Annotated in this window: 50 protein-coding genes (2 of these 50 cut by a window edge); 17 read left to right on the forward strand and 33 right to left on the reverse strand. The window is 66.8% G+C overall.

Annotated elements, in window-relative coordinates; translation table 11 throughout:
- The 10 genes from ureE to E6C76_RS07050 all read right to left on the reverse strand — a co-directional run.
- Positions 1-460: the 5' portion of an urease accessory protein UreE gene (ureE, locus tag E6C76_RS07005; protein ID WP_136347514.1), read on the reverse strand. The gene continues 26 nt to the left of window position 1, outside the view; 460 of the gene's 486 nt are visible here — the first part of the coding sequence; the start codon lies at positions 458-460; the stop codon falls past the left edge of the window.
- A 48-nt stretch (positions 461-508) separates the two neighbouring features.
- Positions 509-2,299 (reverse strand): urease subunit alpha, encoded by a 1,791-nt coding sequence (gene ureC, locus E6C76_RS07010; RefSeq protein WP_136347515.1) that lies wholly within the window; start codon positions 2,297-2,299, stop codon positions 509-511.
- On the reverse strand, positions 2,299-2,604 hold the full coding sequence (locus E6C76_RS07015) for an urease subunit beta (RefSeq protein ID WP_136347608.1): 306 nt from the start codon (positions 2,602-2,604) through the stop codon (positions 2,299-2,301). The genes ureC and E6C76_RS07015 overlap by 1 nt, the downstream gene beginning before the upstream one ends.
- Before the next feature lie 195 nt (positions 2,605-2,799).
- Complete coding sequence (locus E6C76_RS07020; protein ID WP_136347516.1) at positions 2,800-3,111, reverse strand: hypothetical protein; 312 nt, start codon at positions 3,109-3,111, stop codon at positions 2,800-2,802.
- Between the two features lie 42 nt (positions 3,112-3,153).
- Positions 3,154-3,456, reverse strand: coding sequence for an urease subunit gamma (locus tag E6C76_RS07025; protein WP_136347517.1), 303 nt, complete (start codon positions 3,454-3,456; stop codon positions 3,154-3,156).
- A gap of 19 nt (positions 3,457-3,475) precedes the next feature.
- Positions 3,476-4,360 (reverse strand): urease accessory protein UreD, encoded by an 885-nt coding sequence (locus E6C76_RS07030; RefSeq protein WP_136347518.1) that lies wholly within the window; start codon positions 4,358-4,360, stop codon positions 3,476-3,478.
- 225 nt (positions 4,361-4,585) lie between these two features.
- Positions 4,586-5,770: a GGDEF domain-containing protein gene (locus E6C76_RS07035; protein WP_136347519.1), complete on the reverse strand. Its 1,185-nt coding sequence runs from the start codon at positions 5,768-5,770 to the stop codon at positions 4,586-4,588.
- A 264-nt stretch (positions 5,771-6,034) separates the two neighbouring features.
- Positions 6,035-7,120 (reverse strand): ABC transporter substrate-binding protein, encoded by a 1,086-nt coding sequence (locus E6C76_RS07040; RefSeq protein WP_168734267.1) that lies wholly within the window; start codon positions 7,118-7,120, stop codon positions 6,035-6,037.
- A gap of 112 nt (positions 7,121-7,232) precedes the next feature.
- Positions 7,233-8,672: a class I SAM-dependent methyltransferase gene (locus tag E6C76_RS07045; RefSeq protein WP_211090137.1), complete on the reverse strand. Its 1,440-nt coding sequence runs from the start codon at positions 8,670-8,672 to the stop codon at positions 7,233-7,235.
- An 88-nt stretch (positions 8,673-8,760) separates the two neighbouring features.
- Positions 8,761-10,968 (reverse strand): FepA family TonB-dependent siderophore receptor, encoded by a 2,208-nt coding sequence (locus E6C76_RS07050; RefSeq protein WP_136347521.1) that lies wholly within the window; start codon positions 10,966-10,968, stop codon positions 8,761-8,763.
- 284 nt (positions 10,969-11,252) lie between these two features.
- On the opposite strand from E6C76_RS07050, the gene E6C76_RS07055 reads away from it, so the two are divergent.
- Positions 11,253-11,990 (forward strand): response regulator, encoded by a 738-nt coding sequence (locus tag E6C76_RS07055; RefSeq protein ID WP_136347522.1) that lies wholly within the window; start codon positions 11,253-11,255, stop codon positions 11,988-11,990.
- On the forward strand, positions 11,987-13,312 hold the full coding sequence (locus tag E6C76_RS07060; protein WP_211090138.1) for an ATP-binding protein: 1,326 nt from the start codon (positions 11,987-11,989) through the stop codon (positions 13,310-13,312). The genes E6C76_RS07055 and E6C76_RS07060 overlap by 4 nt, the downstream gene beginning before the upstream one ends.
- A gap of 36 nt (positions 13,313-13,348) precedes the next feature.
- On the opposite strand, the gene E6C76_RS07065 is transcribed toward E6C76_RS07060, so the two are convergent.
- Positions 13,349-14,107: a siderophore-interacting protein gene (locus E6C76_RS07065; RefSeq protein WP_211090139.1), complete on the reverse strand. Its 759-nt coding sequence runs from the start codon at positions 14,105-14,107 to the stop codon at positions 13,349-13,351.
- A gap of 92 nt (positions 14,108-14,199) precedes the next feature.
- Positions 14,200-14,808: a PadR family transcriptional regulator gene (locus E6C76_RS07070; RefSeq protein ID WP_211090140.1), complete on the reverse strand. Its 609-nt coding sequence runs from the start codon at positions 14,806-14,808 to the stop codon at positions 14,200-14,202.
- Positions 14,809-15,007: 199 nt separating this feature from the next.
- Here E6C76_RS07070 and E6C76_RS07075 point away from each other — a divergent pair, with 199 nt between their 5' ends.
- Both E6C76_RS07075 and E6C76_RS22360 read left to right on the forward strand, forming a co-directional pair.
- Positions 15,008-15,451 (forward strand): YaiI/YqxD family protein, encoded by a 444-nt coding sequence (locus E6C76_RS07075; RefSeq protein WP_136347525.1) that lies wholly within the window; start codon positions 15,008-15,010, stop codon positions 15,449-15,451.
- A 64-nt stretch (positions 15,452-15,515) separates the two neighbouring features.
- Positions 15,516-15,914: a PIN domain-containing protein gene (locus tag E6C76_RS22360; RefSeq protein WP_230976173.1), complete on the forward strand. Its 399-nt coding sequence runs from the start codon at positions 15,516-15,518 to the stop codon at positions 15,912-15,914.
- Here the strand turns inward: E6C76_RS22360 and E6C76_RS07085 are convergent.
- From E6C76_RS07085 to E6C76_RS07120, 8 genes are all read right to left on the reverse strand, one after another.
- On the reverse strand, positions 15,867-17,636 hold the full coding sequence (locus E6C76_RS07085; RefSeq protein WP_136347526.1) for an AIPR family protein: 1,770 nt from the start codon (positions 17,634-17,636) through the stop codon (positions 15,867-15,869). The two genes, E6C76_RS22360 and E6C76_RS07085, sit on opposite strands and share 48 nt — an antisense overlap.
- A gap of 350 nt (positions 17,637-17,986) precedes the next feature.
- Positions 17,987-18,307: a hypothetical protein gene (locus E6C76_RS07090; RefSeq protein ID WP_230976174.1), complete on the reverse strand. Its 321-nt coding sequence runs from the start codon at positions 18,305-18,307 to the stop codon at positions 17,987-17,989.
- Positions 18,308-18,311: 4 nt separating this feature from the next.
- Entirely contained in the window at positions 18,312-19,937 is a 1,626-nt protein-coding gene (locus E6C76_RS07095) for a GMC family oxidoreductase (RefSeq protein ID WP_136347611.1), read from the reverse strand.
- A 44-nt stretch (positions 19,938-19,981) separates the two neighbouring features.
- On the reverse strand, positions 19,982-20,827 hold the full coding sequence (locus E6C76_RS07100) for an amidohydrolase family protein (RefSeq protein WP_168734268.1): 846 nt from the start codon (positions 20,825-20,827) through the stop codon (positions 19,982-19,984).
- Between the two features lie 49 nt (positions 20,828-20,876).
- Positions 20,877-21,635 carry an SDR family oxidoreductase gene (locus E6C76_RS07105; protein ID WP_136347528.1) on the reverse strand — a complete coding sequence of 253 codons (759 nt, stop codon included), beginning with the start codon at positions 21,633-21,635 and terminating at the stop codon, positions 20,877-20,879.
- The gene (locus E6C76_RS07110) at positions 21,632-22,588 is read right to left on the reverse strand and encodes an aliphatic sulfonate ABC transporter substrate-binding protein (RefSeq protein WP_136347529.1); all 957 of its coding nucleotides are present in this window, start codon (positions 22,586-22,588) and stop codon (positions 21,632-21,634) included. The genes E6C76_RS07105 and E6C76_RS07110 overlap by 4 nt, the downstream gene beginning before the upstream one ends.
- Before the next feature lie 92 nt (positions 22,589-22,680).
- On the reverse strand, positions 22,681-23,487 hold the full coding sequence (locus E6C76_RS07115) for an ABC transporter ATP-binding protein (RefSeq protein ID WP_136347530.1): 807 nt from the start codon (positions 23,485-23,487) through the stop codon (positions 22,681-22,683).
- The gene (locus E6C76_RS07120) at positions 23,484-24,323 is read right to left on the reverse strand and encodes an ABC transporter permease (RefSeq protein ID WP_136347531.1); all 840 of its coding nucleotides are present in this window, start codon (positions 24,321-24,323) and stop codon (positions 23,484-23,486) included. Before E6C76_RS07120 ends, E6C76_RS07115 begins: the two co-directional genes overlap by 4 nt.
- Before the next feature lie 484 nt (positions 24,324-24,807).
- Here E6C76_RS07120 and E6C76_RS07125 point away from each other — a divergent pair, with 484 nt between their 5' ends.
- Positions 24,808-26,076: a radical SAM protein gene (locus E6C76_RS07125; protein ID WP_136347532.1), complete on the forward strand. Its 1,269-nt coding sequence runs from the start codon at positions 24,808-24,810 to the stop codon at positions 26,074-26,076.
- A gap of 17 nt (positions 26,077-26,093) precedes the next feature.
- A complete protein-coding gene (locus tag E6C76_RS07130; RefSeq protein ID WP_136347533.1) occupies positions 26,094-26,570 on the forward strand; it encodes a hypothetical protein in 477 nt (158 codons plus the stop codon).
- A gap of 21 nt (positions 26,571-26,591) precedes the next feature.
- On the opposite strand, the gene urtE is transcribed toward E6C76_RS07130, so the two are convergent.
- On the reverse strand, positions 26,592-27,284 hold the full coding sequence (gene urtE, locus E6C76_RS07135) for an urea ABC transporter ATP-binding subunit UrtE (protein ID WP_136347534.1): 693 nt from the start codon (positions 27,282-27,284) through the stop codon (positions 26,592-26,594).
- 128 nt (positions 27,285-27,412) lie between these two features.
- Entirely contained in the window at positions 27,413-28,306 is an 894-nt protein-coding gene (locus E6C76_RS07140; RefSeq protein WP_136347535.1) for a Dyp-type peroxidase, read from the reverse strand.
- A gap of 276 nt (positions 28,307-28,582) precedes the next feature.
- Between E6C76_RS07140 and E6C76_RS07145 the strand changes: the two genes are divergently transcribed.
- Positions 28,583-30,706 (forward strand): TonB-dependent siderophore receptor, encoded by a 2,124-nt coding sequence (locus E6C76_RS07145; protein WP_230976175.1) that lies wholly within the window; start codon positions 28,583-28,585, stop codon positions 30,704-30,706.
- Positions 30,707-30,748: 42 nt separating this feature from the next.
- Positions 30,749-32,032 carry an MFS transporter gene (locus E6C76_RS07150; RefSeq protein ID WP_136347536.1) on the forward strand — a complete coding sequence of 428 codons (1,284 nt, stop codon included), beginning with the start codon at positions 30,749-30,751 and terminating at the stop codon, positions 32,030-32,032.
- Positions 32,033-32,038: 6 nt separating this feature from the next.
- Here E6C76_RS07150 and E6C76_RS07155 read toward each other — a convergent pair whose 3' ends face one another.
- The 7 genes from E6C76_RS07155 to E6C76_RS07185 form a co-directional block, all read right to left on the reverse strand.
- Positions 32,039-34,132 (reverse strand): S9 family peptidase, encoded by a 2,094-nt coding sequence (locus E6C76_RS07155; RefSeq protein ID WP_136347613.1) that lies wholly within the window; start codon positions 34,130-34,132, stop codon positions 32,039-32,041.
- Between the two features lie 70 nt (positions 34,133-34,202).
- Complete coding sequence (gene urtD / locus E6C76_RS07160; RefSeq protein WP_136347537.1) at positions 34,203-35,069, reverse strand: urea ABC transporter ATP-binding protein UrtD; 867 nt, start codon at positions 35,067-35,069, stop codon at positions 34,203-34,205.
- Positions 35,066-36,262 (reverse strand): urea ABC transporter permease subunit UrtC, encoded by a 1,197-nt coding sequence (gene urtC / locus E6C76_RS07165; RefSeq protein WP_136347538.1) that lies wholly within the window; start codon positions 36,260-36,262, stop codon positions 35,066-35,068. Before urtC ends, urtD begins: the two co-directional genes overlap by 4 nt.
- A 22-nt stretch (positions 36,263-36,284) precedes the next feature.
- On the reverse strand, positions 36,285-37,910 hold the full coding sequence (gene urtB / locus E6C76_RS07170) for an urea ABC transporter permease subunit UrtB (RefSeq protein ID WP_136347539.1): 1,626 nt from the start codon (positions 37,908-37,910) through the stop codon (positions 36,285-36,287).
- A gap of 172 nt (positions 37,911-38,082) precedes the next feature.
- Positions 38,083-39,336: an urea ABC transporter substrate-binding protein gene (urtA, locus tag E6C76_RS07175; protein WP_136347540.1), complete on the reverse strand. Its 1,254-nt coding sequence runs from the start codon at positions 39,334-39,336 to the stop codon at positions 38,083-38,085.
- Positions 39,337-39,504: 168 nt separating this feature from the next.
- Entirely contained in the window at positions 39,505-40,284 is a 780-nt protein-coding gene (locus tag E6C76_RS07180; protein ID WP_136347541.1) for a PhzF family phenazine biosynthesis protein, read from the reverse strand.
- Positions 40,285-40,358: 74 nt separating this feature from the next.
- The gene (locus E6C76_RS07185) at positions 40,359-40,937 is read right to left on the reverse strand and encodes an NAD(P)H-dependent oxidoreductase (protein ID WP_136347542.1); all 579 of its coding nucleotides are present in this window, start codon (positions 40,935-40,937) and stop codon (positions 40,359-40,361) included.
- Between the two features lie 829 nt (positions 40,938-41,766).
- On the opposite strand from E6C76_RS07185, the gene sfsA reads away from it, so the two are divergent.
- Together sfsA and E6C76_RS07195 are read left to right on the forward strand one after the other, a co-directional pair.
- The gene (sfsA, locus tag E6C76_RS07190; RefSeq protein WP_136347543.1) at positions 41,767-42,471 is read left to right on the forward strand and encodes a DNA/RNA nuclease SfsA; all 705 of its coding nucleotides are present in this window, start codon (positions 41,767-41,769) and stop codon (positions 42,469-42,471) included.
- A gap of 260 nt (positions 42,472-42,731) precedes the next feature.
- A complete protein-coding gene (locus tag E6C76_RS07195; protein WP_136347544.1) occupies positions 42,732-45,407 on the forward strand; it encodes a chemotaxis protein CheW in 2,676 nt (891 codons plus the stop codon).
- A gap of 145 nt (positions 45,408-45,552) precedes the next feature.
- On the opposite strand, the gene puuE is transcribed toward E6C76_RS07195, so the two are convergent.
- The 3 genes from puuE to E6C76_RS07210 all read right to left on the reverse strand — a co-directional run bounded on the left by puuE (position 45,553) and on the right by E6C76_RS07210 (position 48,417).
- The gene (gene puuE, locus E6C76_RS07200; RefSeq protein WP_136347545.1) at positions 45,553-46,491 is read right to left on the reverse strand and encodes an allantoinase PuuE; all 939 of its coding nucleotides are present in this window, start codon (positions 46,489-46,491) and stop codon (positions 45,553-45,555) included.
- A gap of 37 nt (positions 46,492-46,528) precedes the next feature.
- Positions 46,529-47,278 (reverse strand): aspartate/glutamate racemase family protein, encoded by a 750-nt coding sequence (locus tag E6C76_RS07205; protein WP_136347546.1) that lies wholly within the window; start codon positions 47,276-47,278, stop codon positions 46,529-46,531.
- Between the two features lie 209 nt (positions 47,279-47,487).
- On the reverse strand, positions 47,488-48,417 hold the full coding sequence (locus E6C76_RS07210; RefSeq protein ID WP_136347547.1) for a LysR family transcriptional regulator: 930 nt from the start codon (positions 48,415-48,417) through the stop codon (positions 47,488-47,490).
- A gap of 327 nt (positions 48,418-48,744) precedes the next feature.
- On the opposite strand from E6C76_RS07210, the gene E6C76_RS07215 reads away from it, so the two are divergent.
- The 6 genes from E6C76_RS07215 (at position 48,745) to E6C76_RS07240 (ending at position 55,681) form a co-directional block, all read left to right on the forward strand.
- Entirely contained in the window at positions 48,745-50,406 is a 1,662-nt protein-coding gene (locus tag E6C76_RS07215) for an ABC transporter substrate-binding protein (protein ID WP_136347548.1), read from the forward strand.
- Between the two features lie 101 nt (positions 50,407-50,507).
- Positions 50,508-51,458, forward strand: coding sequence for an ABC transporter permease (locus E6C76_RS07220; RefSeq protein WP_136347549.1), 951 nt, complete (start codon positions 50,508-50,510; stop codon positions 51,456-51,458).
- The gene (locus E6C76_RS07225; protein WP_136347550.1) at positions 51,455-52,342 is read left to right on the forward strand and encodes an ABC transporter permease; all 888 of its coding nucleotides are present in this window, start codon (positions 51,455-51,457) and stop codon (positions 52,340-52,342) included. Before E6C76_RS07220 ends, E6C76_RS07225 begins: the two co-directional genes overlap by 4 nt.
- A gap of 16 nt (positions 52,343-52,358) precedes the next feature.
- Positions 52,359-53,435: an ABC transporter ATP-binding protein gene (locus E6C76_RS07230; RefSeq protein WP_230976176.1), complete on the forward strand. Its 1,077-nt coding sequence runs from the start codon at positions 52,359-52,361 to the stop codon at positions 53,433-53,435.
- A gap of 13 nt (positions 53,436-53,448) precedes the next feature.
- Entirely contained in the window at positions 53,449-54,465 is a 1,017-nt protein-coding gene (locus tag E6C76_RS07235) for an ABC transporter ATP-binding protein (RefSeq protein WP_136347551.1), read from the forward strand.
- A gap of 34 nt (positions 54,466-54,499) precedes the next feature.
- Positions 54,500-55,681, forward strand: coding sequence for an amidase (locus E6C76_RS07240; RefSeq protein ID WP_211090143.1), 1,182 nt, complete (start codon positions 54,500-54,502; stop codon positions 55,679-55,681).
- Between the two features lie 16 nt (positions 55,682-55,697).
- On the opposite strand, the gene E6C76_RS07245 is transcribed toward E6C76_RS07240, so the two are convergent.
- Positions 55,698-57,134 carry an aldehyde dehydrogenase family protein gene (locus E6C76_RS07245; RefSeq protein WP_136347552.1) on the reverse strand — a complete coding sequence of 479 codons (1,437 nt, stop codon included), beginning with the start codon at positions 57,132-57,134 and terminating at the stop codon, positions 55,698-55,700.
- Between the two features lie 104 nt (positions 57,135-57,238).
- On the opposite strand from E6C76_RS07245, the gene E6C76_RS07250 reads away from it, so the two are divergent.
- Positions 57,239-57,553, forward strand: the 5' end (the start) of a protein-coding gene (locus E6C76_RS07250; protein WP_136347553.1) for a PAS domain-containing hybrid sensor histidine kinase/response regulator. The gene runs 1,935 nt beyond the window's last position; the window shows 315 of its 2,250 coding nt (coding positions 1-315); its start codon is at positions 57,239-57,241; its stop codon lies beyond the right edge, outside the window.

Raw genomic sequence — 57,553 nt, forward strand, 5'->3', positions numbered from 1 at the left:
TGCGCGCGGCGCTGGAAGCTTCGCCCGGATGCTGATGGCCGTGCGCATAGGCGCCGGACTCCGGTTCGAAGGGCGCGGTGATGGCCGCCACCGTGGCGCCCAGCCCGAGCAGCATGTTCTCCAGCACGTGATCGGCCTGGATGCGCAGCCAGCCCTCGCCCAGCTCCACGGCGACGTGGCGGTTGCCCAGGTGATAAGCAGCGCGCGCCAGTTCCAGCGCGTCGGCGCAGCGCACTTCCAGCAGTTCCTCCGGCGCGGCGAGCACTTCCACCACGCGCCCGTCGGCGGCCTCCAGTTTCATGCCGCCGCGCAGGATGGTGCCGCGCGGCAGGAACAGGCCCACCTCCTCGCCGGAACGCAGCGTGGCGCGCAGGCGGCTCTTGGTACGGTACTCGAACGACAGTTCCAGGTACTCGCCGGCCGTCGTGTGGCCGGAGTACAGGGTTTCGATGAGCAGCATGATGACCTCCGTACGGACAACAATCGGCAAGGGGCGCCCGCCCCCTGCTCAAAACAGAAAGTAACGCTGCGCCAGCGGCAGCTCGGTGGCCGGCTCGCACACCAGCAGTTCGCCGTCGGCGCGCACCTCGTAGGTTTCCGGGTCCACCTCGATCAGCGGGGTGGCGCCGTTATGCACCATGTCGGCTTTCTGCACGCCCCGGCAGCCCTGCACCGCCACCAGCGGCTTGGCAAGCTTGAGCGCGGCCACTGCCGGATTGTCCAGCGCGGCCTGCGACACGAAAGTGACGGAACGCGCCAGCGCCTTGCCGTAGGCCGCGAACATCGGCCGGTAATGCACCGGCTGCGGGGTGGGGATGGAGGCGTTGGGGTCGCCCATGGCGGCGGCGGCGATCATGCCGCCCTTGAGCACCATGCTGGGCTTGGCGCCGAAGAAGGCTGGCTTCCACAGCACCAGATCGGCCAGCTTGCCCACTTCCACCGAACCGACTTCATGGGCGATGCCGTGGGTGATGGCCGGGTTGATGGTGTATTTGGCGATGTAACGCTTGACGCGGAAGTTGTCATTCGACGGCTTCGCCTGCACCGCAGGCGACACGAATCCCCCCTCTCCCCCTGCGGGAGAGGGGTCGGGGGAGAGGGGGCCGTGTGAGAGACCTCCGCCCGCCGGCGCCAACCACCCCCGCTGCACCTTCATCTTGTGCGCTGTCTGCCAGGTACGCGTAACCACTTCCCCCACCCGCCCCATGGCCTGCGAATCCGAGGACATCATCGAGAAGCCGCCCAGGTCGTGCAGGATATCCTCGGCGGCGATGGTCTCGCGGCGGATGCGCGATTCGGCGAAGGCCACGTCCTCGGCGATGGCCGGGTCGAGGTGGTGGCACACCATGAGCATGTCGAGGTGCTCGTCGATGGTGTTCACCGTGTAGGGCCGCGTGGGGTTGGTGGACGACGGCAGCACGTTGGCGCGGCCGATGGCCTTGATGATGTCCGGCGCGTGGCCGCCGCCCGCGCCTTCGGTGTGGAAGGTGTGGATGGTGCGATCCTTGAACGCGGCGATGGTGGTTTCCACGAAACCGGATTCGTTGAGCGTGTCGGTGTGGATGGCCACCTGCACGTCGTAGCGCTCCGCCACCGACAGGCAGTTGTCGATGGCCGCCGGGGTGGTGCCCCAGTCCTCGTGCAGCTTCAGGCCGATCACCCCGGCCTCGATCTGCTCGGCCAGCGGTTCCGGCAGGCTGGCGTTGCCCTTGCCGAAAAAGCCCAGGTTCATCGGAAAGGCGTCGGCGGCTTCCAGCATGCGGTGGATGTGCCACGGCCCCGGCGTGCAGGTGGTGGCCAGCGTGCCGGTGGCCGGGCCCGTGCCGCCGCCCAGCATGGTGGTCACCCCGCTCATCAGCGCGTCGTCGATCTGCTGCGGGCAGATCCAGTGGATGTGGCTGTCGATGCCGCCAGCGGTGAGGATCATGCCTTCCCCGGCGATCACCTCGGTGCCGGCGCCGATGGGAATGTCCACGCCCGGCTGGATGTCCGGGTTGCCGGCCTTGCCGATGGCGGCGATGCGGCCGTCCTGGATGCCCACGTCGGCCTTGACGATGCCCCAGTGGTCCACGATGAGTGCGTTGGTGACGACGGTGTCGGCCACCTCGGCGGCGCTCTTCTGGCCCTGCCCCATGCCGTCGCGGATCACCTTGCCGCCGCCGAACTTCACTTCGTCGCCATACACGGTGTAATCGTGCTCCACCTCGATCCACAGCTCGGTGTCGGCCAGGCGCACGCGGTCGCCGGTGGTGGGGCCGAACATTTCCGCATAGGCGCGGCGCGGGATTTTCGTGCTCATCAGAGTTTCCCCATCACGGCGGCGTTGAAGCCATACACCACACGCTCGCCGGCCAGCGCCACCAGCGTCACGGTACGCGCCTGCCCGGGTTCGAAGCGCACCGCGGTGCCGGCGGCGATGTCCAGCCGGAAGCCGCGCGCCGCCGCGCGGTCGAAATCCAGTGCGGCGTTGGTCTCGGCGAAGTGGTAGTGCGAGCCGACCTGGATCGGCCGGTCGCCGGTGTTGGTGACGGACAGCGTCAGCGTGGGACGGCCGGCGTTGAGTTCGATCTCGCCGTCGGCGGTGTGGATTTCACCTGGAATCATGGTCATCTTTTGTTCAATCCATTGGTTTGCTTGCGCGGCTGCGCCCCCTCTCCCCGGCCCTCTCCCGCGAGGGGAGAGGGAGAAAACCGGCGCCCACGGAATGTTCCGGGGCCGAACCTTCCCTCTCCCCTCGCGGGAGAGGGGCTGGGGGAGAGGGGGTACGGCCGATGCGATTGCCCCATGCCTGCGGCCATCTCAGCCGCGCGCGCCGAAGCGGTAGTCGCGCACGAGCGGCGTCGGCTTCGACGCCTCCTCACCGGACGGCCCGGCCGCCACGTCCGGCCGGGGCTGCGGCGCATACTGCACGTTCAGTTGCTGGCGCAGGCGCACCACCATCAGCAGCAGTTCCTCGTCGTCCGCCCAGTCCTCCACCTCGCGCAGCACCTTGGTGGCGTACTGCGTATCGCCGGTCAGCGCGGCCAGATCCACCGCCATGCCCAGGCTGCGCCGCACCTGCAGCTTGAAACGGGCCAGCAATCGCGCGGTTTCCAGTTCGATCTCGCTCATGGCTTGCCTTTCTCCGTCCGCAATCCGTGGGGGTGTCCGTGTTCAGACGATGGGGTGATGCACGGTGACCAGCTTGGTGCCATCCGGGAAGGTGGCTTCCACCTGGATCTCCGGAATCATCTCCGGCACGCCGTCCATGACCTGTTCGCGGCTCAGCAGCGTGGTGCCGTGGCTCATCAGTTCGGCCACCGTGCGGCCGTCGCGCGCACCTTCGAGGATGGCGCAGCTGATCAGCGCCACGGCTTCCGGGTAGTTCAGCTTCACGCCGCGCGCCAGTCGCCGCTCGGCCACCAGACCGGCGGTGAATAACAGCAGTTTGTCCTTCTCGCGGGGGGTCAACTCCATGTGCGCTCCTGTAAGGGTTCTAGGTGTTCCAGATTCGCGGGGGGATGGCGGCACGCCCGCCGAGCGCGGGACGCAATTCGCGCCACAAGGCGCGCAACCAGTGCTGGCCGGCCTCCGCCCGAGCCCCCAGCCAGCGTGCCACCAGCAGGCCGGGCAGCAGGGTCACGCCGCCCTCGCCGGCCGGCGGCGATACGGCGCGGCAGGCCGCCAGCAATGCGCCATCGACGCGCGGGCTGGCCGCCAGCAGGGTGCCCACCACCGGCTGGCCGGCCAGCCCGGCGGGGGAATCGAGCAAGGCGCCACCGCCTTCGATGCGGCCGGCTTCCAGCCACAGCGGGTGGCCATCGCGGGTGATGCGGGTGGCCAGGGTCAGCGCGCCGCGCGTGAAGCGCTCGCCCGAGGCGATGCGCCCCAGGCAGAGCATTTCCAGACCGATGAAGCAGGCATCGCCGGCCAGTTCGACGCACAGCGACTGCTCGCCCAGCGCGCCGTCGTAGACGATGCTTTCCTGCGGCAGCCATTCGCACACCGCGCCGCTCGCCACCCGCAGGTGCTGGATGAAGCGTCCCGGCGCGATGCCGCCGCCGGCCGAGCGGTACCACTTGCCGGCGCCCGGCGTGGTGAGCAGCGCGTGGGTGCCCTCGCCCAGCGTGGCGTGGAAATGCAGTTGATCGCCGCCGACGATGCCGGCAGGCGGATGCACCAGGATGGTGTGGCAGACCTCGCCGCCTTCCGGGTACAGCGGGCGCTGCACCACCAATGGTCCGCAGTGGCGGCGCCCGGCGAGCACGGTGCGCGCGCCGTGGCGGCGGTACTCCAGCGCCAGTTCGGCCCGCCAGCCCGTGCGCGGTGGCACGCTGGCCGGCTGGGCGAGAAGATCCGGGCGCTCGGTGACGGCGTTCATGCGCCATCCATAGCAATCAGCGCGCCAGCCCGGCACGAATGCTTGCCGATCAGGGACTTGGCGCGCCCCGAAGGGGATGCGGGCGAAGCCGGCCCACCCGCACGGGGCATCGGAGCACAGCACGTGCACCATTACGGTGCATCGCCGGTGCGAAACCAGCCACCCGCGCGGCTACACGGGCGAAGCGGGCTTTAGACCAGGGAAAGGCGGCGGGACGAACGCCGCTCAGGCCGGCTGGGCGAGCGGCACTTCCACGGCACCGGGCAGCACCGCGCGGTCGCGCCCACCGCGCTTGGCCTGGTACATGCGCTGATCGGCCAATTCCACCAGCGTCTGCCAGTCGAGCGCCCCATCCGCCAGACTCTCCGCAACGCCGATGGATGCGGTGAGCGGACGGCCGTCGGGGCGGTCGCCGAAGCCCGCGCGGCGCAGGCGCCCAAGGAATGTGGGCATCTGCTCGGCGGGCATCTCCGGCAGGATGGCGAGGAATTCCTCGCCCCCCCAGCGCACCAGCACGTCGCCGCGCCTCAGCGTCTGGCGCAGGCGTTCGACCAGCGTGCACAGGGCCTGGTCGCCCGCGTCGTGGCCGTGGCGGTCATTGATCGACTTGAAGTTGTCCAGGTCGAAGAAAGCCACCGCGAGCGGCTTGCCCGACATCGACGAAAGGCGGTACATCAGCTCCAGCGCCTCGGTGCCCGAGCGGCGCGTGTAGGCACCGGTGAGCGGGTCGGTCATCGCCCGGTAGACCAGGCTTTCCATGTAATGCGACTGGCTCATGCCGGAGAACATCGACACGCCCATCATCATCAGCATGAACCACAGCGCCGCGCCGTGCTGGTCGAGCGCCAGATCAGCCCCGCCGGACACCATGCCGACCATCGCCACGCCGATCACCGGCACCGAGAACAGCAGGATTTCCAGCGCGGTCAGCGGAAAGATCGCCAGCCCGCCGAGCACGATGGTGGGCATGAAGGTATACAGCTGCGCCACCAGGCGCTGGCCGTCCGACAGCAGCGCCTGGTCGATGATCTGCAGCGAGGCCAGATAGAACATCGGCGGCACCAGCAGCATGATCAGCAGCATCAGCATGGCCTGCGCGTACGGCCGCGACGCCGACACCTCGCGCGGCCACGCCAGCGCGGCGAACACGCCCGCCGCGCCCAGGCGCAGCAGCACCAGCCAGAACGCGGTGTAGCCCTCGAAGACCAGCAGATCCACCACCGCCCACAACGGCACCAGCACTGCGAACAGCGCGGAAATCAGCTGCACCCGCGCGATGATCACCGACGCCGCGTGCCGGCGCATATGCACCGAACGGCCGAATGGCGTCAGCAGCCCGAACAGCTGTTCGCGGCTGAGTTGCGTCGGAGCAACGATGTGCTCGCAAATGGTGTTCCAGAGCTTCTTCAAGGCGGGTACCCGGGAAGGTAGTGCGGCCGGACTCGACCGCTGGCGGAGTAAACAGCCCGTTCCGCACAGACTTGACCAGACAACCTTATATCCTACGTTATAAGGCAAACCAGCCGCTCAGTAATTCCCCGTACTCACCAGGATAAATGTGCGAAATTTCACACTTATTTACGCCATCCTCCGGTATTGCGGCCGCCCGCAAGTCTCCACGACGCCGGGCAGCCGGCGCGTAACGGCCCGGCCATCCCTTCAGATGGACGATTCTCAGTCGCGGCCGGCGGGTGCGGGCGCTTTGTCGAAGGCTTCCTGAATCTGCCGGATGCTGCTTTCCAGCAGGCCCAGCCCGCCAGCCATCAGATACCAGCTGGCGCCATCCTGGTCGAGGTACACCACCTTGCCCGCGCGCCACGCCCTGCTGTTGGCGATGACCGGGGTGGCGGCCATCGCCTCCGCTGCCTTGGCCTCGCCGAATGCGGCATTGCGGTCGACGACGAACAGCCAGTCCGGCTCGCGGGCCATGACCTCGGCGAACAGGCGGGCTTCCTCTTCCTGCCTGGCCTTCTGCGCGGCCTCCGCGGCAGCCTTGGCTTCGGGCGTGTCCGCGGCGGGGGCGCCCTGCGGCCGGCCGGTGAACAGCCCCTGGCTCTCGGTGGCGTGGAGCACCGGACGGATCCCGGATACCTCGTAGATCATCCCGAAGCGGGCATCCACCTGCTGCGGCATCACGCGATTGCCCACGGCGAACAGCACCAGGCCGGTGCCCTGCTTGGCGGCTTCCTCATGCAGGGCGCGCACCTTGCCCAGCAGCGCATGGGCTTGCTCACCGGCTTGCCTTTCCTGGCCGAAAGCCGCGCCCATGCCCAGGATGTTCTGCACTACGCTGGCGATGAAGCTGGCGTTGCTCACCGACAGATCGATGACGGGCACCGCCCCCTTCAGTTCGCTGTACAGATTCCGGCTGCGCCCATCGACGACGACCAGATCCGGCTTGAGCGCCTTGATCCGCTCGACCTGAGGATTGGCCTCGCCTTCCCGCGCCCGGCCGCCGCCGATCTTGGCGTATTTGTCCTGGCCATACTTTTCCAGCAGCCGGGCGGGCCAGCGGGCGGTGGACTCTCCGGAGGGCGGCGCCGGCACGGCAGCCACCTCGATACCCAGCGCATCCAGGGTATCCAGCCCGGACAGGCTGGTTGCCGCCACCCTGGCGGGTATGCCCGGGACTTCGGTGATGCCCTGGACATGCGCGATCTGGCGCGGCCCGCCCGCCTGGGCGGACGAGACGACCGGAGCGCCGGACAGAATCAGGACCAGGCTTGCCGCGAGGGCGGGGCGCAGCAGTTTGTCGTTCATGGAGTTCTCCCTTTTTTGAACGGATATGGACAGGTTCGGCCAATGCGGCCGGACGGGTACGGCGCCCATTCCCTTTTCCCGGGAGAGGGCACCGGCCTCCGTCACGCGTGTTTCAGTCGAAATTTCCCAGCACACCGAGCCGCTTCCAGACCGGCAGCAACTCTCGTTCGAATGCGGCCAGCGCCCTGGCATCGACGGGGCGGCCGCCGTCCAGCGCATGGGCCGCCAGCATCGCCGGACGATCCGCCGGAATCGCCGAACCGATTGCCGGCGCGACCACCCAGGCGTACTCCTCGCCGGCCGCCGCACCCCGCCACAGGGCGCGATTGAGCGATAGCGCGGCGTCAATGCCCTGCGCGGGCAGCCAGGGGTGGAGGTACCCCGCCCACAGCAACATCTGGCAGGCCTGATTGAGCAGGCCGCCGCGCCCGGCGTACGCGGGCAGTCTCAGCAGATCGCCGAAGGACACCGGGCTGCCGCCGGCCAGCGCCTCCAGCAAGGGGGAAAACATGGCGGCAGGCCCATCCACCGGGCCGATCCGCGTGCTGAAACGCAGCGCGCCGCCACCTGGCGCGCCAGGCAGGGCGATGAAGCGCTGTGCTTCCAGCGCCGCGCGATGTTCGGCCGGAGCCAGCGGACGGGCGCCGCGCTGGTAAAGGTCGCGGCGCAGGGTCTGGTTGCGCGCGATGTCCTTGGCGGTTTCGCGCAGCGCCACATCCTCGATGGCGGCGACAACGGGCTGCGCCCCGCCCGGAATCGACACCGCGTCGATGTTCTCCAGCGGCGTGGCGCTGCCGAGGAAGGTACAGCCCGTTGCCGCCATCGCCCCCAGCACGTCGGCCACGTGCAGCGGCTCCCAGTGCTCGCCCAGGAATTCATGGGCCAGATAGCCAGACGGTTGCAGCGTGAGCTGTTCGATCTGGTCGCCCAGTTCCGGCACCACCACGAACTGGCCTGCGCCCCCGTCGCGCAGGGCGCGCAGCAGGGCGAGCCCTCCGGGCAGCCCGGCACCGGCCCCGGAGATCCGCGCACTGCGCTGCAGTACGCGCTGCGCCGCCATCATCGGCGCGCTGCCGGGCTGGCTCATGTAGGAAAGGCAGGCGATGCCCCCCGGTTTCAACCAGCGCGCCACGATGCGCATCACCGCCTGCCGGTTGGCCGGCGAGATCCACGACAGCACGCCGTGCAGCACGATGAAATCGAGCGGCGGCAAGGCCGTGTCCGCGGCCTCCGCCAATTCCGCGAAACTCATGTGCAGGAACCGGGCGTTGCCGATTCCGGCTTCCTCCGCCAGCGCCCGGGCGCGGACAATCGCGGCCGGGTCGAAGTCCACGGCAATGAAGCGCCCGTCCGGATTGGCCGCGGCGGTGAGCAGCGTTCCCAGCCCCGGCCCGCAGCCCAGTTCGCACCATGTATAGGCCTCGCCCGGATCGGGCGAGCGGTATCCCAGCGCAGTGGCCGTGGCACGCAGCCAGGCCGGCGTCAGCTCACGGTGAAAGATCGCCGGATACGCCAGTTCGGCATGGTATCCATCGCTCCAGCCGGCACCCATCGTGTTCTCTCCGTTGTGGTTCCGTGATCGGACGGAAAAAAGGCGGGGCGCCGCCGCGGACTGGCCGCCGCGCGCCCCGCCACGGTGCTTAGAACGAAGCGGTCAGTGCCGCATAGAACGCCCGGCCCGGCTCGTTGTAGGTGTTCGCCCCCGCCGAGGAGCCGTTCCCCTCGCGGTAGAGCTTCTTGTCGAACAGGTTGCTGACCCCCACGGTGGCCCGCCAGCTGCGATCCATCCTGTAGTTGGCGCTGATGCCCCACAGGTTGTAGGACGGCCGCGGCTTGAGGGCGTCGCCGGTGAGCGCGGAGCCCGTGCTCAGCGCGCTGGTGCGCGGCTTCTGCTCGCCGTAGAAGGTGCCCGCCAGCACGAGGCCGAGCGCATCGGTGGCCTGCCAGTCCAGCGTGGTATTCACCGTGTACTTGGGCACGATGGAAAGCGGCTGGCCATACTGGTCCTTGTTGCGCTGCATGTAGGTGAAGTTGGTGCTCCAGTTCAGGGTGCGCGCCACCGGAACCAGCAGGTTGCCTTCATACCCGGAGATCACCGCGTCGGTCGCGTTCTCCCAGCGCATCACGCTGCCGGTCACCAGCCCGGAGGTGTTCAGGTTGGTCATGCCCGAGGTGATCTTGTTGTCGTACTTGTTGTGGAAGTAGGTGATCCCGGCGTTCCAGCCATCGCGCATCCAGTTGATGCCGATTTCCTTGTTCACGCTGACTTCCGGGTCCAGATCGGCATTACCCAGCACATAGCAGGGGTTGGTGAAACCCACCGGGCAACCGTTGCCCATGGTGTTGTACAGATAATGCGGGTTGATCTGGTACAGGTTCGGCGCCTTGAAGGCGCGGGCCACGCCGCCCTTCAGGGTGATTTCCGGCGTGAGCATGTAGGAGGCATTCAGCGAGGGGCTCCAGTTGTTGCCGAACTCGCTGTGGCGGTCGAGGCGCACCCCCGGCGTGAGAATGAAATCCGGGCTCAGTTCGATGTTGTTCTCGACGAAGAAGGAGACGATGGTGGCGTCGATGTCGGTGGGGCGCTGATCGGCCGGCACAACGCCCGGCCAGTTGATGCCGGCGGCCACCCCGTTCTGGATGGAGCGCGGATCGTCCAGCTTCTGCCGGTTCCATTCCGCGCCCACCGTCAGCATCTGATTCACGCCCAGAGTCAGCGGAATGTCCAGTTGGCCGTTCAGCGTGTAGTTGTCCAATTCGCTGACGAAGCGCTCGGCGGTGCTGATGTTGCCCTCGCCGCTGCCGGCGGCCCCTTCGCCCAGGCGGTCGTTCTTGGTGTTCTCGTACTGGAAATAGACGCTCGACTTGCCGAAGGACCAATCCCCCTTGTGCGTGATCGCATAGGTGGAACGGGTCATGGTGTTGGTTTCCTTGCCCAGGAAGGAAGCCGGGTTGGTGCCCGTGCCCGCGGCCGGGTCGGTGGCGGACGAGCCGACGTTCGTGTCGCCCGCGTAGATGTTGCCCTGGCGCGACCAGCCCGCCTCGAAGTCCACCGTCTGGCCGGCGATCGGCAGCCAGCGCAGCAAGGCGCGCACATCCTTGTTCTTCACCCCTTCGCGGCCGGCGGCGGTGGTGCCGATGCTCTCTCCCACGTTGATGTCCGGCGCATCGGCGTCGGTCTTGTTGTAGCTGCCATACACGCGCAGGCCGAACTGCTCGCCCAGCGGCGTGCTGAGGCTGGCATTGACGCGGTGCGTGCTCCCCTCGTCGTTATCCTCGGGCTGGTTGAAATAGAAGGAAACGCTGCCCGTGGGCTTCTTCGCGATACCCTTGGTGATGATGTTCACCACCCCGCCGGCCGCGCCGTTGCCATAGCGCGCCGCCGCCGGGCCGCGGATCACCTCGATGCGCTCGACTTCCTCCGCCGGCACCCAGTTCGAGTCGCCGCGCGTGTCGCGCTCGCCGTTGCGGCTCATGCGCACCGAATTGCGGCTGGTCACCGGCTTGCCGTCGATCAGGATCAGCGTGTTCTCCGGCCCCATGCCGCGCAGGTCGATCTGGCGGTTGTTGCCGCGCGCGCCGCTCGCGGCGTTCCCGGTCAGATTCACGCCCGGCATGCGGCGGATGATTTCCGACAGATCATTCGCCGGCGGGCGCTTTTCGATGTCCTCGGAGGTGATCACCGACACGCCGGGCATCTGCTTGAGCATCTCCTCCGCCGTGCCCAGCACATGCACCTCGGACAACGTGGCATCGGTCGCCTGTTGGGCGAACACCCCCGGAACGAGCATCACCGAGCCGACCGCAACGACCAGCGGCTTGAGTTTGAACAGCGCAGAGACAGACATATGGATCCTCATCATTGGACGGAAAAAACAGCGGGGAACACACGGCGCGGCGATCATGGACGGAACGCCACGACCGCCGCACGGCCCGCTTTGGACGGGCCGCTTTCTCGGAACAATAATGAGAACTATAATCAGTACTCATGCTAAGCATTTGTCAGAAAACGGAAAGTTCATGACAAGTTGAGACAACTCGCCATATTCACGACACAACTTGGCGCAACGATCGCCCTCTTCAGAAAACGCTGCCCCTCAGCCACACAGCCACCGCCTCGACTGGAATTCCCGTGCCAAACCAGCCCATCCGCATCCTCGTCGTAGATGACCACCAGGACATCCGCGACCCCCTCGCCGCCTATCTCGGACGCTATGGATTGCAGGCCTGCACCGCCGGCGATGCAGCCAGCGCCCGCGCGCTGCTTGCCCAGCAGCATTTCGACCTCGCCATCGTCGACGTCATGTTGCCCGGAGAAGACGGCCTGTCGCTGTGCCGCTCCATGTACGAGCACATGAAGGTGCCGGTGATCCTGCTGTCGGCGATGACCGAGCCCGTCGACCGCATCGCGGGCCTGGAAGTGGGCGCGGACGACTACGTCACCAAACCGTTCGACCCGCGCGAACTGATCGCACGCATCAAGACCATCCTGCGCCGCCTGCGCACCACGGACGGAGGCGCCGAACCGCCATCCGCCGGTGAACCGCGCTACTACTATTTCGATGTCTGGATGCTGGACCTCAACCGGCGCGAGCTCGCCCATCGCGAGGGCTACACCGTGGAACTGAGCGCCGTGGAATTCCGCCTGCTGCGCGCACTCGCCGAACACCCCAACATGGTGCTGAGCCGCGAGCGCCTGCTCAATCTCACCCACCGCAACGACTCGACACCGTTCGACCGCAACATCGACACGCAGATGAGCCGCCTGCGCAAGAAACTCGGCGAAAAGGGGCGCAACGCCCGTCTGTTGCGCACGGCCTGGGGAGACGGCTACATGCTCTCCGCCGAAGTGCGCCGGATGCCCGCATGAGGCTCCTGCCCCGCAGCCTGAGCGGCCAGTTGATCGGGCTGTTGCTGCTCGGCATCGTCACGGCCCACCTCATCGTGATCTCCCTAGACGGCGGCAGCGCCGGCAACATCCTTCCGGACGCGCGCAACAACGCCATCGAAAGCATCGCTACGGCCTACCGCGCCATCGAAGCCTGTGGCGATTGCGATGTCGAGGCCCTGCTCGCCGCCATGGGAAGCAGCAACTCCAGTTACCGCCTGGTGCCCGACGCCCCCGCAGTACCGGAGATCGACGAATCGGAGGCCAAACTGGCCGCTGACCTCGCTGCATCCGCCGGCCTGCCGCCCACCGCCGAAATCCATGTCAATGTGGAAGCGCCCGCCACCGACACCTATCTGCCGGGGCGCCGCCGCTACGCGACCCTCGACGCCGCCCTGCGCCTTTCCGACGACCGTTGGCTCCAAGCGAGCCTGCGCCCGGTGGTGCGCTCCCAGTGGTGGCTGAGGTTTTCGGTGCCGGTCAGCGTGCTGCCCGTACTGCTGGTGGTCAGCCTGTTCGCACGCCGCATCCTGCGGCCCACCAAGGCCCTGGCGGCCGCGGCCGAACGGGTCAGCCGGGGCGAACGCGTCGAACCGCTGCCGGTCATCGGCCCCAGCGAACTGCGTGAGGCCACCGCCGCGTTCAACACCATGCAGCAGCGCCTGAGCCGCTTCATCGCCGACCGCACCACCATGCTGGCGGCCATCGGCCACGACTTCCGCACGCCGCTGGCCTCGCTGCGCCTGCAGGTGGAACTGCTCGACGACGAGGCGGTGCGCGAGCCCATGCGGCGCAAGCTCGACGAAATGCGCGACATGATCGACGCCACCCTGCACTTCGCGCGCAACGACAGCGTGCGCGAACCCACGGAAGTCATCGACCTCGCCGCAATGGTCGAGGGCATCTGCAAGGAACGCAGTTCCCTGGGCCAGGCGGTCAGCTGGAACCTGCCCACCGCCCTGCCCTATCGCTGCCGCCCCATCGCGCTGGCCCGCGCACTGTGCAACCTGATCGGCAACGCCGTGCATTACGGCCACTCGGCGCGCGTGCGCCTCACCCCCGGCGACCGCACGCAAGGCCTCTCCATCGTCATCGACGACGACGGCCCGGGCATCCCCGAGGAACTGCTGGAACGCGTGTTCGAACCCTTCTTCCGCGTGGAAAGCGCGCGTTGCCAGGAAGCCTGCAGCACCGGGCTGGGGCTGGCCATCGCACGTTCCTGCATCACCGCGCACGGCGGCGAAATCCGCCTGGAGAACCGCGACGGCGGCGGTCTGCGTGCCACCATTCTGCTGCCGGCCTGAAACATTCCGACGGCCCGGCGGCGCCGGGCAGGCCGGTCAGTGCTCCACCAGCCCGCCCCGCCGCGTCCAGTAGGCGGACACCTTCACCTGGTCCTTGGGCATGCCGCGCGCCTCGATCAGCAGATCGCGCAGGCGCTGCACCGTCTCCGTCTCGCAGGCCGCCCATGCGAACCCCTTGCCTGCGGGCAGTTGCAAATCCCCCAGGGCACGAACCAACGCCGCACCCGGCAACTCGTCCGCCGCGCGATGCACCCAATGCACGCGCGCATCGGCCCGGCTCGCCAACGGCAGTTCATCCTCCGCATCGGCAACCTCGATCACCGCCACCACGTGTGCCCCCGCCGGCAGTTCTTCCAGCCGCCGCGCGATGGCCGGCAGCGCCGTCGCGTCGCCGGCCAGCAGATACCAGTCGAACCCTGCGCCGAACAGCTGCGAACCGCGCGGCCCACCCACACCGATCCAGTCTCCCGGACGCGCGGCGCGCGCCCAGTCGGTGGCCACGCCTTCCTCGTGCAGCACGAAGTCGATGTCCAGCTCGCCCGCCTGCGCGTCGTAGCGGCGCGGCGTATAGTCGCGCGCCGCAGGTTTTTCGACGCCGTCGGCAAAGTGCAGGCCCTCCGGCGTCACCTCCGGGCGCGGCGGCCTGCTTTCGCCGGGGGCGGGGAAGAACAGCTTCACGTGGTCGTCGTGCGCCAGCGAAGTGAAGCCTTCCAGCTCCTCCCCCGCCAGCGTCACGCGCAGCATGCGCGGCCCCAGTGGCACGACGCGCTTGATCTGCAGCAGGCGGAATTTCAAAGGATGGCGGACACGCTGGGCGTGGGCCGATGTGGGGGTTGGTGCCGAAGAGGTCATGGGAATCCCTGCAAGGTTCTTTGAAAGAGGCCGGCTCAAGCGGCCGGATTGCGCCGGCCAAGCGCCTGGATGTCGCGCGCGGCACGCCGAAGAATGTCCGCAATCGCATCCCGCACGTCCGGCTCACAGCCGGGCAGAACCTCGTGCAGCGCATGCCTGAGCGCATGGCGCGCCTCGTCCACGCCGGCATGGCGCCCCGCTTCGCCATCGGGCGCCAGGGCGCCCTCCTCGGCCTGCGCGGCTTCGCCGTCAAAGGCCCGGCGCGCCCGCGCCATCTTCGCGCCCAGTTCGGCCAGCGCGGCAAACAGCGCATCCGCCGCCTCCCGGTGCGCGGCCAGCCGCCCGTGCCCCTGGTCGGTGAGGCTGTAGCGCTTCTTGTTGCCTTCGGCCTCGGCGCGCACCTGCTCCAGCTCTTCCAGATAGGTCAGCGCCGGATAGACCACGCCGGGACTCGGCACGTAGAAACCGGCCGAGCGCTCCTCGATCTGGCGGATCAGCTCGTAGCCGTGGGAAGGCGACTCCGCCAGCAGGGCCAGAATCAGCAACTGCAGATCCCTGCCGCCCAGCTTGCGCCCGGCGTGCAGGCCGCGCCGGCCCAGATGGCGCGGGGAATGGAAGTGGTGGTGTTCGTCGTGGGGGCACATGGCAGGCATCCTTTTATATCGTACGATACGTCGTAAGATGCATCGTACGATACGTTTGTGTGTTCAGCAAGTACGATTTACCTGCTTGACGCAGGCATCCCCCACAACCGGCCGGGCGGAACAACGGCTACCATCCCCCAGCCGCCGTACCGACACGGCGCCCAGCAACGCCCCGCCATCACCCGCCAGAACTCACGCCATGCACATCTGGGTCGACGCCGACGCCTGCCCCGCCGTCATCAAGGACATCCTCTTCCGCGCCGCGCAGCGCACCGGCCGCCCGCTCACCCTGGTCGCCAACCAGCACCTGCGCGTGCCCGGTTCGCCGCACATCCGCATGATCCAAGTGCCCGGCGGCTTCGACGAGGCGGACAAGTACATCGCCCAGCACGCCGCAGCCGGCGATCTGGTCATCACCGCCGACATCCCCCTCGCCGCCGAAGTCGTCGCCAAGGGCGCTCACGCGCTGTCGCCCCGGGGCGAGCTGTACGACAAGGAAAACATCCGTCAACTGCTCGACCTGCGCAACTTCATGGACACCCTGCGCAGCAGCGGCGTGGAAACCGGCGGGCCTGCCGCGTTCAGCGCGGCGGACCGGCAGGCGTTCGCGAATCGGCTGGATCGGTTGCTGGGCAAGGCTTGATTCCCCCGGTACTGCCACGCGTTAAGGCCAAGCGGCGCACGCCCGAAACCCTGTGGTGAGCGGCATGTACCCGCTGGACACCAACGTCGTCTCCGAACTGCGCAAGCCCAAACCCCACGGCGCCGTAGTCGCCTGGCTGCAATCGGTGGAGGATGCAGCCCTGTTCCTCTCCGCCGTCACCCTCGACGAGATTCAGGCCGGCATCGGGAACACCCGCGAGCAGGATTCGGCCAAGGCTGGGTGCAGCGGCGGAAAATCGGCCGAAGCGGTCGATCGTCGCCCAGCCTTTGTCGACAGTTACCGATCCGAAGCCGCCACTCCCGTCTTGTTGGATTCAACGGCAGGTATCGGGGCAGACCTGTCGTCCAAGGCGGTTTTTCTGAGGAAGGGCCAACTCGCTATCTTTCGGATGACATTACGCGTTACCGAATTTTTGAAGCAAGTAGTCAGAAAATTCACCTGAACGCAGAGGTGGATTCCTTGGAGTGTAACCTCTTGTTTTTACGAATTCATCGTGTATGGATTTTGTGAATTCAACAGCGATTCTCAAGGTTTCTATAAATCTTGAATTGTCCATGCAGAACACAAGGATGTGCTCAGACAATATATTCGCTTTGTTTGACTTTGGATCTGGTAAGGTCATATGCCCATTTTTTCCAGCAACCAGCAGCATTGCCACGTGGTACCTATGTTTTTGAAGGAAAGAGTTGGAGGCCACCTTGTTAAGATGATCCTGTATCTTGTAAATCAGCATTGCAGAGGCTAGATAAGGGCCAAATTGGTGTTTTTCTCCAAAAAGATGATCGCCTCTAGTACGCAATATCTCCGTCGGATTGTTAGCAATGACCATGTGTGGACGTTGAAGAAACGCACCTGTGTACGCGCGAATCATTCCGTGCAATCCGATAATACGCTTCTTTTCAGGAGCTTGATCAAGCAATGAATACTCTCTCGACCGTCTCTCGTAGAAGAGATTTTCTCCAATTCGTCGTGATTCAATCGAGACATATTCTTGAAGCCTCTTGTGCCATTTTTCGAGAGCCACGAACGCTTCGTTTGGAACTGGGGTTTGTCTGTTGTTCGCGCGTATTATTCTACCCACAACATCGGCATCGTTCGTATGGACGATCTTGATCGGTACTGAAATTTTCTCGAGCGAGCTCGAGCTTCTATTTAGATATAAAACATTACTAGTTTGACATCCATTGACGATTTGATAGTTGCGCAGAAGAAATCTGTTTGCCCCGAGGTTTTTCATGAATGAGGCGACTGCAGTTATGCCATTGTTATATAGAACAAATTTGTCGACTGAGCCTATATCCTTTATCGCTTCGGCTATCTCAGTGTTGACTGAGTTGTCGCTGCCTTGGAAATCTCTTACGTTGTCAAAGAAGACGTTCCGTCGGATGCTGCCGTTCGGGTCAACTATTAATTTCAGAAATTCCGGCGCATCTATATATCCAATATACGCTTGATCAACATCTGATATTGAGTCAAGTGGCAAATTATTCTTAAATCGAATTTCGATTTCAAATTGGTTTTCAACTTGCTTAAAGGTGTCGATTAGCAATTCAGCATTCCAAAATTCGAAACTAAATCTTTTGAAATCTTGAATTGTGCTTCGTAATTCTGCACATCGCTGCTCCGCAAGGGTTACTGGGAAGTCGTCCGGGGCTTGGCTGCCAGCATAGCTGTATGCCATTAAGCACTCCGGAGAGTTCGACGAGTGCAAGCGCGCAATCTTAGTCGAGAATAGGTGGCTCAATAGTTCATAAGGCTGTTGCAACGACTCATCGCGTTCGCCATCTCTTGGCGAAGTGAGAAATATCTTGGTTGCCTCCATGAATTTTAGAACATCTCCACTATCGATGTTCTTTGAAGTCTTTGACTGTATAAAAATAATCTTTGCATCAATGTTATTTGATTTGGCGAGTAAATCGATGTCGCTTTCGGATCTGACAATATTGTTGTTCACGATGACGACAATGGCGTCAATTCCAAAAGTTCCCGAAGTGTCGACATCAACTTCGGCGAGGTTTGCTACTTCCGAGAAGGCCTCCGGGTGAATCTGTGAAACTATTGTGTAGTTCGTGAAGTATTCAAACCGCTTGTGCAATGGAAGTTTATCTATTTGTGATGAAATGCAAAATTCATCCACGTATGACTGGAGTATTCGATGTTCCACAGATAGTCTCCTTAAGGCTTCCGCAATTGATCCGCCTGTTGGCGGGTCTCGGTTGATATTGAGTATGGCTTATGCTGTAAGGTTAGTTTTATGCAAGGATAAAGACCTGGCTGAGAGAGGTTTCTACGTCATGGATGATCGGAGGCCGTCGATAATCGTCCTTGCAATTTTGCAACTCTGTTACTGAGTGGTTGCCTCGGCCGGGTAGCACACGAAGATCATCAGGCAAGTATCAGAGCAAATCTGCCATTCGAAGATGGCTCTGTCGGATTGACGAAGGGCGGCTCCTGGCCGATAGCGGATGTTATCAGCATCCTACCTTACGGTCAGCTCAGGCCGACGAACAGCCCCTACACCACCAACGCCCCCGCCTCCCATCCGGCATCCATGTCCTTCCCCGCCCCGCGCATGACGATCTCGCCGCGCTCCATCACCAGATAGTGATCGGCCAACGAACGCGCGAGATCGTAGTACTGCTCCACCAGCAGGATCGCCATTCCGCCGGTTTCCGCCAAGCTGCGGAGGCGCGCGTTCGATGTCCTTGATGATGGAAGGCGGATGCCTTCGGTGGGTTCGTCGAGGATCAGCAGGCGGGGGCCGGTGGCAGACGCCAGGCCCATCAAAGTCTTCAGCAGCGTAGTGACCTTGCCACGCATCACAGTGCCGATCATGCGCTCAGCAGCGCGCGCCGTGCGCCGCCAGAACCAGCGACGCAGCCTTTTCGCCGATCATCACGGCCGGCGCGTGGGTATTCGACGACGGCATGCTGGGCATGATGGAGGCGTCGGCGATGCGCAGTCCGTCCACGCCGATCACCTTCAGTTGCGGATCGACCACGGCCAGCGCGTCGGTGCCCATTTTGCAGGTGCCGATGGGGTGGTAGGAGGTCAGGCCGGTCGAGCGGACCCAGTCGATGATTCGTGCGTCGGTTTCCAGCGACGCGAGCACCACGCCGGCATCGGTGATGAAACCGGCCAATGTCTCGTCGCCGATCAGACGCCGGATGAAATGGAAGGCGCCGATCGTCGTCTCCACGTCCGCCTCGTGGGTCAGGTAGTTGGCCGTGATGGCCGGCGACGCCGCGAAGTCCTTCGAGCGGATATGGACAGCCCCCGTCGAGGCCGGCCGCAGAACGAAGGAGGACAGGCTGAAGCCCGGATGGCGGTCCAGCGTGTTGCTGAGATTGCCGCTCTGGTGCCCGGCGCTGTAATGCAGCAGCTGGATCTTGGCATCGGCACGCGCGAGTTCCTTGCGGGTGCGCACCCACGCATGGGCCGTGGCGCCGATCATCGCCAGGGGCCCTTCCCTGCGCGCAAGCCACTGCGCCGCCGCCTTCATCTTCCAGATCCAGGAGTGCTGAACGTCGTTCAGACCGCCCCGGAAGGTCGTCCGCAGGCCCACGCGCGTATTGAGATGGTCGCGCAGGTTTTCTCCGACGCCGGGCAGGTGGAGCCGGGTCGGGATGCCGTTGCGTGCCAGCACTTCATGCTGGCCGATGCCGGAGAGTTCCAGCAACTGGGGAGACTGGATCGTGCCGCAGGCGACGATGATTTCACGGGCTGCTGCGACGGTCTGCAATCCGACGGCGGTGGCGTATTCCACGCCGACCGCGCGCCTGCCGTCGAGAAGAATCCGCGTTGCGCTTGCCTGCCGGCGGATGACCAGTCCGTTGCGGGCTGCCGCGTCCTTGAGGTAGGCGCGGTCGTTGGCATGGCGCAATCCGTTGCGCAGGTTGAACTGCAGGTAGGCGGCCCCTTCCGGCACGCCGGCGTTGTAGTCGGCGACGAGCGGCACGCCCTGGTTGCGGCAGGCAGTGAGAAAGGCGTCGGTCAACGCGTCGGAGGGCCGGCGCCGCTCGATGGAAACCGCGCCGTCTGCACCCCGTTGCGCGGGGTCGCCGCCGGGATAGGCCTCGCTGCGGCGGAAGTGGTCGAGCAGGTCGCGGTAGGCCCAGCCCGTGCAGCCCTGGGCCGCCCATTGGTCGTACTCGTCGGGGTCGCCGCGCACCCACAACATGCCGTTGACCAGCGAACAGCCGCCCAGCCCCTGGCCCCGGGGCCAGACGATTTCCCGCCCCCGCAGCGCGGGCTCCGGGGCGCTGCGGTAATTCCGCACCCCCCGTTTGGCGGCCAGCGCGAAGGGCGTGAGCACCGGCAGGCGGAAACGCACGCCCGGCTCGCGCTGCCCCGCCTCCAGGAGCAGTACGCGGAACTCCGGCCGTTCGGCGAGGCGGGCGGCGACCGCCGCGCCGGCGGAGCCTCCGCCGACGACGATGAAGTCGAAAGTTTCTCCCGGCGGCATGCCCACCTCAACGTACCTGCGTTGCCCGGCGCCGTGCCATGCGCTCAGGGGCGGGGAATGCCGAACAGCTCGGCGGCGTTGAGGCCCAGCAGGCGTTCCTTGACCGCATCGGCGAGCGGCAGTTGCAGATACTTCTGCAGATGTTCGGCATGCGGCGAGACCGGGTAGGCGGTGGCGAAGAGCACGCGCTCCTGGCCGTAGGTGCGCACCAGCGCCAGGTAGTCGGCTTCGCCGGGCAGGCCGGGGAAGTAGAGGTCCGGCAGCACCCACACGTTGTCGCGCCGGAACACCACGCCGCACATTTCCTGCACGTGGGGATAGCCGCCATGCACCGCGACGATCTTCAGCCGGGGGAAGTTGTCCGCGATGCGGTCGATGAACACCGGGTCGCTGTAGCCGATGTCGGGGCCGGCGCTGCCGCCGCCCATGACGTAGGCCACCAGGCCGGCGGCCTGCGCCGCTTCGTAGATCGGGAAATTGCTGGTGTGATCGACCGGGTGGCGGTGCGCGCCCAGGGCGCTTTCGATGGTGATGCCCTTGAAACCGGCCGCCAGCACGCCATCGACGAAGGCCCCGGCGTCGTCGATGAGGTCGGCGTCCGCGGCCGCCAGCCCGGTCAGGTAGCCGTTGCTGCCCGCGACCAGCGCCTGCAGCGACTGCGGATCCCCGCCGCCGAAGGTCGGATTGATCGCGCGGCCCGGCACGATTCCGTGGGCGATCCCGGCGGCGCGCATTTCGCCGAAGACCACCTCGACGCTGGAGGTATCCGGGTGGGGCACGTGCCCGTAGCCGGCCTGCCGCCGGAAGCCGTACAAAAAGTCGCGTTCGTACAGCTTGCTGTCCGTGAACATGCTGATCGGGGGACGAACGCGCGCGTCGACAATGAACATTTCCTGCTCTCTCATGAAAAAAGGTGGAACGATCCGGTCCCCATGCCGCTCAGGCAGCCAGAAAGCCGCCGTCGCAAGGGATGATGGCGCCGGTTACGTAGTTGGAGGCATCGGCGGCGAGAAACACCGCCAGCCCTGCAAGGTCTTCGGCGACACCCCAGCGCCCCGCCGGGATGCGCGCGAGGATTCCGCCCTGCCCGTCGGCATCCGCGCGGATGGCCGACGTCATGGCGGTTTCCATGAAGCCGGGCGCGATGGCGTTCACCTGGATGCCGAGCGGCGCGAGGTCGTTCGACAGCGAGCGCGTCAGTTGCGCGATCCCGCCCTTGCTGACGCCGTAGGCGACCGCCTGGTGCGAGCCGATCGAGCTGCGGATGGAGGCGAGGTTGATGATCTTGCCGCGCCCCCGCACCGCCATCCCGCGGGCGAACGCCTGGCTCAGCAGAAAGGCGGCGGTGAGGTTCAGCGCCAGCACCGCGTCCCAGTCCGCGACGGGGAAATCCAGCGCCTCCCCGCGAATCTGCAGGCCGGCGTTGTTGACCAGAATGTCCACCCGGCCGTCCAATGCTTGGCGGGCGGCCTCGGCGGCACGCTGCAGTTCCTGCCGGTCGGCGAGATCCGCCTGGATGGCATGGGCCACCGCCGGCTCCTCCCCCGCCTGCACGGCCGGCATGGGCAGCCGATCGACGCCGGCCACGCGCGCGCCCGCCGCGCTCAGGGCGCGGGCGATGCCCAGCCCCAGCCCCCTGGCCGCGCCGGTGACGACGGCGTGGCGGCCGGCCAGATCGAAAAGCCCGCCGGGATTCACTGCGCGGCCGAGGTATCGACGAAACGCTCGACGTCGAACGCGTTGCGGATCAGCCGGTTCTCCAGCATGAAGGCCACGGAACGCTTCAGTTCATCCTTCACCGCGCCATCGACCTTCGGGGCGAACTCGGAACGCCCGAAGGCGATGTTCAACTGCTCCGGCGTGAGCCCGAAAATCGGCGCCAGCACGGCGGCCGCTTCCGCCGGCTGCGTGCGGATGAAGTCCGCGCCACGCTCCAGCGCCTTCAGATAGGCGCGGACGAACTCCGGATCCTGTTTGAGGACCGCCGCCGAGGCGATGACCGGATTGAGGTTGCTCTTCAGGCCCCGGCCATCGCGCAGGGCGCGCGCCTGCCCTTCGCTTTCCAGCTTGGTGAACACCGGGTCCCAGACCAGCGCGGCATCGATGTCGCCCTTGATCAGCGTGGTGCCCATGTCCTGCAGGCCGAGGTTGATGAATTCGATGTCGGAGAGCTTCAGCCCCGCTTCGGCAAGCACCAGCACCAGCAGTTCGTGCACGTTGCCGCCCCGCAGGGTGGCGACCTTCTTGCCCTTCAGTTCCTTCACGCTCTTGATCGGCGAATCCGCCCGCACCAGCAGCGCCTGCGCGCCACCGCCCTTGTACGCCAGCCCCACCAGGCGCGTATCGATGCCGGAGGCGTGGCCGGCGATGGCCGGCGAATCGCCGAGCGCGGCGATGTCGATGTTGCGCGAGGCAAAGGCTTCATTGACCGGGGGGCCGCCGGCGAACTGGAACCAGCTCACCTTGACGTCGCCGCGTCCGGCCGCCTTGAGTTCTTCTTCCACCCAGCCCTTTTCCTTGGCCAGCAGGATGCCCGCGTAGGGCACGAAGGGCATCACGCCGATCCTGAGCGCATCGGCCGCGAGTGCGCTACCCGCCATCACACCGGACACGGCCAGCGCCGCGACGAACCTGCCTGCTGTTTTCAACATCTCATTTTCCTTTCAATGCATTGAATGGGCAGCCACGGCCAAGGCCGCGGTCTGCGGTGGGCATCCGGGCACATTGCCGCAGGCCCGGTACTTCACTTCTCAACGTGGAAAAAACGCTCGTACAGCGAAAGGCGCATGGCGGCGAAGGCCGGATCGCCCCGGCCGCGGGGGCGCGGCAGGTCCACGTCCAGCAAGGCCGCGAGGCGGCCGGGACGGTTGGTCAGCACGGCGATCCGGTCGCCCAGATACAAGGCTTCCTCGATGTCGTGGGTGACCAGGATGGTGGTGATCCTTTCCGACTGGCGGATGCGCAGCAATTCATCCTGCAGTTGCAGGCGCGTCATCGCATCGAGCGCGCCGAAGGGCTCGTCCAGCAGCAGGACGCTCGGACGGTGCGCGAGCGCGCGGGCGATCGCCACCCGCTGCGCCATGCCGCCGGACAGCTGGTGCGGATAGGCCGTGCGGAAGGCCCGCAGGCCGACCAGTTCCAGCTTCTCGTCCACGATGGCGCGGCGCGCCGCCGGCTCCACCCGATGCAGAGCGAGTTCGACGTTCTGTTCGACCGTCATCCACGGCAGCAGGCGATGGTCCTGAAACACGATGCCGCGATTGAGGCGGGCCCCGGCCAGCCGCTCCTCTCCCAGGGCGACCTCGCCGGCATCGCCCTGCTCCAGGCCGGCGATGATCTTCAGCAGCGTGCTTTTCCCACAGCCGCTGGCCCCGACGATGCTGGTCACGCTGCCGGCCGGAAAGTCCAGGGTGATGTGTTCCAGCGCATGGACGGCGGCGCCGTCCGCGCCGGCATAGGACTTCGACAGTTCCTTGACCCGCAGGGTGGGCGCTGTGGCGGCGCCGGCGTCCGCCGCAGCGGGGCGCCCGGCCAGAAGCGTTGCCGTCATGCCGCCCCCAGCCCGTTGAACTGCGAACGCCAGCGGATCAGCCTGCGCTCCAGATAGCGCAGCGCGTCGTCGGTGATCTTGCCCAGCACACCGAGCGCGAGCATGCCCGCCAGCACCAGATCGGCCTGCGACACGGCCCGGCCATCCATGATCAGAAAGCCGATGCCGCTCGACGCAGCGATCAGTTCCGCCGCGACCACGCACATCCAGGCCAGCGCGAGCCCCAGGCGCAACCCGCTCATCACTTGCGGCAATGCACCCGGCAGCATGATCTTCAGAATGAACAGGCGGCGCGGCAATTCCAGCGCGCGCGCCAGTTCCACGTAACGCTTGTCGGTCTGGCGGATCGCATCCACCGTGCTGACCAGAATGGGAAAGAACGCCCCGAGCGCGATGATGAAGATCTTCGCCCCCTCGTCGATGCCGAACCACAGGATGGCCAGCGGAATCCAGGCGATCGGCGGCACCGGCTTCAGGATCTGGATCAGCAGATCGACGAAACGGTCGAGCGAATGGAAAATGCCGATCGCGATGCCCAGCGCCACCGCCAGCAGCGCAGCCAGCAGATATCCCTGGATCACGCGCTGCCCGCTGGCGCTGACATGGCGCCACAGATCCCCGGAATCGAGCAGATAGACGACCGTCTCCGCAACGTAGAGCGGCGAAGGCAGTAGCGCCGGAGAAATGAATCCCGCCCCCGAGAGCAATTGCCACAAGGCAATCAGCGCAAGCGGCAGGCCGAAGCGGTGCAGAAATGCCAGCAGCAGGCGCCTCGCCCTGGCGGGCAGCGCGTATTCACCGCGCAGCGCCAATTTGGCAATTTGGTTCGTGGACATTGTTCGGCTCGTTGAATCGGCAGAATGCGCGGCTTCCGGAATTTCCGGAGCAGCACGGTGGCAATTCTACGAACCGCCCCAAAGGACGAATTAGATTGGTTTTTGATATGGATAGCGGGAAAGAAGATGAAGCGGACGTTCGGGTACCGGCTTCGGCGTAAGCGTGCATGCAGGCGTGCCGGCGTGAAGTGACTTGTCCTTTCGCCATACGCCGAACCGGATAAAGCCCCAGCACGCCGGATCATTGATGAAAAGGGGAAACGCACGGCCCATCGGGAAAACCAATTCGGGATTCCTGCAATGGCCGCCGTACCGTTACGGCATGGCAATGCAACGCATCGCCGCTCATAAGCAAATCCGAATTCGTTCGTTTGAGACGGATTGCGCGAAATTACACTGCCGCCTACATCGGATCGGCCGGACCTGGGATGGCATATCGCCTTCCTTTCCGGCGCGAAGCGTGCAGCATTGGCCGGGGGTGCAAATGGGATTCGCGCAATTGAAGGACGTGGCGCCGGGACGCCGGGAGTTCAACGAGACGGTTTCCGGACATCCGGACTTCCCCCAACTCATCGCGCTCAAGATCGACGTCCAGCGGCGTGGCGTGCATTACACCGATCAGGCGCTTTCCATGGTCGATGCGGAAATCCACCAGCTGCGCAGCGCGAATATCTTCGGCACGCGTGACGCCGTATTGCGGCCGCAGTTGCCGGACTCCCTGCTGTTGCGCGACGGCACCAGCATCGTGGTCGATCCGTCCCCGCTCGACCACGACCCGTATTTCGTCGATCTGATCGACGGCCGCCTGTTTCTCGTCGATGCCGGCGAGGTGCTGGAAGAAGTGGATCTATGGCACAAACCCCGCTTCTACGACAAATTCACCCGTTCCGGCATTCCGATGAATCTCGTGGCCCAGGCCAGGCCGCAGCGCATCAATCTGTTCCTGTCGAGCTATTGCCATTTCTGGGCCAAGGACGACGGCGGCTGCAAGTTCTGCGACATCGTCAATTTCGGCAAGCAGCAAAAGAGCATTTTCGCCGGCAAGCCGAATCGTCCCCGCCCGGCGGACATCGCCGAGACGGTCCGGGAGGCGCTCAGGGAACGCGGCCGGTTCACCACCTTCTGCATCACCGGCGGGTCCGTGCTCAAGGGTGGGGAACTGTTCGACGTGGAGGTTTCCCACTACATCGAAACGCTGCAGGCCATCGGCGAGAACTTCTCCACCCGCAAGTTCCCCAGCCAGATCGTCGCCTCCGCCTTCAACGAGCGGCAACTCTCCCGCCTCTACGAGGAAACGGGCCTGAGCAGCTACACGACGGACCTGGAAGTGCTCGATGAAAGACTGTTCCAGTGGATCTGCCCCGGCAAGGCGGAGCACGTCGGCTACAAGGAATGGCGCAGCCGGCTGATCCGCGCGGTGGACATCTTCGGGCGCGGCTACGTGAATACCGGCATCGTCGGCGGCATCGAACTGGCCAGGCCGCACGGTTTCCGGACGGAGGCGGAAGGGCTCGCCAGAACGCTGGACGAGGCCGAGTTCCTCGCGGAAAACGGCGTTTCGACGATCCACACCGTGTGGGTGCCGCGTCCGGGTTCCACCTTCGGCGACCAGACGGCGCCTTCGCTCGATTACTACATCCGTCTTGCCAAGGGCCTGCATGCCCTCCGGGTCAAATACCGCCTGCGCGTCGATTTCGACGACTATCGCCGCTGCGGGAACCATCCGGATACCGATCTGGCCCGTCTTCTCTGATTATGGATGGCTCACCCATGACAAGCGCTGTCACTTCCGGCGTCGCCGCACTGATCAACGACCGCGACACCACCAAGGTGCTGGTCACCACCGATGCGTCGGGCGTTCCCCACGCGGCGGTCACCGACTTCGTCCAATGCGGCGAAGACGGCAGGATTCTGTACTTCGAACCCCTGGAGTCCTCCGTCGCCAACCGCAACCTGACCGCCAGCATCTGGTTCGACCGGCAGGTTTCCATCGCGCTGCGCACCCCGGCCGACGAGCGTTTCCACATCGGCGCACGGCCGCTGCGGGCGCTTGTCGCCGGGCCGGCGTTCCAGCGCCATTACGATGCTTTCAGGGCGCGCTTCGGCGACCTGGATCTGGCCACGGTGTGGGTGCTCCAGCCCGAACGGGTCGATGACCAGGACTTCGAGCAGGCCCGCAGGCGGCAGGCCGAGGACAGGCCGTTCTTCCAGCACCTGGACAGGATCGCCAGGCACGCATCGCCGTGATGGCTGCCCTGGCGCGGCGCCCTACACCGCCAGCGCCTCCCGCACCCCATCCACATCCATGTCCTTCCCCGCCCCGCGCATGACGATCTCGCCGCGCTCCATCACCAGATAGTGATCCGCCAGCGAGCGCGCGAAGTCGTAGTACTGCTCCACCAGCAGGATCGCCATCTCGCCGGTTTCCGCCAGGCTGCGGATGGCGCGTTCGATGTCCTTGATGATGGAGGGCTGGATGCCTTCGGTGGGTTCGTCGAGGATCAGCAGGCGGGGGCCGGCGGCCAGCGCGCGGCCGATGGCGAGTTGCTGCTGCTGGCCGCCGGAGAGGTCGCCGCCGCGCCGGGCCAGCATCTGGCGCAGCACGGGGAACATGGTGAAGATGCGTTCCGGCACGGCCTCGCCGCGCGGGCGGGTGGCGAGGCCCATCAGCAGGTTTTCTTCCACGCTGAGGCGCGGAAAGATTTCGCGGCCCTGGGGTACGTAGCCGATGCCGGCGCGCACGCGCTCGTAGGACGGCGCGCGGGTGATTTCCCGGCCGGCGAAGTCGATGCTGCCGCTGGCGGCAGGCACCAGGCCCATCAGGGTCTTCAGCAGCGTGGTCTTGCCCACGCCGTTGCGCCCCAGCAGCGTGGTGACCTGGCCCAGCGGCACCTCGAAGGACAGGTTGCGCAGGATGTGGCTGCCGCCGTAGTACTGATTGAGCTGGTCGACCTGGAGCATGGTGATGGGCATTCCGTGGGAGGGATACGCGGCGCCCGCGCATGGCGCGGACCCACGCATCGCAGACTACGGAATGCCCGGCGGCGCCGGAATACGCAGGATGGCGTAGCCGGTGCGCGGGGCGCGGCTCAGCGCCCCAGGGCGCGCAGGTCCAGCTTGCCGCCGGCCACCGGCGGACACCAGTAGTAGCCGCCGGTAAGCGGCCGGCTGATGCGGAACAGCGCATCGACGATGCCGTCGTCCAGCCCGGCCATGCGGCGCATCTGCACTTCGAAGGCGGTCAGCGAATGGCCGAAGGCGAGGAACATCAGCCCTGCCCCGCTTTCGTCGGCCCACGGCATGGAACGGCGCAGCACGAAGGCTTCGGGTTCGAAGCTTTCCTGCGCGGTGCGCTTGACGTGGGCGGAGGCCGGCGCGTCGTCCAGTTCTTCATTGTCGGATTTGCGCCGGCCCATGATGTCGTCCTGCTCGCCGGCGGGCAGCGCCTCGAAGCCGTCCAGGTCGTGGCGCCATTGCTGGATGGCGGCGAAGCTGCCGCCGAGCAGGCCGGCCGGGCTGTCGCTGACGCACACGGCAGCCACGGCATCCTCGCCTTCGGGGTTCTCGGTGCCGTCCTCGTAGCCGGTCAGGTCGTGGCCGTCGCGGTAGCGGAACACATCGGTGGCACTTTCCAGGCGCAGCGCCGGGGCCAGCGCGGCGCACAGCGCGCGGCCGCGGTGCAGCAGTTCGCCGCGATCCTCGCCGCGCAGCCAGCACCACAGCGCGTGCTGGGTGGAGGGCACATCCACGCCCGCGCCTTCCAGCGCCGGGAAGGCGCGCAGGCCGTCCAGCGGGCGGCCGAGGGCGTGCACCAGCGAGATGCCCACGCCGGCAACGACGTGCTCGCCATCGGCCAGCGAGGCCAGCGCGTCGAGCGCTGCATCGAGGGCATCGGCGGATTCCAGGGTGAAGAACAGGTGGCGGGCGAGCGGCGGAATGGGCGCCAGCACGCCCGGCTGACAGGCTTGGGATTCGGCGTTCATGGGCAAAAGGAGTGGGAACGGGAAAGCCCGCATTCTAACGTCCAAAGCTGCCCCACCGGCCGGAAAGCCGCGCCAGATGGCGCTCGGCGGCTCGGCCCTGGCTTGACGTTCGAAGCAGGCCTCAAACAAGCGCCATCGATCCTTCTTCCTGATTTGAAAATGATTCTTGCTTACATATAGAATCGCCACCTGCACATAACGACAAGTTCCAGGCCAGCAAGGTCTGGATCGCCCCATCGACACGCCCCTTACATCGAGCGTCGGCAGGAGAGAAACATGCGGAAACCAAGCTATTCACCCATTGTGTGGGCGACTCTGGCCGCGACGGCGGCCATGGGCCTGGCAGTGCCAAGTCATGCGCAAGCCCCCGCCGCGACCTCCAGCGGCACGGGAACCCAGGAGGAAAACACGCCCGCCGCGACGGCGGCCGGCGCATCATCGGCGCAGACGCTTCAGGCAGTGACCGTGGTCGGCACCGTCGACGACCTGCAAAGCCTGGACTTCTACGCGCCCAATTCCAGCGCCGTGATCACGCGGCAGGACATCGAGGAACAAGGGGCCCGCAAGCTCGACCAGGCCCTGCATTACCAGGCCGGCATCCTCGCCGAGCCTTTCGGCGCAGACAACAAGGTGGAGTGGTTCAAGATCCGCGGCTTCGACGCTTCCGTCTCGCTGGATGGCACGCCGACCACCCCGAACGGCTACTTCGTCTGGAAGCCCGAAATCTTCGGCGTCGAATCGGTCGAAATCCTCAAGGGCCCCAACTCCCTGGTGTTCGGCGCCTCCGAGGCGGGCGGCGTGGTCAACCTGGTCACCAAGCGCCCCCACAAGAAGGAATCCCTGCTGCTGAACGCGGAAATCGGCAGCCGCGAGCGCCTGGGGGTGGGCGTTGATTACAACGGCATCGCCAACAGCGACGGCTCCGTCTACTACCGCATCGTCGCGCAGGCCCGCCGCCAGGACGGCATGCAGCGGCGCACCGACATGAAGAGCTACTACCTGGCACCCAGCGTGACCTTCGATTTCAGCGAGCGTACCTCGCTGACCCTGCTGACCAGCATCCAGCACGAAGACGGCCGCCCCACCAACGGCTTCCTGCCGGCCTACGGCACCATCATCAAGACGCCCCATGGCCGGATCGACCGGCGCCTCAACGCGGGAGAGCCCGATTTCGACCGGCTCAAGCGCACGCAGACCAGTGCCGGATGGCTGCTCAGCCACCAGTTCGCCGATGACTGGACCTTCACGCAGAACTACAAGTTCTCCCTGCTGGACATCGACCAGCGCAACGTGTTTGCCTGGAGCTCGGACGGCAACCGCGAACTGCTGCGCGGCTACACGTTCACCGACGGCGACACCAAGAACCACTACATCGACAACCGCGTGAGCGGCAGCCTGCGCCTGGGCGATGCGGTGGAACTGCTGCCCACCTTCGGCATCGACTACCTGAAATCCGACACCTCCGGGCAGAACAACGGCTTCGGGTGGGCGCCCAACCTGGACATGTTCAGCCCGGTGTATGGCGCGCCGTTCGCGGTGGACAGCACCCCGTACAAGCTGGATTCCAAGCAATTGGGCGTGTATGCCGCCGCCCAGTTGCGGGTGGGGGCGAACTGGAACTTCAACGCCGGCATCCGCCACGACCGCGCCAAGAGCCACGGCACCATCAGCAATGCCGATTCCCGCTACGACGTGACCCACAACAGCGCCAACGTCGGCGCCATGTACATCAGCGAGCACGGCATCTCGCCCTACGTCAGCTACTCCGAATCGTTCAAGCCCGTCGCCGGCGTCGATGGCTATGGCAACACCTACCAGCCCTACGAAGGGCAGCAGACCGAGGTGGGCATCAAGCTGGAACCGTCGTGGCTGAACGGCACCATCACGCTGGCCCGCTTCGACGTCGAGGAAAAGAACGCGCTGATCTCGGATGCCTCCAACATCCAGACGCAAAGCGGCAAACGCACCAACAAGGGCGTGGAGTTGCAGGGCGATTTCAAGGTGACGCCCAACACCACCGTGAAGGCGTCCTACACCCGCAACAATTCGCGCCAGGACATCACCGACACCCTGACCGTGCGCACGCCGCTGCTGCCCAAGCACCAGGCCAGCCTGTGGGTCAGCCACCGCTTCGACCTGCCCAACAGCCAGGGGCTGACCGTGGCCGCCGGCGCGCGCTACAACGGTTCGACCGAGGACCAGCGCTACTACCCCGGCGAGCGCATCCCCAGCTACACCCTGTTCGATTTGCTGGCGCGCTACCAGATCGACCGCGATTGGGCGCTGCAGCTCAATGCGCGCAACCTCACCGACAAGACCTACGTCAGCGGTTGCGACTTCTATTGCTACTACGGCGGCGAAAGAACGGTCGACCTGCAGCTTCAATATCAGTGGCGCTGATTCTCCGCCCGGGCCATGCCCGGGCCTGTCGAAGGGCAGCCCATGGATAGGCCCGTGGCGTGGAGCCTGCCGGGCCTGTTCACGGTCGCTTTCCTGGGCATCACCGCCGGCGTGCAGATGAGCGACATGGGCCTGCAGGCCATATCGCTTTCCGCCATCCAGCAGAGCTTCGGCGTCGGCGATGCCACCCTGGGCGCCCTGCAGGGGCTGGCGGGCGTGCTGGTCGGCAGTGCGCTGGCCGTGCCGCTCGCGCGCTTCGCGGATCGTTTTTCGCGCAAGCGGGTGCTGCTGTGCCTGATCCTGGCATCGACCGCGATGATGGTGCTGAGCGCGCTCGCGCCCAATTTCCCGCTGTTCTTCATCGGACGCTCGGCGGCGGGCATCACCGAGTTCGCCATGGTGCCGCTGGTCTACTCGATGATTCCCGATCTCGCGCCGGAGCGGCACCGCGTGGCGGCCAACCTCAGCTTCGCCGCGCTGATGGCGGCCGGGGCCAGCGGCGGGTTCTATTTCAGCGGCGCCATTCTTGCCACTGCGGCCGATCTGTTTCCCTGGGCCATGGAGCCGTGGCGCAAGGGCTTCCTGCTGCTGTCCATGGCCGGCGTGCCCTTGCTGCTGCTTGGCGTGCTGACGGCCGACCCTCCCCGGCGCAGCGGGCCGGCAGACCATGCGGCCCCCGCGTCGCTGCGGCTTTTCCTGCGGCAGCGCTGGCAGGCCATCGGCCTGTTCGTCGGCGTGGCGGGCTGCCTGATGATTGCCGTGCAGGCACTCAACCATCTGATCGCACTGGCCCTCGAACGGCGCTTCGATGCGCTGCCCGCCGACATCGGCCAGGCCATGGGCGTCATCGTATTGATGACGACCGTGGGCTGCCTGCCCGTCGCCGGCCTGCTGGACCGCATGCTGGGGCGGCGCTTCGGGCGGGCGGTGCGCCCCTTGATCATGGGCGCATGCGCGCTGGCCGCCGCGCCGGTGATCCTGCTGCTGACCTCCACGCGCACGCTCGACCATGCCTTCGTGGTCGTGGCGGTGTTCCTGTTCGTGACCTGCACGGCCAATGCGCTGGTGCCCACCATGCTGCAGGATCTGGCGCCGGCCACCCTGAGGGCACGCTGCTTTGCAGTCTGGAGCTTCGTCGTCTCGGTTTTCAGCGCCGCCGGCCCCTTGCTGGCCGGTACGCTTTCGGACTGGATCTTCGATCGGCACATGCTGAATGCGATCACCGCCACGGCCCTTCCGGCGCTCGCGGTGTCGGCATTCTGCGCCATGCGGTCGTTCGCGCGGACGCGCAAGGAGCAGACGATGCTGGCCGGTCAGCCGGCCTGATCCCGGTCAGGCCGCCGCCACGCAGTGCTGCGCGAAGGCCCAGAACAGCGCCGCCTGGGCAAATTCGCTGTCCAGGTCGTCGTTCTGCTGGTGGCCGCTGTCCGGGTTCAGCGCCAGTACGGCGGGACTGCCGCCGGTGGCGTGGTGGCGAATGTTCGCCACCAGTTTCGCCGGCTCCCAGTACGGCACGCGGTCATCCTTCAAACCGGCGGTGCACAGCACCGGCGGGTAGGCCGCCGGTTTCACGTTTTCATAGGGCGAGATGCCGGCGATGTAGTCGTAGGCCTGGGGATCGGCGAGCGGATCGCCCCAATCCGGACGCAGCAGCGGCACCAGCGGGTGGTCGGCATCGCTCATGGTGTTGAGCATGTCGACGAAAGGCACCTGCGCAATCACGCCGGCCCACAGCTGCGGCGCCATGTTCATGGCGCCGCAGACCAGCAGCCCGCCCGCCGACACGCCCTGGGCCACGATTCCGCCCGGCGCGGCATAACCGATCTCCTGCAGATGCCGTGCGCAGGCGATGAAGTCGGTCATCGAGTTGCGCTTGTTCATGCGGCACCCGTCCCGATACCAGCGCCGGCCTTTTTCCGAGCCGCCGCGCACGTGCGCGATGGCATAGCGGAACCCGGCATCGACCAGCACGGTTGCTGGCAAGGAAAAGCGCGGCTCGCTGGAGATGCCATAGGCGCCATACCCCGTGAGCAGCAGCGGCGCAGCGGCATCCGCATCCCGGCGGGAAAGCACCGTGATGGGGATGGTTTCCCCATCGTCTGCACGCGCGTACAGACGCTCCACCCGGTACGCCGCCGGGTCGAAGCCGCTCAGACGCTCCTGCCCGACGACGGTGCATGCCCCGTCGGCAAAACCGACGTCGATCCAGCGCGGCGGGCTGGCCGGCGTCTGGTGCACGATGCGCACCTGCCGGGCTTCATAGCGCTGGGCGGGGGCGAGTTCGATGGCGTAGGCCGGTTCGTCGAAGGCGACCGTCACTTCTTGCCCATCGGGATGCATCAGCACCAGGCGGTGCAAGCCCTCCACGCGTTCGAGCCGCACCAGCACATCGGCAAAGGGCAGGACGGCAAGAATCGGCATGCCGGCACGGTGCGGCACCAGTTCGCGCCGGACGGCGAAGGTCGCCGGATCGAGGCACAGCAGCTTGCCGTCGATGGCCCCGTCGGCATCCGTCCGCATCAGCAGCGTATCGCCCCACTCATTCACTTCGTAGCGGATGCCGCGCCGGCGTGGCCGCACGATGCGAGCCGGGGCGGTTTCGGCATCTGCGGCGATCAGGCGGACCTCGCTCACATCGGGGCCGCCGAGTGTCAGCGCGACGAAGCCGTCGGCGGCCGTGCGGGCCACCTGCATGAAGATGGCGGGATCGTGCTCCTCGTACACCAGCACCGCCTCGCCGCCCTCGACGGACGAGCGATACAGACGGGCCGGGCGGCTGTGCGCATCGCGCCAGATCCAGAACAGATGGCGGGACGAGGGCGAGAAGGTGAGACCGCCATAGCCGAACGCATCGGCCTGTACCACGGTGCGGACGATGCCGCTGTCCATGTCGAGCAGGCAGATGCGGTGGCGATCGTCGCCGACCACGTCCTCCGCCCAGGCGAACCAGCGGTCGTCCGGGCTGTGCTGGTGATCGGTGGCGCGATAGTAGGCGTGGCCGCGCGCGCGCCCGGCCTCGTCGAAGAGCAACTGTTCCTGCCCGTCCGGCCCCACCCGGGAAAAGACGCGGTGCGAATGGCCGGCGGGGAGTTTGAAGCGGTAGCACCAGCCTTGGTCCGACGTGGGCAGCGGTGCGCTGATCTCCGGCGCCCTGGCCGCCATGCGGGCACGGAACTCCTCGATGCCGGACGCCAGCGGACGCAGGACCTCCCGCGCATAGCTCATCTCGGCTTCCAGGTGTTCGCGCAGCGGCGCGGGCAGCAGATCCAGCGTGCGCGAGCCCGCTTGCGGAACGAATTTCATCCAGGCATAGGCGTCGCTGCGCGTGCGCCCGAGCTGCCGGATCTCCCGCTCCTCGCGCGGTGCCAGCGGCGGAGGAGGCTCGGGCCAAAGGGCCGCGGGCCCGGATGACGGGGCGGAAGGCATGGACACGATGAATGGGGCCGCTGTGCCGTGGAAGAAAGCGGCATTTTACCGCCTGCAATCCATCGCCCCCTCAGCGCCCCAGATACACCTCGATCACGCGGGGATCGTTCTGCACCGTGGGCAGATCGCCCTCGGCCAGCACGGAACCTTCGTGCAGCACGGTGACCTTGCCGCCGAGCGCCTCGACGAAGGCCATGTCGTGCTCCACGACCACCAGCGAATGCTCGCCCGCGAGGCTGACGAAGAGTTCGGCGGTGCGTTCGGTTTCGTCATCGGTCATGCCGGCCACCGGTTCGTCGAGCAGCAGCAGGCGGGGTTCCTGCATCAGCAGCATGCCGATTTCCAGCCACTGCTTCTGCCCGTGCGAGAGCAGGCCGGCCTGGCGGTCGGCCTCGCCGGCCAGGCGGATGCGTTCGAGCACGGCGGCGATGCGGTCGCCCTCCTCGCTGCTCAGGCGGGCGAACAGGCTGCGGCGCACGCGCTTGTCGGCCTTCATCGCCAGTTCCAGGTTCTCGAACACGCTGTGCTGCTCGAACACCGTGGGTTTCTGGAACTTGCGCCCGATGCCGGCATGGGCGATCTCGGGCTCGCGCATGCGGGTCAGGTCCAGGGTCTGGCCGAAGAAGGCGCTGCCTTCGTCGGGGCGTGTCTTGCCGGTGATGACGTCCATCATGGTGGTCTTGCCCGCGCCGTTGGGGCCGATGATGCAGCGCAGTTCGCCCGCGTCGATGGCCAGGCTGAGCTTGTTGAGCGCACGGAAGCCGTCGAAGCTCACGGTGATGTCTTCCAGGTAGAGGATGACCTTGTGGCTCAGATCCAGCTCGCCCGGTTGCAGCACGTGCCCGGTGGAGGCCTCGCCCTCCCATTGCGGGCGAAGGTTCTCGCGTTCGGCGACAAACTCCGCGCCCGCGCGCTGGCGATTGCTGTGGGGGGTCATGCGACGGCTCCACGGGAGGATTCGGCGGCAGGTGGTTCAGCGGCAGCGCCCTGCACGGGCGGCTCGGCAGCCGCCGGCGCCGGGCGGCGGGCGCCCAGGCGAGCACGCAGCGTGCTCCACAGGCCGATCACCCCGTTGGGCAGGAACAGGGTCACCGCGATGAACAGAAAACCCAGGAAGAACGGCCAGTATTCCGGAAAGGACACGGTGAACCAGCTCTTCGCCAGATTGACGATGCCCGCGCCGAGCACCGCGCCCACCAGCGTGCCGCGCCCGCCCACGGCCACCCACACGGCGATTTCGATGGAGTTGGCCGGGCTCATCTCGGACGGGTTGATGATGCCCACCTGCGGCACGTAGAGCGCACCGGCCAGCCCGCACAGCACGGCGGACAGCGTCCAGACGAACAGCTTGTAGTGCAGCGGGTTGTAGCCGATGAACATCACCCGGCTCTCCGCGTCGCGGATCGCCGCCAGCACGCGGCCGAAGCGCGAGGTGACCAGATAGCGCCCGAGCAGCAGCACACCGGCGAGCAAGGCGGCAGACAGGGCGAACAGCACCACCCGCATCTCCGGCGTGGTGATGCCGTGGCCCAGGATGCGCTTGAAGTCGGTGAATCCGTTGTTGCCGCCGAAGCCCGTCTCGTTGCGGAAGAACAGCAGCATGGCGGCGTAGGTGAGCGCCTGGGTGATGATGGCGAAATACACCCCCTTGATGCGCGAGCGGAAGGCGAAGTAGCCGAACACCCAGGCCAGCAGCCCCGGCACCGCCACCACCAGCAGCAGCGCCCACAGGAAGGAATCCGTGCCCCACCAGTACCAGGGCAGTTCCTTCCAGTCGAGGAACACCATGAAGTCCGGCAGCTCCGCGCCGTAGCTGCCGTCGCGGCCGATCTGGCGCATCAGGTACATGCCGAAGGCGTAGCCGCCGAGCGCGAAGAACAGCCCGTGCCCCAGGCTGAGGATGCCCGCATAGCCCCAAATCAGGTCCATCGCCACGGCCACCACCATGTAGCACAGGATCTTGCCCAGCAGGCTCACCCAGTAGGACGACAGGTGCAGCGCGTGGTCCGCCGGCAGCGCCAGGTGGGCCAGCGGCACCCACACCCAGGCGAACAGGGCGAACAGCGCCAGCGCCGCCCAGCCGGCGCGCGGCATGCTGTTGAACAGGCGGACGGTGAATGGGGTGCGCATGCGGCGCGTCCTCCGTTGCGGATCAGTTGTCGGCGAAGCGGCCCTTGAGGGCGAAGATGCCCTGCGGACGCTTCTGGATGAAGGCGATGATGAACACCAGCACGAGGATCTTGGCGATCACCGCGCCGGCCCAGCCTTCGAGGAATTTGGAGACGATGCCCAGGCCCATCGCGGCCCACACCGCGCCGGCCAGTTGCCCGACCCCGCCCAGCACCACCACCATGAAGGAATCGACGATGTAGCCCTGCCCCATGGCCGGCCCCACGTTGGCGATCTGCGACAGCGCCACGCCCCCCAGCCCGGCGATGCCCGCGCCGATGGCGAAGGCCAGCGTATCCACGCGCGCCGTGGGCACGCCCACGCAGCCGGCCATGGCGCGGTTCTGCGTCACCGCGCGGACGAACATGCCCAGCCGGGTGCGGTTCATCATCAGCCACACCAGCAGCAGCACGAACACCGCGAAACCGAGGATGACGATGCGGTTCCACGGCAGCACCACGCCGGCGGCCAGTTCCATGCCGCCGGACATCCACGACGGGTTGGCCAGTTCCACGTTCTGCGGGCCGAAAAGCACCCGCGCGGCCTGGATCAGCACCAGCGAGATGCCCCAGGTGGCGAGCAGGGATTCCAGCGGGCGGCCGTACAGGAAGCGCAGCACCGTGCGCTCCATCACCACGCCCACCGCCGCCGCGGCGAAGAAGCCGGCCGGAATGGCGGCCAGCACGTACCAATCGACGTATTCCGGCAGATGGGCGCGGAACAGCCCCTGCACCAGGAAGGCGGCGTAGGCGCCGATCATCAGCAGTTCGCCGTGGGCCATGTTGATGATGCCCATGACCCCGTAGGTGATCGCCAGCCCGAGCGCGGCGAGCAGCAGGATGGAGCCCAGCGACAGTCCGGAGAACACCGTGCCGATGTTGCGCGCGATGCTCACGCGGCGCTCGATGGCGGCGATGGAAGCGGCGGCGGCCTCGCGCACGCCGGCGTCCGGTTCGCTGGCGGGGTCCAGGAATGGTTCCAGCAGCGTCTTCACCCCCGCGTCGGACGACTGGCCCAGGGCAGTGACGGCCTTCAGGCGCTTGGCGGGGTCGTCGGCATTCAGGTTCACCCGCGCGGCGGCCAGCAGCACCACCTCGCGGATCGCATCGTCTTCTTCGCTTTCCAGCGCGCGTTCGAGCACCGGCAGCACGACCTCGGAAGCGTTGTCGCGCAGCGTCTGCGCGGCCGCCAGGCGGCGCGCGCGCTCGCCGGACTCCAGGTCGAGCGCGGCATTGGCGACCGCCAGCGCGCGGCGCACGCGGTTGTTCACGCGCAGGCTATCGACCGCATCGGCCACCAGCTCCAGCGCTTCGCCACTGGCCGCATCCACCACGCGGCCGTCGCGCACGATCACCACGCGGCCGCCGGCCGTGCCCAGTTCGCCCGCTTCCAGCGCGGCGATGATGGCCCGCGCGCGTTCGCCGCCGGTGGCGCCGACCGCCTCGATGGCGGCGATGCGCTCGCCGAAATCGGCCGCCCCCAGGCCCTGCAGGGTGGCCTCGTCGAGCGCCGCGCGCGCCTTGCCGGCCGCCGCGAGCAGCAGAAAGGCCACCAGCAGCGGCAGGAGGAACAGGGCGCGCCGCGCCCAGTGGGATGCTTGCTTCTTCATGTCATTGCCCGAAACGGCTGCCCCCTGCGGGAGACTCCCTCCCCTTTTCAAGAGGCGGGACGGTTCCTCCCCCTTCAAGGGGGAGGTTAGGTGGGGGATGGGTTTCGGTTCAGGCAGAGGAAACCCACCCCCACCCCGGCCCTCCCCTTCATGGGGAGGGAGCACACCGACATCAAAGCCCCTGCTTGCCCTCGTTGCCCTCGATGAACGGGCTCCACGGCTGGGCGCGGATCGGCTCCCTGGTCTGCCACACCACGTCGAACTGGCCGTCCGGGCGCACCTCGCCGATCAGCACCGGCTTGTGCAGGTGGTGGTTGGTCTTGTCCATGGTCAGCGTGAAGCCGGACGGCGCCTTGAAGCTCTGCCCGCCCACGGCCTGGATGACCGCATCCACGTCGGTGGTCTTGGCCTGCTCCACGGCCTGCTTCCACATGTGGATGCCCACGTAGGTGGCTTCCATCGGGTCGTTGGTGACCACGGTGTCGGCGTTGGGCACGCCGTTGGCCTTGGCCCAGGCCTTGTACTTGTCGATGAACGCGGTGTTCTGCGGATTCTTCACCGACATGAAGTAGTTCCACGCCGCCAGGTGGCCTTCCAGCGGCTTGGTATCCACGCCGCGCAGTTCCTCCTCGCCCACCGAGAAGGCCACCACCGGCACCTCGGTGGCCTTCAGGCCGGCGTTGCCCAGTTCCTTGTAGAACGGCACGTTGGAGTCGCCGTTGATGGTGGACACCACGGCGGTCTTGCCGCCGGCGGCGAACTTCTTGATGTTGGCGACGATGGTCTGGTAGTCGCTGTGGCCGAAGGGGGTGTAGACCTCTTCGATGTCCTTGTCCTGCACGCCCTTGCTGTGCAGGAAGGCGCGCAGGATCTTGTTGGTGGTGCGCGGATAGACGTAGTCGGTGCCGAGCAGGAAGAAGCGCTTGGCACCGCCGCCCTCCTCGCTCATCAGGTATTCCACCGCCGGGATGGCCTGCTGGTTGGGCGCGGCGCCGGTGTAGAACACGTTCTTTTCCAGTTCCTCGCCTTCGTACTGCACCGGGTAGAACAGCAGGCCGTTGAGTTCCTTGAACACCGGCAGCACCGACTTGCGGCTCACCGAAGTCCAACACCCGAACACCACGGCCACCTTGTCCTGGGTCAGCAACTGGCGCGAGCGCTCGGCGAACAGCGGCCAGTCGGAGGCCGGGTCCACCACCACCGCCTCCAGCTTCTTGCCCAGCACGCCGCCGCTGGCGTTGATTTCCTCGATGGTCATCAGCGCCACGTTCTTCAGCGCGGTCTCGGAAATCGCCATGGTGCCCGACAGCGAGTGCAGGATGCCCACCTTGATGGTGTCGGCGGCCTGCGCGCCCATCGGCAGGCCGATGGCGGCGATGGAAGCGGAAAGGGTCAGCGCCTTGAGGAAGTTGCGACGGGTCTGCATGGAAGGTCTCCCTGGAAGTGATCGGAACGCCGGTTGCCCGGCTTGCTGCATTGCACGATCACAGATTAGGGATGGCCGGGTACGCATGAAATACGCAAGGTTGCGTATGGGGCACCAGCCGGGCACGGCAGGGCCATCAGCCGGCTGCCGCGCCAAGCCTTGTCAAGTTCAGAAGGTAATTTCTGCCTCCATGAACGTCACGGCACTGCCGGATAGAAGCATCCGGTTGCCCCTTACCTCGCAACCGAGATTGCCGCCACGCTTGGAAACCTGTCTTGCGGACAAGGAGTTCTTGCCGAGCTTGCCGGCCCAGTACGGTGCAAGCGCACAATGGGCAGAACCGGTGACGGGATCTTCCGGAACACCAAGCTTGGGGGCAAAAAAGCGGCTGACAAAGTCCACGTCAGTACCTGGAGCAGTGACGATGACGCCGCGCAAATCAAGCTGACCAAGCAGGAGGTGGTTCGGCTCGATGGAGCGGACGGTCGCTTCGCTATCGAACACAGCCAGGTAATCGTCGGCGGCCAATACCTCTACAGGGCGCACACCGAGACCCTGAGCCAATAGCTCGGGAGTCTCGCAGGGAAGCAGCGTGTACGCCGGGAAGTCCATCTGCAAGAGCCTTCCCTGCTTCTCCACGAATAGTCTGCCGCTGCGTGTTTCAAAGGTAACGACCGGTTCGGCATGGTCAAGTATTTCGAAAATGACATGAGCCGCTGCCAAAGTGGCATGGCCGCATAAATCGACCTCCTTTACGGGCGTAAACCACCGCAATTCAAATGACTTTCCAGCAGGCACGAAGAAAGCGGTTTCGGACAAATTGTTTTCTTCCGCGATGGCTTGAAGCTGGCCATCGTCCAACCAGCTTTCCAGCGGGCATACAGCCGCCGGATTTCCCTCGAATGCACGGTTTGCAAAGGCATCCACCTGGTATTGCTTGATTTTCATTTCTGTCATCCATGGAGAAGGGCCAACGTTTGGGTTAAGTCGCGCCGCGAAGCGGCGTCGGCTTGAATGAACGGTTAGGCATTGCGTCCGAAAACCTTGATTTTCGATAACCAGGCATTTCTCCAAGCGTCGGTCGTATCCTTGACACGGCCTATACGAGTGACTTTGACAGGATCAACACCGCAGTATTGCAGAATCGTACGCCTCATCTGATTGATGCCTGCGTCTCTATAGAAAACTCGGAAATACCAAGGCGGAGTATCCATGGTCACGATGAGGTGCGCGGACTTTCCTTTCAGCAGCTTATCCCACCATGGGGATCCTTGGTGGTACTTGAAAGCAAAGCCAGGGAGGAAAACCCTGTCAATGAATCCTTTCAGCAGCGCAGGCATGCCTCCCCACCAAGCGGGAAAAATAATGACGATATGATCTGCGGACTTGATCTCGTTTTGGGCCAAGATCAAATCTGCTTCCAGTGGCTGGATGACTTTGTATCCCTCATGCAGGACTGGATCAAATTTGAGATCGCGAACGGTCAGTAGCCTGACCGTATGTCCTGATTCCTGTGCACCTTGTTCGTACGCCTTCGCCAGTGCTTCGCAAAGGCTTTGCTCCGCAGGATGACCCTGAATAATGAGAACTCGTTTGACCATGGATTTAATTGCCTAGCGTGGAAGTAAGCGGACGGCAAAAGCGCAGCTTTTGACGGCCCGCTTGACTGCAGAGCTGGGCTGAAGTCGAGAATACGAACAGATCATTTGGATTGCGGGACACCGCGAAGTTTGAACCATTTTCGAATGGTGCCATTGCTACCGAATACAGCCAGACCGAGAAATGGAACGGAGGCGAGTAAGCACAATGCGCCAACAGTGGTGATGCTGCTATACCAGTGAAAATCTCGAAGACCCAAGAGCAGAAAGATGGCACCAAAGCACACGAGCACCGTGCGGCCGCCGGCTTCACTCCCATCAGATGTAGTCGATCGATTCATAACTTTTTTGCGCGGCCCAGCAGTTGTAACATATGGAATAGGCCAATATGGAGATAGGTGGAATCCGCCTATCCTGAACGTCAGTGCTGCGTTTCCGCATCTGCCGTTCCCTGCGCCATTGCACGCGTCCGACGTTAGCCTAGACGCATATCGGTGTCAAACGACTGGATCAGCCCTGCGCGAAACAACTGCAATCCATTGAATAAAACATAAATCATGGCACCACAGCCTCCTTTCACGATTTCGATGGGCCGAATCATCCACCGCGGACGGCCAAGGCCATTTCCTATCCGGTGAAGTTGTCGATCACACCGCTCAAGGCGGGGTAGACGGCATGGAGGCAGAGCCCCCGCAGTCCGAAGGAAGCTCGCCCGTATGGCACCTGGCCCTGCCCGGCAGCGCATGCCGGCGATCCTCACCCGCCTTCCCCTGGAAAGCCACCACCGATCCTGACAAGCTATGCCTCCGCTTCCACGGTCCCTCCCCTGTCCATGCAATTCCCCGCCCCCCTCCAGCCCGGCCGCCTGATCCGCCGCTACAACCGCTTCCTCGCCGACGTGGAAACCCCCGGCGGCCTCCTCACCGCCCACTGCCCGAACACCGGTTCCATGATGGGCTGCGCCGAACCCGGCATGCAGGTATGGCTGTCGCCGGCGGCGAATCCGGCGCGCAAGCTGGCGTGGACCTGGGAACTGGTGGAAGCCCTGCCCGGCGTGCTGGTGGGTGTGCACACCGGCCGCAGCAACGCCCTGGTACGGGAGGCGATCGAAACGGGACGGATGGCAGCGCTGGCGGGCTACCCGCGCATCCGGGGCGAGGTGAAGTACGGGGCGGGCAGCCGGGTGGATCTGCTGCTGGAGGCGGACGGACGGCCGCCGTGCTACGTGGAGGTGAAGAACGTCACCGCGGCGGTGCAAGGCGGCGTGGGCTACTTTCCGGACGCGGTGACCCTGCGGGGCGCCAAGCACCTGCGGGAACTGGCGGGCATGGTGGCCGCGGGCCGGCGGGCGGTGCTGGTGTTCTGCGTGCAGCGGGAGGACGTGCGGGAGGTGCGGCCCGCCGACCACATCGACCCGGCCTACGGACGCGCCCTACGGGATGCCATGGCCGCGGGCGTGGAGGTGCTGGCGCTGGGGGCGGCGGTGTCGCTGGACGGCATCGAGCTGCACCGGGTACTGCCGGTATCCGTGCCTTGAGAACCTGTTTATTGCACGATCGAATATCAGTGAGAGCTGCGTAGGCAACCAACATCCGCTGCGCCGCGCACCGCAAAAGTGCGCCAGGTATCCGGCGCGCGGGTCCATGCACCGTTTTCGCCAGCGCCGGGCATCCGGCGTGCCGCGCAAGTGCGCCCCGGCACTGCTTTTCATACGCCCCCAAACGTTTGAAACGAAAAGGAATAACTCTTGCTTGAAGCGCCTACCAAATCGTCGCCGTTGCACGACAGGAGAGCGCAGTGAGCGTGTACAAAGGCATCGACTTCGATGACAGCCTGAGCGCCCTGGTCCGCCACATGGATCCGGTGCAGGAATACCGCGAGACCCTGCAGGGTCTGCAGGCCGTGTGGGACAACCTGACATTGCTGGGACAATTGTCGGGAACCGGCACCGACATGAGCGCCACCCGCCAGGCCTTCGCCGCGCTCACCGCCGACCTGCTCAACCACCTCGGCATCGAAATGCGCAGCAAGACCGTGCAGGCGCTCAAGTCCAAGGCCCAGGTGGCGGTGGACATCCTGGTGCGCAACCTCTTCGAGCGCACCGCCGACATCGGCTTCCTCGCCCAGGACGACGACATCCGCGCCTTCGTGCGCCGCCGCCGCGAGGTGTCCGCCACCGGCGACGGCCAATCCCGCCGCGCGCAGGAGCGCCAGGCGCTGGAACTGCGCTTCCGCGAGTACGTGCGCAAATACTCGGTGTATCACGACATCATCCTGCTCACCCCGGAAGGCGAGGTGCTCGCCCAGCTCGACGAGCGCAAGCGCCTGCAGCGCTCCAGCGATCCGCTGCTGCGCGAGGCGCTGGACACCGAGGCGGCCTACGTGGAGGTGTTCCGCGCTGCCGACCTGCTCGGCGGCGAGCGCCCTGGGCTGATCTACGCCTACCGCGTCGCCGAGGAAGACGGCGAGGCGCTGGCCGTGCTGTGCCTGTGCTTCCGCTTCGAGAGCGAGACGCGGCGCATCTTCGCCAACCTGACGAGCCCGCGCGACTGGACCGTGCTGACCCTGCTCGACGCACAGGACACGGTGATCGCCAGCAGCGATCCGCACCACCTGCCGGTGGGCGCGCAACTGGAACGCGTGAGCGGCGCCGACTGGGGCGTGGTGCGCTTCGGCGGACGCGAGTACCTGGCCGCCACGCGCGCCACCCAGGGCTATCAGGGCTACATGGGGCCGGGCTGGCTGGGCCACGCGATGATCCCGCTCGACCAGGCCTTCGTGCAGCAGGCCACCAGCCGCCTGGCCGCGCTGCCGGCCCGCGTGAGCGCGGCGGTCACCCACAGCCCCACGCTGTTTTCCGAGGCACTGCGCAACATCCCGCGCCAGGCCGAGCGCATCCAGCGCGCGCTGAACCGTTCGGTGTGGAACGGCAACGTGCGCCAGAACGGCAGCGAGGTGCCGGCCAACTCCACGTTCTCCAAGATCCTGCTGTGGGAGATCAGCAACACCGGGCTGAAGACCACCGACGTGTTCGAGCGCTCCATCGGCAACCTCAACGAAACGGTGATCTCCTCGCTGCTCGACGATGCGTGCTTTCTCGCCTCGCTGGCCATCGACATCATGGACCGCAATCTCTACGAGCGCGCCAACGACTGCCGCTGGTGGGCGCTCACCAGCGCCTTCGCGCACCACCTGGAGAACCCCGGCGACGGACCGGAAGCCGCGCGCGCGGCGATCACCCGCATCCTGCAAGCCATCAACGCGCTGTACACGGTGTACGACAACCTCGTGGTGTTCGATGCCGGCGGGCGGGCACTGGCCGTTTCCAACCAGGCATACGCCGCCTGCGTCGGCCAGCCGGTGGGCGAGGAATGGGTGCGCCGCGCGCTGGCGCTGACCGACACGCAGAGCTACGTGGTCTCCGCCTTCGCGCCCAGCGCGCTGTACCGCGGGCGCCACACCTACGTCTACGCGGCGGCCATCGGCGGTGCGCGCGGCGGCAACGGCCGCATGGAAAGCGCGCGCGGCGGCATCGGCATCGTCTTCGACGCCGAACCGCAATTCCGCGCGATGCTGCTCGACGCCCTGCCGCGCGACGCGCACGGCGAGATCCTGCGCGGCAGCTTCGGCGTATTCGCCGACCGCACGCGCCAGGTCATCGCCACCACCGACGCACGCCACCCCATCGGCAGCACCCTGGAGCTGCCCACGGACCTGTTCCAGTTGCCCAACGGCGGCAGCGCGGCCACGGTCGCCGAACTGGACGGCAGCTACCACGCGGTGGGCGTGCGCATGTCCTCCGGCTACCGCGAGTACAAGTCCGCCGACGACGCCTACCGCAACGACGTGGCGGCACTCATCTTCGTGCCGCTGGCCGAAGTCGCCGACGCCCACGAACCGGCCAAGGCGCGCCCGGCCACCCCGGTGCGCCTGCCGCGCCTGCATCACGGCGCGCAGCCCGGCGGCACCACCGAGATCGCCACCTTCTTCATCGGCGAGGAATGGCTGGGCGTGGTGTCCAGCCACGTGCAGGAAGCCGTGGATGCGGTGGACATCACCCCGGTGCCCGGACTGCCCGCGCACGTACGCGGGCTGTTCATCTACCAGGAACGCCCGATCATCGTGCTCGACCTCGGCGGTCAACTGCGCCTGCGCCGCGACGCGGACCCGGAGACCTACCAGCAGATCGTCATCGTACGCGCCGGCAAGGCCGAACCCTTCGGTATCCTGGTGCATCGCCTGGGCGAGATTCCCGAAGTCGCCAACGAGCGCATCGACCCGGTGAACCGCCTCTACCAGAACGAATCCGCGCTGGCCGAGCATGTCGTGCGCCCGGACGGCGGACGCGACGAGCGCGGCATCCTGGTGGTGCTCTCGCCCGCGCGCATCCTCGCGCAACTGCTGGGCGGCGGCGAGATGATGCTCGAATCCACGCTCGCCCTGCGCGACCTCGCCGCCACGCCGGCGCGCTGATCCGCCGCTCAGCCGGACCGGGCGATCCGCGCCCCGCGCTCGAGATCCAACCCGCCGCGGTTGCCGCCGGGGCCGGCGCGCTCGAAGGGCGCACGGGCCGCCTGCGACAGCGCTTCGACGGACCGCGGCAAGGCGGCCGTGCCGCTCAGCGGCTGGCTCCCGGCCACGGATGGCGCTCGATCCAGTGGCGCGCCACGTCCACGCGGCGGCACACCCACACCCTGTCGTGGGCCTCGACGTGGTCGAGGAAGCGCTGCAGCGCGCGGAAGCGCCCCGGGCGGCCGACCAGCCGGCAGTGCAGGCCCACGCTCATCATTGCCGGGCGCTCGGCGCCTTCCTCGTAGAGCACGTCGAAGGCGTCGCGCAGGTAGTCGAAGAAAGCACCGCCGTTGGAAAAACCCTGCGGCAGCGCGAAACGCATGTCGTTGGCGTCCAGCGTGTAGGGCACGATGAGTTGCGGCACGCGCTCGCCGTCGCGCTTTTCCACCGTGGTCCACAGCGGCAGGTCGTCGCCGTAGTAGTCCGAGTGGTACAGGAAGCCGCCGTGCTCGGCGACCAGCCGGCGCGTGTTGGGCGAATCGCGCCCGGTGTACCAGCCCAGCGGCGGCACGCCGGTGAGGCGCTCGATGGTGTCCACGGCCAGGCGCAGGTGCTCGCGCTCGACCTCTTCCGGCACGTCCTGATAGTGGATCCAGCGCCAGCCGTGGCCGGCGATCTCGTGGCCGAGTTCGACGCAGGCGGCGGTGAGTTCCGGGTGGCGTTCCAGCGCCATGGCCACGCCGAACACGGTGAGCGGCAGGCCGCGGCGCTCGAATTCGCGCAGCACGCGCCACACCCCCACGCGCGAGCCGTATTCGTAGATCGACTCCATGGACAGGTGGCGGTCCGGGTAGGCGGGCGGATTGAACAGTTCGGAGAGGAACTGCTCGCTGCCGGGGTCGCCGTGCAGCACGCAGTTTTCCGCGCCCTCTTCGTAGTTGAGCACGAACTGCACCGCCACGCGGGCGCCGCCGGGCCAGTCGGCGAAGGGCGGGTTGCGGCCGTAGCCGATCAGGTCGCGGGGGTAGGAGGCTCTGGCATTCATCGGGGCGGAAGAAGCGGATTGCGTGGCAGCGCCGGATTCAGGCGCCGAAATACGAAAAACGTCCGGCATAGGCCTTGGCGCGCGGAAAGGCCAGGTCGCCGTGCTTGCTGGTGCCCAGCCCCAGGCCGTGCAGCGCCTCGGCGAGCTTCACCGCCGCGCCGACGCCCTCGACCACCGGGATGCCGGTTTCCGCGCGCAGGCGGTCGACCAGGTCGGCCATGCCGCCGCAGCCCAGCACGATGGCGCCCGCGCCGTCCTCGTCGCGCGCGCGCCGGCACTCGGCTGCGATGCACGCGAAGGCGCCATCGGCATCCTCTTCCAGGTCGAGCACGGGGATTTCCGCCGCGCGCACCTTGCGGCAGTGGTGCTCGAAGCCGTAGGCGCGCAGCAGGTGCTCGGCGATCACCACGGTGCGCCCCAGTGTGGTGACCACGGAAAAACGCGTGCTGATCAGCGTGGCGAGGTGGAAGGCGGCCTCGGCGATGCCGATCACCGGCGCGGCGGTCAGCTCGCGCGCGGCGAGCAGGCCGGGGTCGCCGAAGCAGGCGATCACGTAGGCATCCACGCCCGCGCCGCCGTTCCTGCCTTCTTCCTCGCCCCGGCGGATCTCGTCGAGCACGCCGACAGCGGCCAGCGCTTCGTCGAAGTGGCCTTCGATGGACACCGGGCCATCTGCCGGCTGCACGGCGCGGATGCGCGTGCCGGGCGCGGCCACGCGCGTGGCGCAAGCGCCCATGCGTTCGGTCATCGCCGGGGTGGTGTTGGGGTTGATGAGGCGGATGTGCATGGGGGCTCCGGGGGCGCAAGCGGAGGGCGAATGGTTTTGTCCATATCATTGCATACAATACTGAATGGAAAAACCGGCAAAATCCCAATCAACCATCCAGACTCCCGCTCCAGCGCCGAAAATCGCATCGGACGAACAACAACATCCGACACAAAATACGATTTTTTGCCCACGATCTTTCCAGGCCGCGCCCGCCCGTCCTGCGCGCTTCAGCCGTGCCCCTCTCCGCCGTGCTGTTCGCGCAGACGGTTGAGGAAATGGCGGGCGATGCGCCCAGGCGTGGGCGTGCGCGCGACGGACGCCACCCAGTCGCACTGGTAGCGCAGGGTGTCCGATTCGATGCGGCGCAGTTCGCCAGCGGCCTCGAACACGCCGGCGTAGTGGTCCGGCAGGAAGCCTACGTAGCGCCCGGAACGGATCAGCAGCACGCTGGCTTCCTGGTCGTGCGCGCGCGCCGCCGGCTCCAGCCCGAGGCGCCAGAAATGCTCCATGTTGGGCGAGTGGTAGCCCAGGCCGACGAAGGCCGCGCCGCGCAGCGCGGCATCGTCCGGCATGGCGCCGTCGCGCAGCAGCGCATGCGTGGGCGCGGCGTACAGCGACATGCTTTCCGAGAACAGCGGCCAGTTCAGCAGGCTTTCACTGGCGCGGTGGTGCGGATGGATGCCCACCTGGAAGTAGCCGTCCAACAGGCCCTTCTCGATCGCGCTGGTGCTCGCCACGTGCACGTTGAGCACCACAGCCGGGGCCTCGGCGCCGAACTGGGCGATGGTTTCCGCCAGCCGGCATGCCGGGTTGGTGACGAACTTGTCAAACACCGCCAGGTTCAGTTCGCCGCGCATGCCGCCGTGCAGGCCGGCCACCTCGCGGCGGAAGCCCTCGATCTGCGCCAGCAGGCGGCGCGCGGCGTCGAGCACGGTGCCGCCTTCCTCGGTGAGCGCGAAGCCGGAGCGCCCGCGCTCGCACAGGCGCACCCCCAGGCGGGTCTCCAGGTCCTTCAGGTGGCGGCTGATCACCGAGCGGCTGATGTTCAGGCGCAGTTCGGCGGCGGCCAGCCCGCCGGATTCGGCGATGGCGATGAAGATGCGCAGCAGGCGCAGGTCGGCTTCGGCGAGATTGCTCAGCAGGGCGCGTGGTTTCATGCCGCCATTGTTTCACGAATCGGAAACCTTGGTTTCGATGATTGTAGTTTTCTGCACCCGTATGCCTCTCTAAGGTTGTCGACAACCGCCGCCCGCCATCCTGCACGGCCTTGCACCGCAATCGCGCAGCCGATTCACCATCTTGGGGCAGAAAAACTCAGGGAACGTGGATAAAGACCTTGCGGAGAAAACGGGAGATGGCGCCAAAACGCAGCAAATGGTGAATAACTTTCACGATTTTCTGCAAAAGAGCGAAAACAGGCACACCGCTTGCAGTAGCTGAACCGAAGCAACCATCGACCATCCCACTACCGCGAGGTACCCACCATGACCGTCCGCCCCGCCCGCCTGCTGTCCGCTCTCATCGGCTGCGGCCTCATCGCGCTCACCAGCGCCTCGGGCTCCGTGCTCGCCCAGGAGAAAGTGCTGCGCATCGGCATGACCGCCGCCGACATTCCGCGCACCCTCGGCCAGCCCGACCAGGGTTTCGAAGGCAACCGCTTCACCGGCATTCCGATGTACGACGCGCTGACGCAGTGGGATCTGTCCAAGGCCGACGCGCCCAGCGTGCTGATTCCCGGCCTGGCCGCGTCCTGGGCGGTGGATGCCGCCGACAAGACCAAGTGGGTGTTCAAGCTGCGCCCGGGGGCGAAGTTCCATGATGGTTCGGCCTTCGACGCCGACGCGGTGGTGTGGAACGTGCAGAAGGTGCTGGACAAGGACGCCAGGCACTTCGACGCCAGCCAGGTGGGCGTGACCGCCTCGCGCATGCCGACGCTGCGCAGCGCGAGGAAGATCGACGAGCTCACGGTGGAACTGACCACTTCCGAGCCGGATTCCTTCCTGCCGCTCAACCTGACCAACCTGTTCATGGCCTCGCCGGCGCACTGGGAAGCCAAGCTGAAGGCGGTGCCCGCCAGCGTCACCGACCCGGCCGAGCGCGCCAAGCAGGCCTGGGTGGCCTTCGCCGCCGATGCCTCGGGCACCGGCCCGTTCAAGATGAGCCGCTTCGTGCCGCGCGAGCGCCTGGAAGTGGTGAAGAACACCGCCTACTGGGATCCCAAGCGCACCCCGACCATCGACAAGGTAGTGATGCTGCCGCTGCCGGAAGCCAACGCGCGCACCGCCGCGCTGCTGTCCGGCCAGGTGGACTGGATCGAGGCGCCGGCGCCCGACGCCATTCCGCAGATCAAGAGCCGCGGCTTCACGGTGTATTCCAACCCGCAGCCGCACATCTGGCCGTGGCAGCTGTCCTTCGCCGAAGGCTCGCCCTGGCTGGACAAGCGCGTGCGCCACGCCGCCAACCTGTGCATCAACCGCGGCGAGCTGAAGGAGCTGCTGGGCGGCATGATGGGCGAGGCCAAGGGCATCGTCTCGCCGGATCACCCGTGGTGGGGCAACCCCTCCTTCGACGTCAAGTTCGATCCCGACGCCGCCAGGAAGCTGATGGCCGAGGCCGGCCACTCCGCCGCCAAGCCGCTCAAGGTGAAGGTGCAGGTGTCCGCCTCCGGCTCCGGCCAGATGCAGCCGCTGCCGATGAACGAGTACCTGCAGGAAAGCCTGCGCCAGTGCTACTTCGACGTGGAACTGGACGTGCTGGAATGGAACACGCTGTTCACCAACTGGCGGCGCGGCGCCAAGGACCCGTCGGCCAGCGGCGCCAACGCGATCAACGTGACGGCGGCCACCATGGACCCGTTCTTCGCCATGGTGCGCTTCGTCAGCACCAAGACCTTCCCGCCGGTCTCCAACAACTGGGGCTTCTTCGGCAACGATGAGTTCGACGCGCTGATCGCCACCGCGCGCACCACCTTCGAGGACAAGGAGCGCGACGCCGCGCTGGCCAGGCTGCACGCCCGCATCGTCGAGGAAGCGCCCTTCGTCTTCGTCGCCCACGACGTCGGCCCGCGCGCCATGTCGCCCAAGGTGAAGGGCGTGGTGCAGCCGAAGAGCTGGTTCATCGACATCGCGCCGATGCGCGTCGAGTAAGACGCCGACGACCCCGTGGCGGCGGCTCCGCGCCGCCGCGGGCGTGAATGCACGGGCGGCGGCCGCGCCGCCGCCCTCCCCTCCCCGACGCGGAGTCAGCGATGATCTTCTATCTGCTCAGACGCATCGTCTATACCGTCCCCATCATGCTCGGGGTCGCGTTCTTCTGTTTCCTGCTGGTGCACATCTCCCCGGGCGATCCGCTGGTGGCCATCCTGCCGCCCGACGCCTCGGTGGAACTGCAGCGCCAGCTGATGACCCTGTACGGCTTCGACCGCTCCTGGCCGGAGCAATTCTTCGGCTGGCTGTGGCGCGCGCTGCAGGGCGACCTGGGCACCTCCATCGCCACCGGCCGGCCGGTGGCCGACGAGGTCTTCCGCGCCGTCGGCAACACCCTGATGCTGGCCTGTCTGGCCACGCTGATCGGCTTTCTGCTCGGCAGCCTGTTCGGCTTCGTGGCCGGCTACTTCAGCAACTCCTGGGTGGATCGCGCGGCCTCCGCGCTGTCGGTGCTGGGGGTGAGCGTGCCGCACTACTGGCTGGGCATGGTGATGGTGATCGTGTTCTCCGCCTGGCTGGGCTGGCTGCCGCCCACCGGCGCCGGCCCCGGCGGCTCCGACCAGTGGGCCTGGGACTGGGCGCACATCCAGTACATGGTGCTGCCGGCGGTGACCATGTCGGTGATTCCCATGGGCATCATCGCGCGCACCGTGCGCGCCCTGGTGGCCGACATCCTGGCGCAGGAATTCGTCGTCGGCCTGAAGGCCAAGGGCATGACCGACTCCGGCATCTTCCTGCACGTGGTGAAGAACGCCGCGCCCACCGCGCTGGCGGTGATGGGCCTGCAGCTGGGCTACCTGCTGGGCGGCTCCATCCTCATCGAAACGGTGTTCTCCTGGCCGGGCACCGGCTTCCTGCTCAACTCGGCGATCTTCCAGCGCGACCTGCCGCTGCTCCAGGGCACCATCCTGGTGCTGGCGATGTTCTTCGTGCTGCTCAACCTGCTGGTGGACACCCTGCAGACCGCCATCGACCCGAGGATCCAGCGATGACCACCCTGAACGCCGGCGCCGCACCCGCGCCGGTCTACGAGCGCTCCGCCGGCTTCTGGAGCGGCGTGCTGAAAAAGCTGGCGCGCGACCCGGTGGCCATCGGCGCGGCGGCGGTGCTGCTGGCGCTGGTGCTGATCGCCCTCTTCGCGCCGCTGATCACCCCGCACGATCCCTACCAGACCTCGCTGCTGAAGCGCCTGCGGCCCATCGGCTTCGAGAACTTCCTGCTGGGCACCGACGAACTGGGCCGCGATCTGCTCTCCCGCCTGATGCTGGGCGCGCGCCTGTCGCTGTTCATGGGCATCGTGCCGGTGCTGATCGCCTTCGTGCTGGGCAGCGCCATCGGCATCCTGGCGGGCTACGCCGGCGGGCTGGCCAACACGCTGATCATGCGCACCATCGACGTGCTCTACGCCTTTCCCTCGGTGCTGCTGGCCATCGCCCTGTCCGGCGCGCTGGGCGCGGGCATCGGCAACGCCCTGCTGTCGCTCACCATCGTGTTCATCCCGCCCATCGCGCGGGTGGCGGAAAGCGTGACCACCCAGGTGCGCGGGCGCGACTTCGTCGAGGCGGCGCGCGCCTCCGGCGCCGGGGCGTTCACCATCGTGCGCGTGCATGTGCTGGGCAACGTGCTGGGGCCCATCTTCGTGTATGCCACCAGCCTGATCGCGGTGTCGATGATCCTCGCCTCCGGCCTGTCCTTCCTGGGCCTGGGCGTGCGCCCGCCGGAGCCGGAATGGGGGCTGATGCTCAACACCCTGCGCACGGCCATCTACACCCAGCCCTGGGTGGCGGCCCTGCCCGGCGTGATGATCTTCATCACCTCGATCTCCTTCAACCTCCTGTCCGACAGCCTGCGCTCGGCCATGGACGTCAAGAACTGAACAAGGAGAAGACGCGATGAGCATCGGCATGAGCGTCGAACACATCGGCGCGGACATCCACGGCGACCGCGGCGGCCCGGCCCAGCCGCTGCTGAGCGTGCGCGGCCTGGTGAAGCACTTCGACCTGAAGAAGGGCTTCCTGGAAACGCTGACCGGCGGCGGCAAGGTGGTGCGCGCCGTGGATGGCGTGGATTTCGAGGTCCTGAAGGGCGAGACCCTGGGCGTGGTGGGCGAATCCGGCTGTGGCAAGTCCACCACCGCGCGCCTGCTGATGCATTTGATCGACCCTTCCGCCGGCGAGATCGTCTTCGACGGCGAAACCGTGGGCTCCGCCGCCCTGCCCCTGCGCGAATACCGCCGCCAGGTGCAGATGGTGTTCCAGGACAGCTATTCCTCGCTGAACCCGCGCCTGACCATCCAGGACTCCATCGCCTTCGGCCCCCAGGTGCACGGCGTGCCCAGGCGCGAAGCCATCACCCGCGCGCGCGACCTGCTGGCGCGCGTCGGCCTGGAACCCCGGCGCTTCGCCGAACGCTGGCCCCACGAGCTGTCCGGCGGGCAGCGCCAGCGGGTGAACATCGCCCGCGCGCTGGCCTCGGAGCCGCGCCTGGTGATCCTCGACGAAGCCGTCTCGGCGCTGGACAAATCGGTCGAGGCCCAGGTGCTCAACCTGCTGATGGACCTCAAGGACGAATTCGGCCTCACCTACCTGTTCATCAGCCACGACCTGCACGTGGTGCGCTACATCTCCGACCGGGTGATGGTGATGTACCTCGGCAAGGTGGCCGAAACCGGCCCGGCCGAGGCGCTGTTCGACGACCCGCTGCACCCCTATACGCGCGCCCTGCTGTCCTCCATGCCGTCCATGGACCCGGACCGGCGCACCGAGGAAGCCCCGCTGGCCGGCGACCCGCCCAACCCCATCGACCCGCCGCCGGGCTGCCGCTTCCACACCCGCTGCCCGTTCGCCGAGCCGGTGTGCGCCGAGCGCGTGCCCGCGCTGGAAGAACGCGCGGGCCGCCAGGCCGCCTGCCTGATCCACGAGGCGGACGCCGGCCACAGCCGCAACCCCACCGCCATCTACGCCGCCTGAGGGAGCCGAACCGATGAACGACACTTCTCCCCTGATCGACGTGCGCGACCTGCGCGTGGTGTTCACCGGCGGCAAGAAGCCGGTGGAGGCGGTCAATGGCGTGGATCTCACCGTGGCGCGCGGCGAATCGGTGGCGCTGATCGGCGAATCCGGCTCCGGCAAGAGCGTCACCCTGCGCTCGCTGCTGCGCCTGCACCCGGAACGCCGCACGCGGATTTCCGGCGGCATCCGCATCGCCGGCCACGACGTGCTGGCGCTGGGCAGCCGGCCGCTGGCCGACTATCGCGGCAAGGTCGCCTCGATGATCTTCCAGGAACCGCTGCTGGCGCTCGACCCGGTGTATACCGTGGGCGCGCAGATCGTCGAATCCATCCGCCGCCACGAGGCGGTGAGCAGGGAGGAAGCGCGCAAGCGCGCGCTGGAACTCTTCGAGCGCGTGCGCATCCCCAGCCCGGCACGCCGGCTGGACGCTTACCCGCACGAAATGTCCGGCGGCATGCGCCAGCGCGCGATGATCGCCCTGGCGCTGGCCTGCCGCCCGCAGGTGCTGCTGGCCGACGAACCCACCACCGCGCTGGACGCCACCGTGCAGATCCAGATCCTCCTGCTGCTGCGCGAACTGCAGCGCGAACTGGGGTTGGCGATCCTCTTCGTCACCCACGACATGGGCGCGGCGGTGGAAGTGGCCGACCGTTTCGCGGTGATGTACGGCGGGCGCATCGTCGAGGAAGGCCCCACCCGCGAAGTCATCCGCAACCCGCGCCACCCCTATACGCTCGCGCTGATGCAGGCGCGCGCCGACGGCGCGATGACCAAGGGCGCGCGCCTGGCCAGCATCCCCGGTTCGCCGCCGGATCTCGCCAACCTGCCGGCCGGCTGTGCCTTCGCCGAACGCTGCGCCTACGCCCGGGAGGCCTGCCTGGCCACCCGCCCGGAGGCCGTGGACCTGGGCACCGGCCACCGCGCGCGCTGCCTGCGCACCGACGCCACCGCCCACGCCCTGCAACACACCGAGGCCCAGCCCGCCTGAGCGCCCCAGCCAATCCTCCCGGAGCCCCACCGCCATGCTGATCCCCCGCGACCCCGCCCACGCCTTCGTCCCCTACCCCGGCGCCGAACTGCCCCACGCCGCCGGCGGCCCGCTCGCCGGGCTGAGTTTCGCAGTCAAGGACCTGTTCGACGTGGCCGGCTATCCCACCGGCGGCGGCAACCCGCACGTGCTGGCGCTCTCCGGCATCAAGACGCGCAGCGCCCCCACCGTGCAGCGCCTGCTGGACGCCGGCGCGCGGTTTCTCGGCAAGACCTACACCGACGAACTGGCCTTCTCGATGAACGGCATCAACGCCCACTTCGGCGCGCCGATCAACGGCGGCGACCCCGCGCGCATCACCGGCGGCTCGTCCTCCGGCTCGGCGGCGGCAGTGTCCAACGGGCTGGCCGACTTCGCCCTGGGCACCGACACCGGCGGCTCGGTGCGCTGCCCGGCCAGCCACTGCGGCCTGTTCGGCCTGCGCCCCACCCACGGGCGCATCAGCCTGGAGGATTGCCTGGATCTGGCCCCCAGCTTCGACACCTGCGGCTTCTTCACCCGCGACGCGGCCACCTTCGAACGTGTCGGCGAAGTCCTGCTCGGCGAGGACGCTGCCCCGCTGCCCGCCGCCCCGCGCCTGCTCAGCCCCACCGACGGCTGGGGCCTGCTCGGCGCGGAAGTGGTCGACGCCCTGCGCCCGGCGCTGGAACGCGTGGAAGCCCTGTACGGCCGCCCCGCCCCGGTGGATATGGCCCCGCAGGGCTTCGAGCGCAACTACTGGGCCTTCCGCTACATCCAGGGCCGCGAAGCCTGGCAGACCGACGGCGAACTGATCGAAACCCACGGCCTCGCACTCGGGCCCGGCGTGCGCGAGCGCTTCGCCTTCTCCAAGGGCGTCACCGACGTCCAGTTCGAGGAATCCCGGGCGATCCGCGCACAGGTCGGCGCCGCGCTCGCCGAACTGCTCGGCCGCGACGGCGTGCTGGTGCTGCCCACCATGCCCGACATCGCCCCGCTCAAGGACGCCGACGAAGGTTCGCTGGAGGACTACCGCAACAAGGCCATCCAGCTGCTGTGCCTGTCCGGCCTGTCCGGCTTTCCGCAGCTGTCCATGCCGCTGGCGAGCCGCAGCGGCGCCCCGCTGGGCCTGTCGCTGCTCGGCCCGGCCGGCAGCGACCGCAGCCTGATCGCCATGGCGAGGCGGATCGCCGGCTGACGCCGGCGCGGCGAATTCAGCGCGCGCTCATGACGATCTTGAGGTTGGCGTAGGCGGCCAGCCCTTCGGTGCCGTGCTCCACGCCCAGGCCGGACAGCTTGTGGCCGCCGAAGGGGAAATCCACCCCGTGCACATAGACCTCGTTGATCCACACCGTGCCGGCTTCGAGGCGGCCGGCCAGCGCCTGGGCGAAGGCCGTGTCGCGGCCCCAGATGGAGGCGCCGAGGCCATATCCGGTATCGTTGGCGCGGCGCACCACGTCGTCGAAATCGCGGTAGCGCAGCACCGGCAGTACCGGGCCGAAAGCCTCCTCCACGACCACGCGGCTGTCGTCCGGCGGGTTGTCGACGATGGTGACCGGGACGAAATAGCCGGGGCCGGGCACGGCCTCGCCGCCGAGCGCGAAGCGCTGGCCGTGGGCGACGCAGTCGGCGAGCAGGCCGCGCACCTTCTCGTACTGCCGGACGTTCTGCAGCGGCCCGAGCTGGCTGGCCGCGTCCATGCCGTCGCCCATGCGCACGCCGCGGGCATAGGCGGCCAGCGCGTCGAGCAATTGCGGATAGAGGTCGTCATGCACGTAGAGGCGCTTGATGCCCACGCACCACTGCCCGGAATTGCCGAAGGCGCCCCAGAACAGCTTGGGAACGACCGCATCGAGGTCGGCGTCGGGCAGCACGATGGCCGGATCGTTGCCGCCCAGTTCCAGGGTCACGCGCTTCAGCCCCGTGGCGGCGCCGGCCATCACCCGCTGGCCGGTGGCGGCCGAGCCGGTGAAGCTGATCTTGGCGATGCCGGGGTGCTCGACCATCCAGCGGCCCAGTTCGTCGTCGCCGGTGAGCACGGTGAACACGCCCGGCGGCAGGACGCCCTCGGCCAGTTCGGCCAGCCGCAGGGCGGTCAGCGGCGTGTAGGGCGAGGGTTTCAGGATGACCGTGTTGCCGGTGATCAGTGCCGGGGCGAATTTCCAGGCAGCCAGGCAGAGCGGGAAGTTCCACGGCACGATCAGGCCGGCGACGCCGAGCGGCACGTAGGATTTGTCCACCCGGTGGCGCGGCGCGTCCTCGAGCACCTGGTCCGCCAGGCGCCGTCTGGCGACCTCGCGCAGCCAGCCGATGGCGTAACCGACTTCGTCGGCCGCCGCCGAATGACGCGGCTTGCCCTGTTCCAGCGTCAGCAGATCGGCAAGTTCGTCGCGCGCCTGCTCCATGCGTCCGGCCAGGCGTTCCAGCAGTTCCTGGCGTTCCGCCCAGGACAGGGCGCGCCAGGCCGGGAAGGCGCCGCGTGCCGCCGCGACGGCGCTTTCCAGGTGTTCCGGGGCGGCCAGCGGCACGCTGGCGAAGGCCTCGCCGGTGGCCGGATTGATCACCGGCCGGCGCGCCGGCGTGTCGATGTGCGCACCGCCGATGCGCAGGCCGACGAAGCGGCCTTTGAAAATTTCGTGATATGTGCACATGATATTCTCCCTCGGCAGCGGCGGAATGCTTGTCCGTGCATCATAGCGATTGCACCCGGCGCTTCTCAATGCGGATGCACAGGGACAGGGAAAAAGTGGACAGCATGTCGGACGACTGCGCACCGGAGGCACTGCGGCTGGTTCTGCTCGGCCTTGCGCCATCACTGCCGATGGCGCTCCGGGATCTGCTCGCGGGCGAGCCTTTCAGCTTCGTCGAGGCCGCGTCGCCGGCCGAGATACCCGCGGGCATGGGCGCTGCGGATCTCATCGTGGCCGATCCGGCCTGGCTGGCGCAGCAGCCGGCGGCGCTGCAGGCCGCGCTGTCGGAGAGCCTGGCCGGAGCGGCCGCCCTGATCGTGTCCGCCGGCGACGGCGACGCCGGCCGGCTCGCCGCCCACATCCGCCCGGCCGTCCACGCC

Origin of the sequence: Pseudothauera nasutitermitis, assembly GCF_004801295.1 — a bacterium.
GTDB lineage: Bacteria > Pseudomonadota > Gammaproteobacteria > Burkholderiales > Rhodocyclaceae > Pseudothauera > Pseudothauera nasutitermitis.

Bases quoted from the DNA above. Each gene is read 5' to 3' on its own strand.
- E6C76_RS07060 (WP_211090138.1), top strand. From the start codon at position 11,987: ATGAGGCTCCTGCCCCGCAGCCTGAGCGGCCAGTTGATCGGGCTGTTG.
- E6C76_RS07030 (WP_136347518.1), bottom strand. From the start codon at position 4,360: ATGAACGCCGTCACCGAGCGCCCGGATCTTCTCGCCCAGCCGGCCAGC.
- E6C76_RS07120 (WP_136347531.1), bottom strand. From the start codon at position 24,323: ATGTCCACGAACCAAATTGCCAAATTGGCGCTGCGCGGTGAATACGCG.
- E6C76_RS07070 (WP_211090140.1), bottom strand. From the start codon at position 14,808: ATGTGCCCCCACGACGAACACCACCACTTCCATTCCCCGCGCCATCTG.
- E6C76_RS07015 (WP_136347608.1), bottom strand. From the start codon at position 2,604: ATGATTCCAGGTGAAATCCACACCGCCGACGGCGAGATCGAACTCAAC.
- E6C76_RS07150 (WP_136347536.1), top strand. From the start codon at position 30,749: ATGGATAGGCCCGTGGCGTGGAGCCTGCCGGGCCTGTTCACGGTCGCT.
- E6C76_RS07210 (WP_136347547.1), bottom strand. From the start codon at position 48,417: ATGAAACCACGCGCCCTGCTGAGCAATCTCGCCGAAGCCGACCTGCGC.
- E6C76_RS07230 (WP_230976176.1), top strand. From the start codon at position 52,359: ATGAGCATCGGCATGAGCGTCGAACACATCGGCGCGGACATCCACGGC.
- E6C76_RS07100 (WP_168734268.1), bottom strand. From the start codon at position 20,827: ATGTTCATTGTCGACGCGCGCGTTCGTCCCCCGATCAGCATGTTCACG.
- E6C76_RS07205 (WP_136347546.1), bottom strand. From the start codon at position 47,278: ATGCACATCCGCCTCATCAACCCCAACACCACCCCGGCGATGACCGAA.
- E6C76_RS07115 (WP_136347530.1), bottom strand. From the start codon at position 23,487: ATGACGGCAACGCTTCTGGCCGGGCGCCCCGCTGCGGCGGACGCCGGC.
- E6C76_RS22360 (WP_230976173.1), top strand. From the start codon at position 15,516: ATGTACCCGCTGGACACCAACGTCGTCTCCGAACTGCGCAAGCCCAAA.
- E6C76_RS07090 (WP_230976174.1), bottom strand. From the start codon at position 18,307: ATGATCGGCACTGTGATGCGTGGCAAGGTCACTACGCTGCTGAAGACT.
- E6C76_RS07050 (WP_136347521.1), bottom strand. From the start codon at position 10,968: ATGTCTGTCTCTGCGCTGTTCAAACTCAAGCCGCTGGTCGTTGCGGTC.
- E6C76_RS07180 (WP_136347541.1), bottom strand. From the start codon at position 40,284: ATGAAAATCAAGCAATACCAGGTGGATGCCTTTGCAAACCGTGCATTC.
- E6C76_RS07235 (WP_136347551.1), top strand. From the start codon at position 53,449: ATGAACGACACTTCTCCCCTGATCGACGTGCGCGACCTGCGCGTGGTG.
- E6C76_RS07075 (WP_136347525.1), top strand. From the start codon at position 15,008: ATGCACATCTGGGTCGACGCCGACGCCTGCCCCGCCGTCATCAAGGAC.
- E6C76_RS07040 (WP_168734267.1), bottom strand. From the start codon at position 7,120: ATGAACGACAAACTGCTGCGCCCCGCCCTCGCGGCAAGCCTGGTCCTG.
- puuE (WP_136347545.1), bottom strand. From the start codon at position 46,491: ATGAATGCCAGAGCCTCCTACCCCCGCGACCTGATCGGCTACGGCCGC.
- E6C76_RS07155 (WP_136347613.1), bottom strand. From the start codon at position 34,132: ATGCCTTCCGCCCCGTCATCCGGGCCCGCGGCCCTTTGGCCCGAGCCT.
- urtE (WP_136347534.1), bottom strand. From the start codon at position 27,284: ATGCTCCAGGTCGACCAGCTCAATCAGTACTACGGCGGCAGCCACATC.
- E6C76_RS07045 (WP_211090137.1), bottom strand. From the start codon at position 8,672: ATGGGTGCCGGCTGGAGCGATGGATACCATGCCGAACTGGCGTATCCG.
- E6C76_RS07220 (WP_136347549.1), top strand. From the start codon at position 50,508: ATGATCTTCTATCTGCTCAGACGCATCGTCTATACCGTCCCCATCATG.
- E6C76_RS07130 (WP_136347533.1), top strand. From the start codon at position 26,094: ATGACAAGCGCTGTCACTTCCGGCGTCGCCGCACTGATCAACGACCGC.
- ureC (WP_136347515.1), bottom strand. From the start codon at position 2,299: ATGAGCACGAAAATCCCGCGCCGCGCCTATGCGGAAATGTTCGGCCCC.
- E6C76_RS07025 (WP_136347517.1), bottom strand. From the start codon at position 3,456: ATGGAGTTGACCCCCCGCGAGAAGGACAAACTGCTGTTATTCACCGCC.
- E6C76_RS07125 (WP_136347532.1), top strand. From the start codon at position 24,808: ATGGGATTCGCGCAATTGAAGGACGTGGCGCCGGGACGCCGGGAGTTC.
- E6C76_RS07240 (WP_211090143.1), top strand. From the start codon at position 54,500: ATGCTGATCCCCCGCGACCCCGCCCACGCCTTCGTCCCCTACCCCGGC.
- E6C76_RS07145 (WP_230976175.1), top strand. From the start codon at position 28,583: ATGCGGAAACCAAGCTATTCACCCATTGTGTGGGCGACTCTGGCCGCG.
- urtD (WP_136347537.1), bottom strand. From the start codon at position 35,069: ATGACCCCCCACAGCAATCGCCAGCGCGCGGGCGCGGAGTTTGTCGCC.
- E6C76_RS07095 (WP_136347611.1), bottom strand. From the start codon at position 19,937: ATGCCGCCGGGAGAAACTTTCGACTTCATCGTCGTCGGCGGAGGCTCC.
- sfsA (WP_136347543.1), top strand. From the start codon at position 41,767: ATGCAATTCCCCGCCCCCCTCCAGCCCGGCCGCCTGATCCGCCGCTAC.
- E6C76_RS07245 (WP_136347552.1), bottom strand. From the start codon at position 57,134: ATGTGCACATATCACGAAATTTTCAAAGGCCGCTTCGTCGGCCTGCGC.
- urtC (WP_136347538.1), bottom strand. From the start codon at position 36,262: ATGCGCACCCCATTCACCGTCCGCCTGTTCAACAGCATGCCGCGCGCC.
- E6C76_RS07225 (WP_136347550.1), top strand. From the start codon at position 51,455: ATGACCACCCTGAACGCCGGCGCCGCACCCGCGCCGGTCTACGAGCGC.
- E6C76_RS07185 (WP_136347542.1), bottom strand. From the start codon at position 40,937: ATGGTCAAACGAGTTCTCATTATTCAGGGTCATCCTGCGGAGCAAAGC.
- urtA (WP_136347540.1), bottom strand. From the start codon at position 39,336: ATGCAGACCCGTCGCAACTTCCTCAAGGCGCTGACCCTTTCCGCTTCC.
- E6C76_RS07140 (WP_136347535.1), bottom strand. From the start codon at position 28,306: ATGAACGCCGAATCCCAAGCCTGTCAGCCGGGCGTGCTGGCGCCCATT.
- urtB (WP_136347539.1), bottom strand. From the start codon at position 37,910: ATGAAGAAGCAAGCATCCCACTGGGCGCGGCGCGCCCTGTTCCTCCTG.
- E6C76_RS07020 (WP_136347516.1), bottom strand. From the start codon at position 3,111: ATGAGCGAGATCGAACTGGAAACCGCGCGATTGCTGGCCCGTTTCAAG.
- E6C76_RS07215 (WP_136347548.1), top strand. From the start codon at position 48,745: ATGACCGTCCGCCCCGCCCGCCTGCTGTCCGCTCTCATCGGCTGCGGC.
- E6C76_RS07110 (WP_136347529.1), bottom strand. From the start codon at position 22,588: ATGTTGAAAACAGCAGGCAGGTTCGTCGCGGCGCTGGCCGTGTCCGGT.